Source organism: Pseudomonas sp. NPDC088322, assembly GCF_044740745.1.
GTDB classification, from domain to species: Bacteria; Pseudomonadota; Gammaproteobacteria; order Pseudomonadales; family Pseudomonadaceae; genus Aquipseudomonas; species Aquipseudomonas shirazensis.
Genome location: NZ_JBIURK010000004.1, coordinates 1 through 57,671, shown reverse-complemented (window position 1 = coordinate 57,671; position 57,671 = coordinate 1). Strand labels below are relative to the sequence as shown.

The following is a 57,671-nucleotide window of genomic DNA, read 5'->3' as shown; positions in this document are numbered from 1 at the left end:
CCGCAGACCTACCACTTCGAACGCGGTGGCCTGGGTAAGGCGAAGAAAGTCGACCTCGACTTTGACTGGGCGAGCAAGAAGGTCACCGGTAGCGACCGTGGTGATGCGGTGAGTCTGCCGTTGAATCGTGGCGTGCTGGACAAGTCTTCGTATCAGCTGGCGCTGCAGCACGACGTAGCGGCGGGCAAGAAGAGCGTGTCGTATCAGGTGGTCGATGGCGATGAGATCGATACCTATGACTTCCGGGTTTTGGGCACTGAGAAGGTGACTACCAAGACTGGGCAGGTCGATGCGATCAAGGTCGAGCGCGTGCGTGATCCTAGCCAGAGCAAGCGGATTACCGAGCTTTGGTTCGCCAAGGATTGGGATTATCTGCTGGTGCAGTTGCGTCAGGTTGAGACTGATGGCAAGGAATACGTGATCGTGCTGCAGGATGGTACGGTTGATGGGCGGTCGGTGAAGGGCAATTGATTCTGTCTTGAGCTGAATCCGCTGTGAAAGGACCCCACTTTGATGTGGGGTTTTTTATGGCTTCAATATGAGTGCTTTTGCGCTGGACGTGGGGGCTTACCGAGACTGTCCATCAGAACGATGGAGTTCATCGGTGAAAGACTCCTCAGCTGTGATGCATCGGTTGTCGGCTTTCGCTGGCCTACGGGCAGCGCGTGGTTTTTTCGCCGGCCGCTGGCCCGGGCGGATGGCCCAAAGATGGGCGTTCTCACGCAGGCGTTCCTGGATATGAGGCGGTCTGTCGGCCAAAGTGGTCAGCGGCGGGATGGGTTTTCCGGGTAGCCCTGCTTCGCGGATGATTTTTGGCCAGCGCGGTTTCCAGCACAACAGCAGGCTTAGCCAGTGGCTTAGGCCGAGGATGAGGAAGGCGGGCGAGATAAGAACAAGGCCTAACTTGATGATCCGCGAAGAATGACGAAAGTAGTGGGTGAGCCCCTCGAATTGCGGGGTGAATGCCTGCCATGGCCAAGGGAAGTGTGAGGTAATTCGTGTGCGCGGGAGGCCGTCAGGGCCTGACTCCATAAAACGGCGGATGAATTCCCACTCGTCGTGCATTTCAGATGAGTTGTTGCACATCTTGCCGACGAAAGCGAACTCTGGGTGCAAAGTACCGGTTACGCTGACCGGCCAGTGGAGGCTTAATGGAGTACCCATCCCTGCAGCATTGGATTTCATGTTGATCCCGGAATAAATAACACCCTCCCAAGGTAAAGTGACAATACCTCCGCAATAACTTGGCCTATGAAGATGGACCTGCTGAGTCGTGCGATTGAATCTGATTAGCATGTGCCGGGAGGTGAATATTTCGAGGCGGGTAAAGCGCAGGCCGTACTTCAAGTAAAGATACCCTCCTGCTAGCGTAAGAAAGCCTAACGCCATTATTAAAAGTACAGTACTCCAGTGCTGCTCTCCGGTGTTTTCCAATACGGCGTTAATGTGTTGAATGGAAAGTGTGATAAGGATGTAGAAGAAGCCTGAAAGCACCCGTACGACGATAGCCGTCAGAATGGTGAGCAGTCCTCTTTTGGCTTCCCATAGACCGCAGCGAAGCTCCAATACATGATTGCCAAAGGCGAAGACAGGACCTCTTGTCCTAGGTGTAGTGCTTACACTTAATCGGGAAGCGATATGTTCTTCCGTGATATCGCTCTCGTAAGGAGCGTTTCGCGGTTTTTTATTTGGTTGATCACTGGCGCTGTCATTTCTTCTAGTGGCTGGAGTTTCCAGCATGCCCTGCCACGACAACCATTCAAGAAAATACATTACAGCACGCCTTGAATGGCGCTGAATAATTCCGAAAGCTCTTCGCCATTATTGCCGAATCTCTTCCCGTCGGTTCGACTGAAGCAACTCTTGACGCACCACTTTTCTAATGCATCATCATCTAAAATCAAAATCAGGACGCTTGCAGCTATCACAACAACCCCACCTATCCAGATCATTCTACCAAATAGGAGAATGGCACCTTGATGAGAGGCTATGCGTGTAGATAGTCCGGTAAGATAATTAAAGAGGTCTGCAACTGATGACGCCTGCCGAGACATCGCCAGCCATCTAAAGTAGGCGCTGGCTTGAGCAAACGCCAACCCACCCTGCCCTGCTAGCATTGTGGAAGTCGCAACCACTCGGGCTATGTATGCGCTGGACAGCAGGTTTCTTCTCGAGTGGGGTAGAAACAGTTTGTTAGTTACCTGTAAAGCATCATCGATATCCCACCAAATACTCACGAGCCCGCCAGCGCTTGCCATAACCGCTCCCCAAAACCGGTAACGTCCCAAGCTGATCCTTGATCCACGCCCAATCGCGGAGCCGTTGCCAAACTCGCCAAACACCTGCTCTGTCCCCACCGCCAACAGCTCCATCCCCGCCGCCGCGCTCGTCAACGCCCCCGCAGCCACCTCGCTCCAGAACCGTCGATCCTTATCTTCTCGCCTGCCTTGCAGCAGCAACAGACTCGCTTCCAGCAACAGCAGCGCGCTGCTGACCCGCAGGCGGTAGAAGCTGTTGCTGTGCGCACCGTTCAGGCTGTCGGCATAGGCCTGATCAAGCCGACGCACGATCGGTGCGGCAACGCGCCCCGGTGAGGGGGTATGGCCGGCTTGGGCGTGTTCGGCCATGCGCAGGTTGAGTGCTTGCTCACCCAGCGAAGCAGTAAGGAGAGTTACCAGACGCCGATGCAGTGCTCGGTCGACAGTGTTGGGTGCGCCGGCGCTCAGGGCTTCACGCCCTAGATGACCAATCCAGGCCAGTGCGCCGGCAGTATTGATGTGGCCATGTTGGGCTAACTGCTCCAAATGGCCGTCGATTGCGCTGAACTGGGCCGCCAGTGCCTTGGCTTGTTGCAGTGCGGTTTCCAGTTTTTGCCAGTCGTCCGCTGGCCCGTGGAGAATGCGCATATCGCTTTGGGTCTTTGCCAGTACCTCGGCAACCGATTTCTGATTGAACACATAAGCGCGCATGGCCAAGTTGCTCACTTCAACTTCGCCGCTCTGCCACCAGCGGCTGAGCAACTGCGCGCCTTTGACGGTGCCTTCCATACCCAGCACGCAGAGGCCGGTCTGGTGTGCAAAGCACAGACCGCTGGTGAGGTCTTCCTGGTCATAGAGATCCAGCGCTGCAAGCAGTCGCGGATGCTGCAGCCACATCAGGTGGTCGCCTGCCCGGGCATCAGCCTGGCGTTGCGCTTCGCGGCTGACGGTCTCGAACCAGCCCAGCTGAACGTGCATGACGGGCAGATCGACCCTTGGCAAGTAGCGCTCTTCGAAAGCCTTGGCAAACTCGCCAGTGGCAGCACGCGCCTCGAGGTCCTTGCGCTTGAACTGTGCATCAACTTCAAGAATGCCTTCGCGTGTCTGCGCCCACCATTCGCGGGTTGGACCGGGCGGCAGGCTTTGTTCGCCGTCTGTCAGGTGCTCACGCAGGCTCTGCGTGTGGCGGCTCAGCAGAGCGCCGACCTTGTGCTCACTGAACTCGGCGTGCAGTTGAGTGAACGCTTGTGCCACCAGCACCTTGCGCTCGTTGCTGATCCCCGGCTGGTCTGGTTCAGCGCCGGGGGTAGTGGTTTCCAGCCAGCCTTTGAGGTGTTCCAGGCCCGCGTTGCGCCAGGCATTGAGATCCTGGGTAATGCCGATCGCGTCTTCCACCACGATGGCGATACCTCGCGGCGTATCGCTGTTTGGCTTTGGCTTGAGCATCTGCCGAGAGGCCACCAGCGACATGATCTTCGGCGTCGAGGACAGCTGTGCGTCAAGCATCTTGCGCAGGTCTGGATCGTTCTCTGCGGCGAAATCGGCCACCAGGTCGAGTTGACCGTAAGTCAGTACATGGGACTCAGGGACCGAGCAGGAGGGTGCGGCATACTTGGCCACGTTCACAGCCGGCAAGCTGGAAGCCTGGTGGAACAGCCGCATCAGCGTAGCTCTGCTCAGCGGGTCAGGGCTGTAGAACAGCCGCAGCCCGATCAGGTCATCGACATCGTGGATAGTCAGAGCCCATGCCAGGTTGCGCATCACGTCCTGCGCCGTCAGCGAGGCCGGCGGGGCTTGCCAGGGGTCATCGAAGCTGGAGATGGCCAGTGAGCCATCTGCCGAAATGCGGAACGGGTCAAGAAATAACAACCTGTTGCCGATTCGGCGAGCTTCCATGACGTAAAGGAATCCTTCACGCAGTGGTCGTATCGCGTAGGCAGCCTGAGTCAGGGCGCCAGCCTGATGCGCGTGATGCAGGTTGTCTGGCAATTGCGGCAGGCGCTCGCGCAAGCCGGAGTTGCCGCCGACGGCGGCGTAGCGCAGTGGCAGAATGGTGAAACTGCGGGTGCAGCTGACTGCAGGGCCTGCGGCTAACGGTACGCTGAGGGCCTCGCAGGCAGCCCGATTAATAGCGAAGAGCTTGTCCATGCTGATCATGGTGGCGTCCTTTTCAGCGTCTGCAAGCGTCGCCGATAGGGTCGATGAGTTGCCGACGGGGCGGGGGGCGGGCCGCGTTTTTTCACGGCTTTTGTTGCCTGCCAACCATACCGAGCTGACGCTTTTCAGGGACCTGGACGGTTTCTGATAAGGGTGTAGGAAAGTTCGCTACCTAAGACAAAGGGCTGCCCAGCCGGACGCCTGATCCCACCGCACAGGAACCAAAGCCAGCGCTGCCCACAGCAACAGTGAGCAGTTCAGAGATAGCCAAGGGCGCTGCGTAGCCGCTTCCGTCCGGCCCTGCGCCCGGCAAGGCTGCTCAGAAAGCGCACGATCCTAGGTCGATGAAAAATCCTTCATGCCGAGTTTATTTACTTAGCCTGCTAATAAACCCTATAACTAAGTCCTGCGACACTCTGCCGCAGCCAACTCAAAGTGGAGTTTTCAACGATGACAGTCCAAGTAACCGAACGCGACGAATCGAAAATGTCCCATGAAGGCCTGGCCGCCGGTGTGCGGATCTGGGACGTCCACCAGCAAGGCGAACTGGTGGGCATGTTCCACCAGGAACACGAAGCCCAGCAATACCGCGCCGAACTCGAAACCCTCGAGAACCAGCGCCAGCAATAACCCCTGTATCGATCAACGCGCCTGGCAGTTTCCCCACCAGGCGCCGCATGAAAAAGGGCTGCCAAGCAGCCCTTTGTAACTAAATACACCACCCGTGACGGGCGTTACCACATCAAATCATCAGGAATCTTGTAAGCCGCATACGGATCATCCTCATCGGCCTCCTCGACATGCGTGTTGAGCAACAGAATCCGCCCAGGATCACGCTCCTGAATCTTCACCGCCGCCTCCCGCGGAATCACCTCGTAACCCCCACCCAACGCCACTACAGCCAACGAGCCATTGCTCAGTTTGCTGCGCATCAGCGCGTTCACCGCAATCCGCTTGACCTTCTTGTCGTCAACGAAGTTGTAGTAATCCTCGGTGGTCAACTTGGGCAGGCGGGTCGCCTCGATCAACTGCTTGACCTGCGCCGCCCGGGCCTTCTGCTCGGCCTTCTCCTGCTGCTGGCGATTCAGTTCCTGGTCACGCTTGGCTTTTTCCGCCATGGCCTCTTTGGCCAGACGCTGCTGGGTGTCGTCCACCTCGACCTGGCCTTTTTGTTCCAGGCGCTTCTGTTTCTTTTCTGCTTTGTTGGTCTGCTGGACCTGCTTCTGGTTAACCAGACCGGCCTTGAGCAATTGGTCGCGAAGGGAAAGGCTCATGGATGTTCACTCACTTATGCAACAGCTCAGCCGCAGCTGGGCAGGTTCTTTTCTTGGCGTTTGGCTTCACCCCAAAGGGCGTCCAATTCATCAAGGTTACAGGATTCGATAGGCTTGCCGCTGTCGCGCAAGGCCTGTTCGATGAAGCGAAAACGCCGCTCGAACTTGCGATTGGCGCGACGCAGGGCGTTTTCCGGGTCTTGCTTGAGATGGCGGGCGAGGTTGACCGTGGCAAACAGCAGGTCACCGATCTCGTCTTCCAATGCATCGGCATCATTATCCGCCATGGCCTGCAGCACTTCATCCAGCTCTTCACGGACCTTGTCCAGCACCGGCAGCGGGTCGGGCCAGTCGAAGCCGACCGTGGCCGTGCGCTTTTGCAGCTTGGCGGCGCGTGACAAGGCCGGCAAGGCTGCGGGAACGTCGTCAAGCAATGACAACTGCTCGGGCACGCTGTGTTCGGCGCGCTCCTGGGCCTTGATCTCTTCCCAGCGCGACTTGACCTGGGCTTCGCTCAGGCTCGGCGTGTCCAGCGGCGCGTACAGCTCGCCGGTGGGGAACACATGCGGGTGGCGGCGGATCAGCTTGCGGGTGATGCCGTCGACCACGCCGGCAAACTCGAAACGGCCTTCTTCGCGGGCCAGCTGGCTGTAGTAAACCACCTGGAACAGCAGGTCGCCGAGTTCACCTTGCAGGTGGGCGAAATCGCCCCGCTCGATGGTGTCGGCCACCTCGTAGGCTTCTTCGATGGTGTGTTGGACGATGCTTGCGTAGTCCTGCTTCAAGTCCCATGGGCAGCCATGCTGCGGGTCACGCAGACGGGCCATGAGGTGCAGCAGGTCTTCAAGGGTGTAAGTCATGGCAGGTCCTTCGGTTGCGCTCTTTTCGCGGCGGTCCGGCGTCCCGGTAAACCCACTCCCAGGGGCCCTGATCGACCTGTGGGAGCGGGATCACCGGGACGCCGGACCGCCGCGAAAGAGTCCCCGCGGTTCTAAGGAGTACGGTTACGCCGCGTCTCGATGATGTTGGGCAACTGCGAAATCCGCCCGAGCAGACGCCCGAGGGCATCCAGACCGGGGATTTCGATGGTCAGCGACATCAAGGCGGTGTTGTCTTCCTTGTTCGAGCGGGTGTTGACCGCCAGCACGTTGATCTTCTCGTTGAGCAGCACCTGCGACACATCACGCAGCAGGCCTGGGCGGTCGTAGGCGCGGATGATGATGTCGACCGGGTAGGTCAGCACCGGCACCGGGCCCCAACTGACCTGGATGATCCGCTCCGGCTCACGCCCGCTCAGTTGCAGCACCGAGGCGCAGTCCTGGCGGTGAATGGTCACGCCGCGGCCCTGGGTGATATAGCCCACGATCGCCTCGCCGGGCAGCGGCTGGCAGCAGCCGGCCATCTGCGTCAACAGGTTGCCGACACCCTGGATCTGGATATCGGCACGCTTGCCGTTACGCACACCAGACGGCTTGCGCGGGGTCAGCTCGATCTGCTCGATCCGCTCCGGCTCAAGCAACTGCTGGGCTGCGTTGACCAGATGCGCCAGGCGCAAGTCGCCGGCACCGAGCGCAGCAAACAGGTCTTCGGCGGTTTTCACGTTGGCTTTTTCGGCCAACCGATCGAAATCGACCTGAGGCAGACCAAGCCTGCTCAGTTCGCGCTCGATCAAGGTTTTGCCGGCGGCGACGTTCTGATCGCGCGCCTGCAGCTTGAACCAATGGACAATCTTCGCCCGTGCACGCGAGGTGGTGACGTAGCCAAGGTTCGAGTTCAGCCAGTCGCGGCTTGGGCTGCCGTGCTTGCTGGTGATGATCTCGACCTGCTCACCGGTCTGCAGGCTGTAGTTGAGCGGCACGATGCGGCCGTTGATCTTGGCGCCACGGCAGTTGTGGCCGATCTCGGTGTGCACGCGGTAGGCGAAGTCAAGCGGTGTCGAGCCCTTGGGCAGGTCGATAGCGTGGCCGTCGGGGGTAAAGATATACACCCGGTCAGGCTCGATATCGACACGCAGCTGCTCGGCCAGGCCGCCGATGTCGCCCAGCTCTTCGTGCCACTCCAGCACCTGGCGCAGCCAAGAGATCTTTTCTTCGTAGTGGTTGGAACTGGCCTTGACGTCGGTGCCCTTGTAACGCCAATGCGCGCAGACGCCGAGCTCGGCTTCTTCGTGCATGCCGTGGGTGCGGATCTGCACCTCGAGCACCTTGCCCTCCGGGCCGATCACTGCGGTGTGCAGGGAGCGGTAGCCGTTTTCCTTGGGGTTGGCGATGTAGTCGTCGAATTCCTTGGGAATGTGCCGCCAGAGGGTGTGGACGATGCCCAGGGCGGTGTAGCAGTCGCGGATCTCCGGGACCAGCACGCGCACGGCGCGCACGTCGTAGATCTGGCTGAACTCCAGGCCTTTGCGCTGCATCTTGCGCCAGATCGAATAGATATGTTTCGCCCGGCCACTGATATCGGCGTTGACGCCGGTGGCCAGCAACTCGTTCTGCAGCTGGTTCATCACATCGTTGATGAAGCGCTCGCGGTCCAGCCGGCGTTCGTGCAGGAGCTTGGCGATCTGTTTGTACTGGTCGGGCTCAAGATAGCGGAAGGACAGGTCCTCCAGCTCCCACTTGATATGCCCGATACCCAGCCGGTGCGCCAGTGGCGCATAGATGTCGAACACCTCGCGGGCCACGCGCAGGCGTTTTTCTTCATCGGCGGCTTTCACCGCACGAATCGCGCAAGTGCGCTCGGCCAGTTTGATCAGGGCGACGCGCACGTCGTCGACCATGGCCACGAGCATCTTGCGCAGGTTTTCGACCTGCGCCTGCGAGCCGAGCACCAGCGACTGGCGCGGGCTCAGGCTGGCGCTGATGGCGGCCATGCGCAGCACGCCGTCGATCAGCTTCGACACTACCGGGCCAAAGCGTTGACCGACCTCGGCCAAGGTGACCTTGCCTTCACGTACCGCGCGATAGATCACCGCCGCGACCAGCGAATCCTGGTCGAGTTTGAGATCGGCGAGGATCTCGGCGATCTCCAGGCCGGCCTGGAAACTGGACGTACCGTCCGCCCACGAATGCTTGGCCGGGTTGCCCTTCTTCTCGACTTCCTGGGCGAACTCGCAGGCTTCTTTCAGGTTCACCCGGTCCAGCGCCGAATCGACGCTCACCACATGATCCAGCCACGCTTCGAGATTGATACTGCCGTCGCTGTTGACCGGCTGGTGCACTCTCACCTGTACCATCTTTGCTTTACCTTTCCATACAGCGCAGCCCACGGCCGCACTGACAATCACCGTGCGCCTACCATTCCCTGGAAGCCGCACCAAGAGGGCCAGCGTTGGCTAGCCCACTTCGAATAACGCCATGGCTTCGACATGCGCCGTCTGAGGAAACATGTCGAGAATCCCGGCCCTTGTTAACCGGTACCCTTGGGCGACCAGCACCTGCGCGTCACGCGCCAGCGTCGCCGGGTTACACGAGACATACACCAGCCGCTTGGCCTTGAGGCGGGCGATGCCTTGCACCACCTCGTAAGCACCGTCGCGCGGTGGGTCCAAGAGTACCGCAGAAAAACCCTCGGCGGCCCATTCGGCATCTGCCAGAGGTTGAGATAAATCGGCCTGAAAAAACGCCGCATTATGCACATTGTTGTCACGGGCATTGGCTGCCGCCCGCTCGACCATCGCCTGCACGCCTTCCACTGCCACCACTTCGCGGGCCTGCCTGGCCAACGGCAGGGCAAAGTTGCCCAGGCCGCAGAACAGGTCCAGCACACGCTCGTCAGGCTGCGGTGCGAGCCAGGCCAGGGCCTGCTCGATCATGGCCGTATTGACCTGGGCGTTGACCTGAACAAAATCGCCCGGGCGCCACGCTAGCTGCATCTGCCACGGCTGCAAAGTGAAACCGAGGGTCTGCCCGGCCTCGACCGGCGCAGGCTCGCCCTCCCCTTGCAACCATAGCTGGGCGCCCGCCTCTTTGCAGAAGGCCTGCAGCCGTGCCAGGTCGTCCTCTGGCAACGGCGCCACGTGGCGCAGCAGGACGGCCTCGGCGCTGCCGCTGAACAACTCAACATGGCCCAGCGCCTGCGGTTTGTTCAGGCTGCGCAACACCGTCGGCAAATGCCGCAGGATCGTTTGCAAGGGCTGTACCAGCACCGGGCATTCGTCGATGGCGATGATCGCCTGGCTGGCCTCGGCACGGAAACCGACTTCCAGCTGACGGTTCTTGACGTCCCAGCGCACGGCAATCCGCGCGCGTCGGCGGTAGCCGAATTCAGGCCCGGACAACGGCGCTGCCCATTGCTCTGGCTGGATCCCGGCCACCCGCTGCAATTGCTCGGCGAGCATGCGCTGCTTGAGCGCCAGCTGCTCGGCGTGCGGCAGGTGCTGCAGGTTGCAACCGCCACACCGATCATAGTGCCGGCACGGCGCCGGGCGCCGCTCGGGGCTGGCCTGCAGGACCCGCTCAAGGCGCGCATCGACGATCTTGCCACGGGCACCAAGCACCCGCGCTTCCACCGCTTCGCCGGCCAGGGCGCCGCTGACGAACCAGGTTCGCCCTTCATGAAAACTGATGCCGCGGCCATCACCGGCCAGGCGCTCGATGTCCAGGCGCTGCTTCTTGCCTACGGGAACTTGCGCAGCACGATCGCCGCCGGCCGGCTGGAAACGCAGGCCGCCTTTACTTTTCTTGGTCATCAGGTCGCGTCGAACAGGCCAGTGGAAAGATAGCGATCACCGCGGTCGCAGACGATCGCGACCATCACGGCGTTTTCCACCTGCTGCGACAGGCGCAACATGCCGGCCACCGCACCACCAGAGGACACACCGCAGAAAATGCCCTCTTCACGGGCAAGGCGGCGGGTGACGTGTTCAGCTTCGGCCTGGGACATGTCGATCACCTGATCAACTCGAGTGGCGTCGAATATCTTTGGCAGATATTCCTCAGGCCAGCGCCGGATGCCGGGAATCGACGAGCCGTCCATGGGCTGCAGACCAACGATCTGCACCGCCGGGTTCTGCTCCTTGAGGTACTGCGAGCAGCCCATGATGGTGCCGGTAGTGCCCATCGAACTGATGAAATGGGTGACGCTGCCCTGGGTCTGCTGCCAGATCTCCGGGCCGGTGCTGGTGTAGTGGGCCAACGGGTTGTCGCCGTTGGCGAACTGATCGAGGATCAACCCGCGGCCTTCGGCCTGAAGCTTTTCGGCCAGATCGCGGGCGCCCTCCATGCCCTCTTCCTTGCTCACCAGGATCAACTCGGCGCCATAGGCGGTCATCGCTGCCTTGCGTTCGGCAGTGGAGTTGTCGGGCATGATCAGGATCATCTTGTAGCCCTTGATCGCCGCAGCCATGGCCAGGGCGATGCCGGTGTTACCGGAGGTCGCTTCGATCAGGGTGTCGCCGGGCTTGATCTGGTTGCGCAGTTCGGCGCGGGTGATCATCGACAGTGCCGGGCGGTCCTTGACCGAGCCGGCCGGGTTGTTGCCTTCGAGCTTGAGCAACAAGGTATTGCTGGTCGCACCTGCGAGGCGCTGCAGGCGAACCAGAGGCGTATTGCCGACGCAATCGGCGATGGTTGGGTACTGCAGGGTCATGGTGTCTTTCGCAATCAAAACGACAGGGGTGCCTATCATACCGGCATTCCCTTGCCGGCCATATCACGCAATCTGTGGTCGATATAGCTGTCAGCTATATAGCAGCTGTGCCGGCGCCGATTCGCTCGCTTCAACGTGCGCTGGCAGGCGCATGCACAGGCGCAGGCCGCGTTTGCCGTTCTCGGCCCAAAGCGTCCCGCCCTGGCGTTGAATGGCGCCGCGGGCGATGCTCAGGCCGAGGCCAAAGCCGCCGTCGCCGGGGCGCGAACCGTCCAGCCGCGAAAACGGCGCGAAGATACGCTCCAGATCGTCCTCAGCCACACCGCCGCCCTGGTCTTCCAGCCAGATCCGCCAGTAACTGCCCTCACGCCGACCGCCGAGGGTGATCACGCCGTCGCCAGGCGAATGACGAATGGCATTACGCAACAGGTTTTCCACGGCCTGGGCCAAATGGTTGAGGTTGCCCTGCACCCAGCAGGTGGCCGGCAATTCACAGCGCAGACGTGCAGGCTGCCAGGCGCTTTCGTAGCAGGCGTCCTCGGCGAGCATGTCCCACAGCGCCTGCAGCTGGATCGGTTCGAGGTTCATCGGCGCCCGTTCGGCGTCCTGCCAGGCCAGTTGCAGGGTGTCTTCGACCAATTGCTGCATGCAATCGACCTCCCGCGTGACGCGCTCGCGCAGGCGCCCAAGGTCAGCCTCGCCATCGCCGGCCACCCGCAAGCGGCTCAGCGGCGTGCGCATTTCGTGGGACAGGTCGCGCAGCAGTTGTTGCTGCAAGGCCACTGTGCCTTGAAGGCGCTCGGCCATCTGGTCGAAGGCACGCGCCAGCTCACCCAGCTCGTCATGTCGGCCCATGGTGGTCGCGTCCAGCCGCGCCGAGAGCTGATCGGCGCGCCAGGCATTGGCCTGCTCGCGCAACTGGTTCAACGGCACAATCAGCATGCGGTACAGACCCACGCACAGCAGCAAGGTGAACAGGCCGGGAATCACCCCGTTGATCAGGATCCGCCACAGCCACAGGTACTGGCCCGGATTGAGCCGCGTGGGCAATTCGATGACCAGCATGGCCTGCGCGGCGGGGTCGGCGAACGGCAAGCGCAGCCACGGTTGATCGACACTGCGTCGGCTCATCGGCCAGTCGACCTGGCGCAGGCGGGTCAGGCGTTGGGTCTGCTCGGCCGTCAGCGGGGTACTGCTCAAGCTGTGCAGGTGGCTGTTGATGACGCCGACAAAGCCCTGCTCACGTGCGCGCATGCCTTGCAACCATTGATCGATGCCGGCCTGGCCGCCCTCGTGCCAGGCCTGCTCAGCCTCGACCGCGTAGGCCTGCAGCAGTTGCCGGGCGGGCTTGGAGAGAAATGCATTCTGGGTTTCCATGTAGCGACCCCAGCTGTAGCTCAGGCCGATCATCAACAGGCAAAAGCCCACCAGCAAAATCGCCAGGCGCCAGAACAACGAGTGTCGATCGAGCATGGTTCAGCCCTCGCCGGCGCTGAGCACATAACCTTTGCCCCAAACGGTGACGATCTGCCGCTCGTGGTAACCGACCGCCTTGAGCTTGCGGCGGATCTGGCTGACGTGCATGTCCAGGCTGCGATCGTGGCGGGAGTAACCCCGCTGCAACACTTGCTGATACAGCAGGGGCTTGCTCAGCACCTCGTCCGGACTGCGGTAGAGGGTGTCCAGCAGGCGATATTCGCTGGGGGTCAGGCCGGCCCAGTTGGAGCCGAGGCAAACATCGCTGATAGCGTCATCAAAGCGCAGCTCGCCTGGCTCGACAGGTTGCGGTGCCTGGCGCCGGCGCTCCAGCTCAACCCGGCGCAGGATCGCCTCGATGCGCACCTGCAACTCGGCCATGCTGAAGGGCTTGGGCAGATAGTCATCGGCGCCGCGCTGAAAGCCGGTGATACGGTCCGCTTCAGCGCCCAGGGCCGACATCAGGATCACTGGCGTGGCGCTTTTGCGCCGCAGCTGCGCAAGTGCATCGAGGCCGTTCAGCCCCGGCAGGAGGATATCCATCAGGACCACATCGAACACCTGCCGGCCTGCTGTTTCCAGACCGTCAAGGCCGTTGCGGCACCAGGTCACCTGAAACCCACCGCGCTGCAATTCTTCGTGCAGGTAAGCGCCGAGGACCGGGTCGTCTTCGATGGCGAGAATGTTCGAGTGGTGAATGGCTACGGGATTCATTGGCTTCTGGCATTGATTCTCAATTGCGCGATTATTGGCCAGTAACTCAAGGCTAGGCAACTGGATTACGACCAAACCATTAGCGCCTCCGGCTGCAAGCGCAGCCTGCCAGCCCGCCTGGGGCGCTGAAATGATCGCTTTACGCCCGCAGCCGGAGTAACGTTCGGCAACTATTCCGTCCCGCTCGGCGACGGCCATCAGGCACATCACAGGAGGCGAGTGTGCTCGATCGTTTGGGAATCAGAAGCCGGGTCATGCTGCTGGCGCTGCTGCCGGCTACCTTGATGGCACTGGTGCTGGGCATCTATTTCACCTGGCTGCAACAAAACGAGCTGCGTACCCAGTTGCTCCAGCGCGGCAAGATGATTGCCGAACAACTGGCGCCGCTGGCGGCGCCCGCCCTCGCCCGCCATGCCACTGACCAGCTGGAAAGGATTGCCGGCCAGGCGCTGGAGCAAAGCGACGTGCGCGCGGTGGTGTTCCTGACCCCACAGCGCACCCAGCTGGCCCATGCCGGGCCGAGCATGCTCAACCAGCCGCCCAGCGGCGGCAGCGGCACGCAATTGCTGCAACGCACTGGCAATGACGCCACCCGCTACCTGATGCCGGTGTTCGGCCATCACCGCGACCTGGCCGCTGACGCAGTGCCGGCCGAAGCCGAGCGCCTGCTCGGCTGGGTGGAAATCGAGCTGTCGCATGATGGCACCCTGCTGCGCGGTTACCGCAACCTGTTCACCAGCGTGCTGCTGATTCTCGCCTGCCTGAGCGTGACCGCACTGGTCGCCCTGCGCATGAGCCGCACGATCAACGACCCGATCAGGCGGATCAAGGAGGCGGTCACTCAGCTCAAGGACGGCAACCTCGAAGCGCGCCTGCCGGCCATGGGCAGCCATGAGCTGGACGAGCTGGCGGCCGGCATCAACCGCATGGCCGAGACCCTGCACAGCGCCCATGAAGAACTGCAGCACAGCATCGACCAGGCCACCGAAGACGTGCGCCAGAATCTGGAAACCATCGAAATCCAGAACATCGAGCTGGACATGGCACGCAAGGAAGCCCTCGAGGCCAGCCGGATCAAGTCCGAGTTCCTCGCCAACATGAGCCACGAGATCCGCACCCCGCTCAACGGCATACTCGGCTTTACCCATCTGCTGCAGAAGAGCGAACTGGCGCCGCGTCAGCTGGATTATCTCGGCACCATCGAACAGTCTGCCGACAACCTGCTGGGGATCATCAACGAGATCCTCGATTTCTCCAAGATCGAGGCCGGCAAGCTGGTGCTAGACAGCATCCCGTTCAACCTGCGCGACCTGATCCAGGACACCTTGACCATTCTCGCCCCGGCCGCCCACGCCAAACAGCTCGAGCTGCTCAGCCTGGTCTACCGGGATACGCCGCTGTCGCTGGTCGGTGACCCGCTGCGCTTGAAGCAGATCCTCACCAACCTGGTCAGCAACGCGATCAAGTTCACCCGCGAAGGCACTATCGTCGTGCGGGCGATGCTCGAAGACGAACAGGGTGACCATGTGCAGCTGCGCATCAGCGTGCAGGACAGCGGTATCGGCCTTACCCCGCAGGACGTGCGCACGCTGTTCCAGGCTTTCAGCCAGGCCGACAACTCCTTGTCGCGCCAGCCCGGCGGTACCGGCCTTGGGCTAGTCATCTCCAAGCGCCTGATCGAGCAGATGGGCGGCGAAATCGGCGTCGACAGCGCGCCCGGCGAGGGCTCGCAGTTCTGGATCAGTCTAAATCTGCCCAGGGCCCACGACGATGGCTCGGAACTGCCGCTACAAGCGCTGCTGGGTCGCCGTGCGGCCATCGTCGACGGCCATGAGCTGGCCCGCCAGGCGCTGGAGCACCAGCTGCAGGACTGCGGCTTGAGCGTCAGCGTGTTCGCCTCGTTCGAGCAACTGGTGCAAGGCGTGCAAGCCGCCCATCAGGCCGGGCAACCGTTCGAATTTGCTGTATTCGGCGCCAACCTGAACAACCTCTCACCCGATCTGCTCGGCCAGTACAACCAGCAGCTGGAACGCCTGCAGTGCCTGTGCGTGGTGCTCTGCCCGACCACCGAGCAGGGCTTGTATCATCCCAGCTTGCCCAACCCGCACGGCCAGTTGCTGTCCAAGCCCACCTGCACGCGCAAGCTGCGCCGGCTGCTGCTTGAGCTGATCCAGCCGCGCCGGCAACTGAGCGAAGTGCGTATGCCGGGCAGCCAGCGCATGCCGAAGATCCTCTGCGTCGACGACAACCCAGCCAACCTGCTGCTGGTACAGACCCTGCTCGAGGGCCTCGGCGCCGAAGTGCTGGCGGTCGACAACGGCTATGCGGCGGTCGAGGCGGTGCAGGATGAAGCGTTCGATCTGGTGCTGATGGACGTGCAGATGCCGGGCATGGACGGCCGCGCTTGCACCGAGCAGATCCGCCAGTGGGAAAGCGGCCAGACCTGCAACCCGCTGCCCATCGTCGCCCTTACCGCGCATGCCATGGCCAACGAAAAACGTGCCCTGCTGCACAGCGGCATGGATGACTACCTGACCAAGCCGATCAGCGAGCGCCAGCTGGCCCAGGTGGTGATGAAATGGACCGGCCTCAACCTGGCCCCACCGCAGCAGGAGCAGCCGCTGGAGCGGTTGCCGGAAAGCAGCGAGCTGAAGGTGCTCGACCCCGAAGAAGGCTTGCGCCTGGCAGCCGGCAAGGCTGATCTGGCAGCAGACATGCTGCGCATGTTGCTCGATTCGCTGGAGGCAGATCGCGTAGCCATTCAGGTGGCGCGGGTGGCGGGTGATCGCGAGGCGATGATCGAGCGGGTGCACCGCCTCAATGGCGCCTCGCGCTACTGCGGCGTGCCGCAGTTGCGTGCGGCCTGCCAGCGCAGTGAAACCCTGCTCAAGCAGGACAGCCCGCAGGCCATGCAGGCGCTGGATGAACTCGACCAGGCTATCGAACGGTTAGCCGAGCAGGCTCAGCTGAGCGTGTGACCCGCGCCAGCTACGCTGGCCTGGGTCAATACGCCCCACGCCAGGCTGGCTACACTGCCCTGCTCAGCCGCAAAGGACCTCTGCCATGCGCATTCTCTTGTTCAGCAGCCAGCACTACGACCAGGAAAGCTTCAGCCAGGTATGCCGCGACAGCGACCTGGACCTGGACCTGGACCTGGACCTGCACTATCAGTCTGCCCGGCTGACCGTCGACACCGCGCCGCTGGCCGATGGCTACGAGGTGGTCTGCGCGTTCATCAACGACGAGCTGCACAGCGACGTGCTGGAGCGCCTGGCAGCCGGCGGCACGCGCCTGATCGCGCTGCGTTCGGCCGGCTACAACCATGTCGACCTGGCCGCAGCCGCGCGCCTGGGCCTGGCTGTGGTGCGGGTCCCGGCTTACTCACCGCACGCGGTGGCCGAGCACGCCGTAGCGCTGATCATGGCCCTCAACCGGCGCCTGCACCGGGCCTACAACCGCACCCGCGAAGGCGACTTCACCCTGCATGGCCTGACCGGCTTCGACCTGCACGGCAAGACCGTCGGGGTGATCGGTACCGGCCAGATCGGCCTGGCCTTCGCCCGGATCATGGCCGGCTTCGGCTGCCAGTTGCTGGCGTATGACCCCTACCCCAACCCGGACATGCTCGCCCTTGGCGCGCGTTATCTGGATCTGCCCGAGCTGCTGGCCCAGGCGCGCATCGTCAGCCTGCACTGCCCGCTGACCGAGCAGACCCGGCATCTGATCAATGCCCAGAGCCTGGCGGCGCTGCACCCAGGCGCCATGCTGATCAATACCGGCCGCGGCGCGCTGGTCGACACTCCGGCCCTGATCGATGCGCTCAAGAGTGGCCAGCTGGGTTATCTGGGCCTGGACGTCTACGAAGAAGAAGCCCAGCTGTTTTTCGAGGACCGCTCCGACCAGCCGCTGCAGGATGACGTACTGGCGCGGCTGCTGACCTTCCCCAATGTGATCATCACCGCCCACCAGGCTTTCCTCACCCATGAGGCGCTGCAGGCGATCGCTAGCACCACCCTGGACAACATCATCTGCTGGGCGGCAGGCAAGCCGCAGAATCTGCTCGCAAGTTGATGCTAGGATACGCGGCATTTCTGGAGGACCCATGGTCGAGCACGATTTCCGCTACACCCTATTCAACCCGCAACACACCCTGATCGAATGCCGCGCGCTGGTGCCGGGGCGCTACCAGGTGACCGGTAACGGTGGTTCGATCCAGAAGGACGATGTCCTGCTGGTGACGCTCAAGGGCAGCAAAGACCTGAGCATGCGCCTGACCGTCGAAAGCGTGCGCCACCTGATCAACCCGAGCGGCCAGTGGGTTGCCGTGGCCAGCGGCCCGGCGTTCAAGGAGCTGGCGATTCTCAACTGGCAGATCAAGTGCGACAGCTGTGAAGCCGTGCTCGACTTCGAATTCGCCGTGGACGCCAAGCTCGGCAGCAAAGGCCACAAGCCAGCCGCCAGCGAGCGCGTAGCGGCATTGGGCTGGGCCAGCAAGGGCGACAAGCATGTGTGCCCACGCTGCCAGGAGAGCGCCCAGTGAAAAACCTGCTGAGCGCGCTGTTGATCGCCGGCAGCTTGCTGGGCTGCGCCTCGCAGCCGTCAGCGCTGCGCCAGGACCAAGGCTATGTGCTGGAGTGGATCGGTGAGCGCCCGCTGATGGATTACAGCAACCTGACCCTGACCTTGGGTGAAGACGGCCGCGCCTATGGCAATGCCGGCTGCAACCACTGGTTTGCGCCGTACACCCTCAAGGGTGACGAGCTCAGCTTCGGCAAGGTCGGCAAGACCCGCAAGCTCTGCGCGCCCGCGCTGATGGAACAGGAGCAGCGCTTCCTGCAGGCGCTGGAGACGGTGCAGCGCTGGGATGTGTCGGCAATCGAGCAGATCCGTTTCTGGCCGGCTGAAGGCAAGCCGCTGCGCTTCTGGCCTGAAGAAAGCTGAGTGTGCTGGCTTGGGCGGGACCGCGCTGGCGGTCCCGCCTGATCGTCAGGCGCCGCCTTTGAGTGCCTTGATCTTGGCCTGCAGCCCATCCAGGGTCTGCTCGCCGAGCAGCTGTTCACGCACCTTGCCCTTGTCGTCGATGATGTAGGTCACCGGCAAGGCTTCGCTGCGCGGCAGTTCGTAGCGCTCGGCCGGGTCCTGGGCGAGCACGGTGAAGTCGATGCCCAGGGTTTGCGAGGCTTGCTTGAGATCGTCGCCCTGCAACCCATCGTAATTGACCCCGATCACTTTGATGCCATCAGCCTGCCACTGCTTGGCGGCGGCATTCAGTTCGGGGATTTCGGTACGGCATGGGCCACACCACTCTGCCCAGTAATTGAGCACCAGCCACTGCCCCTCGATCTGCTCGGCCTTTACCGTATTGCCGTGCTGGTCCACGCCATAATCGGCACCGCAACCGCCGAGCAACAGGCTTGCAGTGATGGCCAGTGCCGCCGCCAAACGCTTTGCCATGGGTCAATCCTTCTCGAAGTATTTCAAACCTGTAATTCAGCCGCAGCGGTTAGAATAGCCGCCACACCCAGCTGGATGCGACCCGTCATGACTGATCTGACTCTCTATCATAACCCGCGCTGCTCGAAATCCCGCGGCGCCCTTGAGCTGCTCGAAGCACGCGGCCTTGCTCCACACATCGTGCGCTACCTGGAGACGCCACCGGATGCCGCTACCCTGACGGCGCTGCTGGGCAAGCTCGGCATCAGCGCGCGGCAACTGCTGCGCAGCGGTGAAGACGAATACAAAGCCCTTGAGCTGGCCAATCCGGCATTGACCGAAGCACAGCTGATCGCGGCAATGGTTGCCCATCCCAAACTGATCGAACGGCCGATTCTTGTGGCCGGTGACAAGGCTGTGATTGGCCGCCCACCGGAAAAAGTGCTGGAGATCCTGCCGTGAGCGAGCCCTATATCCTGGTGCTGTATTACAGCCGGCACGGCTCCACCAGCGAGATGGCCCGGCACATTGCCCGCGGCGTCGAGATGGCTGGCCTGGAAGCGCGCCTGCGGACCGTGCCGGCGATTTCCACCGAGTGCGAAGCAGTCGCCCCCGATATCCCTGCCAGCGGTGCGCTGTACGCCAGCCTGGATGACCTGCGCCACTGCGCCGGGATTGCCCTCGGCAGCCCGACCCGCTTCGGCAACATGGCGGCGCCGCTGAAGTACTTCCTCGACGGCACCAGCAGCCTGTGGCTGGGTGGTGAACTGGTCGGCAAGCCGGCTGGAGTGTTCACTTCCACCGCCAGCCTGCACGGCGGTCAGGAAACTACCCTGCTGTCGATGATGCTGCCGCTGCTGCACCACGGCATGCTCATCACCGGCCTGCCCTACAGTGAGTCGGCGCTGCTGGAAACCCGCGGTGGTGGTACCCCGTACGGCGCCAGTCATCATGCCGGCGCCGACGGCAAGCGCGAGCTGGACAGCCACGAAATAGCCCTGTGCCGAGCACTCGGGCAACGCCTGGCGAGCACGGCCAAGGCTTTGGGTGGCGCGCGTGGCTAAGCGTGCCAAGCCACTACCAGCGCTGGCCTGGCTGGCACCGCGGCTGCGCCTTACCCGCGCGCTGAGCCTGGCTTGCCTGGTCGGCCTGATCGCCCTGCTGCTGGTCAATAACCTGTGGTTTGCCAACCTGCATGGGGCGCGGGTCGAGGTGATCCTTGCGGTCGAATTGATCCCGCTGCTGCTGGTGCTACCAGGCATGCTGATGGGCAGCGCACGGGCCCATGCGTGGACCTGCTTCGTGGTCAATATCTACTTCATCAAAGGCGTGCTGGCGGCGTTCGACCCAGCGCGGGCGCTGTTTGGCTGGATGGAAACCCTGGTGAGCCTGGGCCTGTTCGTCAGCGCACTGCTATACGTGCGCTGGAAGTTTCAGCATGAAAGGCGCCTTGTCGGCGAATGCTGATCTGCTTTTTGTAGGAGCGGCCTTGCCGGGGCGCCGGACCGGTCGCGAAAGGCGTGCGCAGCGCGCCCGGCGATTTTGCGGTGCAGCACAAATCCTGGGGCCGCTACGCAGCCCTTTCGCGACCGGTCCGGCGCCCCGGCAAGGCCGCTCCTACAGGGACCGTGTAACGACTGGCTCAATGGTTGACGGTGTGCGCCAGCATCACCGAGAGCTGACAAAGTGGCCGGCCGCTTTCGGCATGCCACTGATTGAACACCTCCTGCACCAGCGCACGATCACGCTGGCTGGTCGGCGCCTTGTCGATCACGCCCTGGGCGATCAGCGCGGCTGACATGTCGTCGGTGGGGATAAAGGTATCCTTGCCGACCATGCGCAGAAAGCGCGGTGCCGACAGCCCGCCGAGCTGATTGCCATGCTTGGCCAGGTACTTCCACAGGCCGACGATATCGGTCACCGGCCAGTCGGCGATAAAGCTGGCAAAGCTGCCGTGCTGTTTTTCGATGTCGAGGATCATCTGCGCGTTGCGTGGCACGCTTTTGAGCTTGCCCAAGTGGCGGATGATGCGCGTGTCCTGCATCAGCCGCTCAAGGTGCTCGGCGCCCATCAGCACCACCTTTTCCGGCTCGAAGCCAAAGAACACCTGCTCGAAGGCCGGCCACTTGGCATCTACCAGGCTGTGCTTGAGGCCTGCGCGAAATACTCGCAGCGCCAGCGTCGACAGGTAGCGGTCGTCGCTGATGTCACGCAACTGCGCCGGTGTGCGCGGTTGCGGCAGGAACGCCTCGAGGGCCTTGGCCGAGCCGAAGCGATTCAGGCAGAACTCATGCAGCCACTGATAATCGCGCATGGGTCAGATGTTCACCACATCGAGGAAGCGCGGCGCCGCGGTTTCATCGATTTTCAGGCTGGTGAAATCGAACAGGTTGCGGTCGGCCAGTTGTGACGGCGCCACGTTCTGCATCGCGCGGAAGATGCTCTCGGTGCGGCCTGGGTGCTTGCGCTCCCAGTCGATGAGCATTTCCTTGACCACCTGACGTTGCAGGTTTTCCTGCGAGCCACACAGGTTGCACGGGATGATCGGGAATTCGCGCATGTCCGAGTAGGCCTGGATGTCCTTCTCGCTGCAGTAGGCCAGCGGCCGGATCACTACGTTGCGGCCATCATCGGCACGCAACTTGGGCGGCATGCCCTTGAGCGAGCCGTTGAAGAACATGTTCAGGAAGAAGGTTTCGACCATGTCGTCGCGGTGGTGACCAAGAGCCATCTTGGTCGCGCCGATTTCATCGGCAAAGGTGTACAGCGTGCCGCGGCGCAGGCGCGAGCACAGCGAGCAGGTGGTCTTGCCTTCCGGGATCAGTTCCTTGACCACCGAATAGGTGTCTTTCTCGACGATGTGGTACTCGACGCCCAGGGTCTTCAGGTAGGCCGGCAGAACATGCTCGGGGAAGCCTGGCTGCTTCTGGTCCATGTTCACCGCGACGATCTCGAACTGGATCGGCGCCACCTTCTGCAGGTGCAGCAGAACATCGAGCATGGTGTAGCTGTCCTTGCCGCCGGACAGGCAGACCATGACCTTGTCGCCATCTTCGATCATGTTGTAGTCGGTGATGGCTTCGCCGGCGAGACGACGCAGGCGTTTTTGCAGTTTGTTCTGGTTGACCGAGAGGGTGCCCATAGCGCTTGGAATCCGCGAGGTGTGACAAAAGCCGAACATTTTACGCATAAAGCCGGCGCGGGCGAAGGCTTTCGCGACAATTAACCGCGCCAGGCCGACCAAAGACTGCAACGGAATCAACAACTGCGGCGACAGCGCGATTTGCTCTAAAAAGCGCCTATTGCGCAGGGATGTGCTTCCTATACTGCGACTTAAGGCCATATTACCGCTTGCTTCGGTGCCTGGCCGCGGGCCGCATGTGCTCCATCTGGGGTGCGTCAGGCAACGACCATAGGAGTGACCGGTATGATCCATCACGTTCTTGGGCTGTTTACCCATCCCGACCAAGAGTGGCAGGAGATTCGTGGCGAGGAAGAATCGATCAGCCACATGTACTTGACCCATACCCTGATTCTGGCGGCCATCCCCGTCGTTTCAGCGTTTATCGGCACCACCCAGGTCGGCTGGGTGATCGGTGACCGACCGGCGGTCATGCTGACCGTTGAAAGCGCGTTCTGGATGAGCGTGATGTCGTACCTGGCGATGCTCATCGGGGTCGCGGTAATGGGCGCTTTCATCCACTGGATGGCGCGTACCTATGACGCCACGCCATCGATGGCACGCTGCATCGCGTTTGCCACCTACACCGCTACGCCATTGTTCGTCGCCGGGCTGGCGGCGCTTTACCCACACCTGTGGCTGGGCATGGTGATCGGCACGGCGGCCATCAGTTACACGGTGTTCCTGCTGTATGTGGGCTTGCCGACGTTCATGAACATCCCGGCGGATGAAGGCTTTCTGTTCTCAAGCTCCGTGCTGGCGGTAGGCCTGGTGGTGCTGGTGGCGATCATGGCGGCCACGGTGGTCATCTGGGGCTTGGGCGTGGGGCCTGTGTATACCAACTAGATCCAAACCAACACTGGGGCATCAAGTCACCGGCCGCCGCAAGGCGGCCTTTGACTGTGTGCTGACCGATGGCTCGGCAGCCTCTGGGGGGTTGCGGCATAATGCGCGGCTGAGGAGAACCTAGATCGCCATGCCCGAGTTGCTCGAATCCCGCGTTGAAGCCTGCTATCAGCAAGCCGAAGCGTTCTTCAAACGGAGCTTCATCCGCCCACAGGTGAGCTTCAAGCTGCGCGGCCAGAAGGCCGGCGTTGCCCATCTGCATGAAAATCTGCTGCGCTTCAATCTGCAGTTGTACCGGGAAAACCACGAGGATTTTCTGCGCCAGACTGTGGCCCATGAAGTGGCGCATCTGGTCGCGCATCAGTTGTTCGGCGACAGTATCCAGGCCCATGGCGAAGAGTGGCAGTTGATCATGCGCGGGGTCTACGAGCTGCCGCCCAATCGCTGCCACAACTATGCGGTGCAACGGCGTACGGCGACGCGCTATATCTATCAGTGCCCGTGCCCGGAGAGTGACTTTGCCTTTACGGCGGTGCGGCACAAGCTGGTGCGCCAAGGGCGGCGGTATCTGTGCAAGCGCTGTCGGCAGGTGCTGGCGTATAGCGGGCAGACGCGGGTGGAGTGAAGCCGGAAGGGTTTTGCGGAGATTGGACGAACTTGGGGCCGCTTCGCAGCCCTTTCGCGACACAAGGCCGCTCCTACAGTTGACCACGCAAGCCAGTCATGCGCAGTCGTCTGTAGGAGCGGCCTTGTGTCGCGAAAGGGCCGCAGAGCGGCCCCAGGTTATTGCCTGATGACTTAAGAGCGCGCTGGGCCTTCAGCTACACCGAGGTCGTCGGTTGGACGAGTGTCGGTCAGCGGCGAGCCGCCCGAAGCCAGTTCAGCGTGCAGCTTGTCTTCGTCCAGCTCCTTGACCCACTTGGCAACCACGATGGTCGCTACGCCGTTACCAATCAGGTTGGTCAGGGCGCGGGCTTCGGACATGAAGCGGTCGATACCAAGGATCAGCGCCAGACCGGCAACCGGCAGGTGGCCGACAGCAGACAAGGTCGCGGCGAGGACGATGAAGCCCGAACCGGTGACGCCAGCAGCGCCTTTGGAGGCAACCAGCAGCACCAGCAGCAAGGTGATCTGGTGGCTGATGTCCATCTGCGTGTCAGTCGCCTGGGCGATGAACACGGCAGCCATGGTCAGGTAGATCGAAGTACCGTCAAGGTTGAATGAGTAGCCAGTCGGGATTACCAGACCTACTACCGACTTCTTCGCGCCCAGACGCTCCATCTTGGCCAGCATGCGTGGCAGGGCCGATTCCGAGGACGAGGTGCCAAGTACGATCATCAGCTCTTCACGGATGTAGCGGATCAGCTTGAGTACGCTGAAGCCATGCGCGCGGCAGATACCACCGAGGACGATCAGGATGAACGCCAGGCAGGTGATGTAGAAGCAGGCCATCAGGTAGCCCAGCTGCACCAGCGAGCCGACGCCGTACTGGCCGATGGTGAAGGCCATGGCACCGAAGGCACCGATCGGAGCCAGCTTCATGATCATGTTGATGATGTTGAACATGACGTGAGCGAAGCGATCGATCATGTCCAGCAATGGCCGGCCGTAGCTACCCAGACGGTGCAAGGCGAAGCCGAAGATCACCGAGAACATCAGCACCTGGAGGATATCGCCGTTGGCGAAGGCACCGACCACGGTGTTCGGGATGATATTGAGCAGGAAGCCGATAGTGGTCTGCTGCGCGCCGGCGGCGGCATAGGCAGCGACACTGCTGGCGTTCAAGGTGTTGACGTCAATGTGCATGCCAGCGCCTGGCTTGACCACGTTGACGACAACCAGGCCGATGATCAGCGCGATGGTCGAAACAATTTCAAAGTACAACAGCGCGTAGCCGCCGGTCTTGCCGACCGATTTCATGCTCTGCATGCCAGCGATACCGCTGACGACTGTACAGAAGATGATCGGGGCGATGACCATTTTGATCAGTTTGACGAAGCCGTCACCCAGGGGTTTGAGCGCAACGCCGGTTTCAGGGTAGAAGTGACCGAGCAGAATACCGATGGTGATGGCAACCAACACCTGGATATACAGCGATTTGTACAGCGGCTGACGAGTCGTCATGGCTTATTTCCTCGAGTGTGCCGGTTTCCACCCTTCCCAGGGCGGGGGCACCTAAAGCGCTAACCCTCCTGCACCCGGAGGGATTTGTCGTTGTGTTCGAGCTGCCTTTGCAGGCCTCTGCCAAGTGAATAGCAAGGGCGATGCCAAAGTGCTCGAATGAGGTGCAAAGCCTGATCTAGAGGGGGTGGCATGCCCAAGGACAGGGCAACCAGGTGGGCCTGAGCTGGCGGATTTCCGCCCGTTGGCGGGAAATGAACGGGCGGGTTGGCGGGAATCCGCCCGGGCGCGGGGTCAGCCGCGCGTGAACACAATCCTGAAGGCAGCACCGCCCAGCGGCGAATCGTCCAAGCTCAGGTGGGCGTCGTAGCTGTCGATGATGTCCTTGACCACGGCCAGGCCGATGCCCTGCCCCGGGTGCTGGCGGTCCAGCCGCTCGCCGCGCTGGAGGATGCGCTCGCGCTGATCGGTCGGCACGCCCGGGCCATCGTCTTCGATGCACAGGAGCAGGCTGTCCGGGGTTTCGCTCAAGCTCACCCGCACCTGACCCAAACATAGCCGGTAGGCGTTCTCCAGCAGGTTGCCCAGTAGCTCCAGCGCGGCGCCCTGCTCCATGGGTATTTCCGCCTGCGCAGGGACGACAAGGGTGATCGCCACGTGCTTGTCGCGGTAGACCTTGGCCAAGGTATTGCACAAGCTGTCGAGCAGCGGCGCGAGCTGGACACGGTCGCGAACCAGTCCGCTCTTGCGCAGGCTGGCGCGCTGCAACTGGTAGTCGATCTGCTGGCTCATGCGCTCGATCTGGCTCTGCAGCACTCGCGCCTGCTCGCGCTCGCCACTGCCGTGGCCCATGCTTTCGCCCACGCCCTGGAGCACCGCCAGCGGCGTTTTCAGGCTGTGCGCAAGGTCGTCCAGCGAGTCACGATAGCGCTGACGCTGTTCGCGCTCACTGTGCAGCAGGCGGTTGAGCGAGCCGGTCAGGCGCAACAACTCGCGGGGATGTTCGCCGCTCAAGCCCTGGCGAGCACCGCTCTCGACCTGGTCCAGCTCCACACTCAGCCGACGCAGCGAGCGCAGCCCCCAGGTCAAGCCGGCCCAAAGCAGCACCAGCAAGGCCAGCAAGGCAGCGCCGAAGCCCAGGTAGAGTTTTTCCTGCAGGCCCTCGAGGGTGTCCTGATACTCGCGTACCGGTTGCAGGGCAACGATGCTGTAGGCGGCGCTCTTGCCGCCGAGCAGTTTTACTTCCACGTCGTAGACGAAGAACTCTTCACCGTTGTCCTGGCGAATGCGGGCAAACTCGTTGCCGCGGCCGTCATAACGCGGCTGGTAGTTGATGTCGCGGTCGGCGGTAGCCCGCGAACGCCAGACCAGCTTGCCGTCGCGGTCGAAGATGTAGCCGATCAACCCGGTGTAAGGCAGGTTGTAGCGCTCATCCGGGAGCTGATCAGGCATCTGCAGGCGGCCCTGCTCGATACGCGCGGCGGAGATCAGCGTGGTCGCATCGGACGCCAGACGCTGTTCGATCGACTCCTGCAGGGCCAGGCTGAAAGCCTTCTGCAGGGCCGGTAGCAGCGCCAGCATGAACAACAGCGCCAGCAGCGCCGCCGCCAGCATCAGGCGCACGCGCAGCGAACGGATCATCGGCAGCGCTCGGTGAACAGGTAGCCCAGGCCGCGCACGGTATCGATCGGTTTGAAGCCGTGCTCGCCCTCGAGCTTGCGGCGCAGCCGGCCGACCAGCACTTCGATGACATTCGGGTCGCGCTCTTCATCGCCTGGGTACAGCTGTTCCATCAGGCGGTCCTTCGCCACCACCTGCTGGTGATGACGCATGAGATATTCAAGGATGCGGTATTCATACGCGGTCAGCGCCAGCGGCTGATCGTCGAGGCTGGCTTGCTTGCGATTGAGGTCGAGCACCAGTGGCCCGGCGGCAATGGTCGACTGGGTGAAGCCGCTGGAACGGCGCAGCAAGGCATTCAGGCGCGCTTCAAGCTCCTCGAACTGGAACGGCTTGACCACATAATCGTCGGCGCCGGCCGCCAGGCCTTCGACCTTGTCCTGCCAGTTGCCCCGTGCGGTGAGAATCAGGATCGGGAAGCTCTTGCCCTGGCTGCGCAGCTGGCGGATCAAGTCCAGGCCGCTCATGCCCGGCAGGCCGAGGTCAATGATGGCCAGGTCAAAGGCGAACTCCTCTGCCTGGTACAGGGCTTCTTCGCCGTTGCCGACCGCCTGGACCACATGGCCGGTTTCGCTCAGGCGTGTGTGCAGATGATGGCGCAGCAGCGCCTCGTCCTCGACCACCAGCAGTTTCATGCCTTTCTCCTTATAACCGTCACGACGCTGTCTTGCCTCTCTGGCGCAGGCACGGCGCAAGGCCGCTGGCGAGCCAGCAGCCTTGTGCGTTGCAAACGCCGATACAGAGTACCAGCACGCCTTAGAACTTGTAGTTTGCCGAGAGGTAGGTCTGGGCGCTGCTGGTCAGGCTCATGCTGCCGATTTTCGGCCCGCCGTGTTCGACCAGTTCGGTGCTGGCGTTGGTGCGCAGGTAGCGGTAGCCCAGTTCGACCGAGGCGTTGTCGGTGACTTCCTGGATAACGCCGGCTTGCAGGCCTGCAGCGTAGCCGTAATTTGTATCGCGGCTGTAACCGGAGGATTCCTGGGTCAGCTTGGTCACGCCCAGGCTGGCGCCGCCAAATAGTTTGGTGGTGTCTCCCACGGGCAGGAACAGGTCGTAGCTGCCAAGCAGGTTTTCCTGGCGCAGCTTGAGCCCGCTGTGGTCACCGGAGACGTTGTCGTAGGTCATGTAGTAGCGACCTTCGTTGTTCATCTTGCCCAGACGCACACCCCAGGTGCCATCCTTGGCGATCACGCCGTCGGTGTTGAGGTTGTCGGTGCTGCGCGAGAGCAGCCCGGACTTGCGCACTTTGTCGCTGGTCTGGCCGTAGGTCAGGCTGGCGAAGGTGTCGTCGGCGTTGGCCTGAACGCTGAAGCCGGCGGCACATACGGCCATTGCTGCAAGCAGGGTATTGACTGTTTTCATGGGTTCTTACTCCAGTTGGATGCGCTGTTTCGGTCTGGAAGCTAGAGTAAGCAAGGCGCCCTGAACCGCGGCTGAACCCTGCCTGAACCGCCGCTGAACAGCCTGCGCTTCCCTCGCCTAAAGGAGTTGCGACCATGCGTTATCTGTTTGCCCTGGCTTTGTTGAGCTGCGCCAGCCTTACTCAAGCGGCGGTACAGACCCGCCAGATCGATTATCAGGATGACGACGGCAAGCGCCTGGTTGGCTATTACGCCTATGACGATGCTATCGACGGCAAACGGCCGGGCGTCGTGGTAGTGCACGAGTGGTGGGGGCTCAATGACTATGCCAAGCGCCGCGCCCGCGACCTGGCGGGGCTGGGTTACAGCGCGCTGGCGATCGACATGTATGGCGATGGCAAGCACACCGAGCATCCGGCCGATGCGATGGCGTTCATGAAGGCGGCGCTGGAGAACCCGGAAGCAGCTGCCAAGCGCTTCGATGCGGGCCTTGAGATGCTAAAGATTCAACCAAAAACCGATCCCGACAAGCTCGCTGCGATTGGCTACTGCTTTGGCGGCAAGGTCGTGCTCGACGCGGCCCGGCGTGGCGAGGAGCTGGCCGGTGTGGTGAGTTTCCACGGCGCCTTGGTCACGCAGACTCCGGCCAGCCCCGGCAGCGTCAAGGCCAAGGTGCTGGTCGAGCACGGCGCGGCAGACAGCATGGTCACCCCGGAGCAGGTCGCGGCCTTCAAGGAAGAGATGGACAAGGCCAAGGCCGACTATCAGTTTGTCAGCATCGCCGGCGCCAAGCATGGTTTCAGCAACCCCGATGCCGACCGTCTCAGTCATGGCGAGCATGGCGGGCCTGATATCGGCTATGACCAAGCGGCCGACAAAAGCTCATGGGCAGACATGCAGGCGTTTCTGGACAAGCTGTTCAAGTGACCGCTGCGCTGGCAATGGCCAGCTCTGGCACAATAGCGCCATGAACCGACTGCCGACCTGCTGCGCCCCCTTGCAACACCACTGGCCACTACCGCGCCCGATCCCTGGCGCGGTGCTGGTCAGTTGTGCGTTCGACCCGTCCAGGCTTGCTGCCGACGACTTCCAGCGCGCGGGCATCGAGCCCAGCGCCAGCCTCCAGCGCTCCGTAGCCAAGCGCCAGGCCGAGTACCTGGCCGGCCGAGTCTGCGCGCGCGCCGCTCTGCAGCAACTGGACGGTCGTGACTATGTGCCCGCGACCCATGCCGACCGCTCACCGATCTGGCCGGCAGGTATCCGCGGCTCGATCACCCACGGCAAAGGCTGGGCCGCCGCCGTGGTGGCCGATGCTGCCAGCTGCCGAGGCATCGGCCTGGATCAGGAAACACTGCTGGATGAAGCCCGCGCCGAACGCCTCGCCGGAGAGATCCTCACCCCGGCCGAGCTGCAACGGCTCGACCGCAGCCAGCTGGCACTTAGCGTGACGCTGACCTTTTCGCTCAAGGAAAGCCTGTTCAAGACGCTCTATCCACTGACCCTGCAGCGCTTTTACTTCGAGCATGCAGAGCTGCTGGGGTGGTCTGCAGACGGCCTGGCGCGGCTGCGCTTGCTGACTGACCTGTCGTCTGAATGGCGCCACGGCGCCGAGCTGAATGGCCAATTCTGCGTCAACCAAGGGCAGCTGTTGAGCCTGGTCAGCGTCTAGTCTTCAGCTTCCTGCTGGCGCGGCCAGCTCAGGCTGAAGCACGCCCCACCCAAGCCTTCACTGCGCGCAACCACCGCCCGCCCGCCGTGCCAATAGATGATTCGACGCACGATCGACAAGCCCAGGCCGTGCCCACCCGAGGCCCGGGTGCGGCTGTCGTCCAGCCGGGTGAATGGGGTAAAGATGCGCTCCCAGACGCTTTCCGGCACGCCCGGGCCGTCATCCTCGACATCGATGCGGCAGCGCTGCTGACCAAGGTGATAGCTAACGCGCACTTCGCCCTCGGCGTGGCGCATGGCGTTGGCGACCAGGTTCTGCAGCGCACGGTGCAGATAGCGCGGCTCGGCTTCGACCCAGGCGCCGTCCTCATCGGCGCCCTGGCACAGGCCACGCAGCACATTTATCTGCGGGCGCAGCGGCGCCAGCTCGGTGATGACCCGCGCCAGCAAGGCATCCAGGTCGACGGCCTGAAACTGCAAGGCCGGCGCGCCTTGCTCGAGACGCGCGTAGGTGAGCATTTCGTCGACCAGCTTGTCGAGGTCCTGGATATCGCCGTCCATCCCCGCCAGGTGCTTGGCCCGCGCCTGATCGGTGCTGGCGGTTTCGAGCATCTCCAGGCCAAAGCGCAGCCGTGCCACTGGCGTGCGCAGCTCGTGCGACACCGCCCGGACCAGCTCGCGCTGCATGTTCAGCGAGCGCTGCAGGTGCTCGGCCATACCATTGAATGCCGCCGCCAGACGCCCCACCGAATCAGCGCCGCCGGCCGGCACGCGGGTATCGAGGCTGCCCTGGGCAATCTGCGTGGCGGCCGCTTCCAGGCCGGACACGCGCCGCTCCAGCTGACGTACCAGCAGGTACACCACCAGGCCGATCAGGCACAAACCGAGAAACGCGATCAGAATCAGCAATTGCGGCGGGTAGGGATTGAGCTGGTACAGCGGGCCGATTTCCAGTACCCAGGGTGAGCCGGGCACGCCGGAGAACACCCGCACCGAATCACCGTCCTTGCCCAGCGCCATCACCGTATCGCCCTCCTCGACCCGGTGGCGCTGGTCGTCATCCAGTGCCGCCCGCTCCAACCGTTGCAGGCCGATATCGAAACCGAAGCCTTTGCTCTGGCGCAGTTGCGCCAGGCGCTGCGGTTGTTCGCTGACCGGATAACGCACCAGCTCATCAGCCAGCAGGTACACCGTGGCCCGCGCCAGCTGTTCGCTGATCTGCTTGACCTCGGCCACCAGCAGCTGGTCTTCGCGGCCGATCCGGCGCAATACCCGTGCGGCATGCGGGCCGGTCTTGTCGACCACCACCAGGTCGCGGTACAGCCGCGCGCGCTGGCCGCCGTCGAGGGTCAGCGCGGCCATTGGCCGGACATCCAGCGGCACGCCGAGCAGGCGCTCCCACATCAACAGCGAGCGCTGGCGCTCGACCGGGTTCTGCGGCGCGAGGTTGTCGGCCATCAGGCTGAACGTGCCTTGCGCCAGGCGCTCGCGGTGCTGCTCGGCGCGCACCAGGTTGACCAGGTGCAGGCTGACCACGCCGAGCACCGCCACCAGCACCAATACCGCCAGCATGCCGCCATAAATACGCAGGAAAATCGACTTCATCAGGCCGGCGCCGCCTCAGCCACGAACAGATAGCCCTTGCTGCGCAAGGTCTTGATCAGCCGCGGATGAATGGGATCGTCACCGATCTTGGGGCGAATCCTGGAGATACGCACATCAATCGAACGGTCCTGGCCGTCGTAGCCGACGCCGCGCAGGGCGGTAAATATCTGCTCGCGCGACAGCACCCGGCCGGCATGGCTGGCCAGCAGCCAGAGCAGGTCGAATTCGGCGCCGGTGAGGTCGATCGGCTGCTCATCGAGCCAGGCCTCGCGCAAGCTGTTGTTGATCTGCAGCGGGCCAAAGCGCAGCGCCTGCACTTTGCTGTCGGGGCTGTCGCTGCGCCGCAGCAAGGCATTGATACGCGCCAGCAGCAGCCGCGGCCGCACCGGCTTGCAGACATAGTCGTCGGCGCCCAGGTCAAGGCCCTGAACCTGATCGAGCTCATCGCTGCGCGCAGTCAGCATGAGAATCACGCCTTGGTACTGGCCACGTACCCGCCGACAGATGCTCAGGCCGTCTTCACCGGGCAGCATCAGGTCCAGCACCACCAGGTCCGGCTGGCTGTCGAGAATGCGCCGCACCGCGCGCGCGCCGTCTGCCTCGACCGCAACCTCGAAGCCATTGGCCTGCAGGTACTCGGCGGTCAGTTCGGCGAGACGCTGATCGTCCTCGACGATGAGGATGCGGTTGCTGGGTTGGTCCATGCCTGGCCTCTGTTGTTATGGATGGGCTGCCGCTGGTCACCTGAATGTAGCCTTGTTCGCGGATACTACGTCGCACATCTGCGCCTGCCAATCGGCTCTGTCGGCACCGCTGGTCCGAGACAGGCCAGGACGAATTAGCGTGATGCGCCGCACAGCAGTAACATTCTGCAACGGGTCATTACGGTGCGGAAAAAAAGTGAAAAGCCGTGAGGACAAGGCCTACAGCCGATACCCACGAATCACACACAATCTGTACACACGTTATCCACAGGCGGTCGCCTTGCAAACACCCTCAGACCGCATTATCTTGTATCCCCATCGCGGCGAACCACTAGATGTTGGGGTTGGGCCGAAATCGAGAACACAAGTCAGCGGCGAAATTCAAGCGTTTTTTCGACCTGAACTTATGGCAATACAAGCAGCCAAAGCGCTCCTGCGCAGGCAGACCGAGGCAAGCCTTGCACAGGGCTTGTTCGGGTACGGGTGTTGCAGGCACAGCCTGGCGACCCCGACAGCAACAGATTTTGCGTTGTAACGCAGAACCTTTGACTTCGGCCAGGGAGCGGCAAGCTATTGCCCCTTATTCCTGAGTCTGTCCCGAAGTCGGCACGCCCGAGCTGGCGGATCCACGTGCGCGTGGGCTCCCCGCTCGGGCAAGCCAACTGGCGGATGGAACGGTGGGCGTGGATGACACGCCCGAACACTATTGAAACTGTGGAGACACCCACCGATGCAAACCGACACAACTCGCGAGAACCCGCAGGCCCAAGCGCCGCAGGCCGCTGATTCGAACCAGGATCTGGCTGCCACTGCGCCTGGCCAACTGCGTGTGATCAAGCGTAACGGCACTGTCGTCGCCTACACCGACGACAAGATCACCGTGGCCATCACCAAGGCGTTCCTTGCAGTTGAGGGCGGCACTGCCGCCGCTTCGTCGCGCATCCACGACACCGTTGCGCGCCTGACCGAGCAGGTCACCGCAACCTTCAAGCGTCGCATGCCGTCGGGTGGCACCATCCACATCGAAGAAATCCAGGACCAGGTCGAACTGGCCCTGATGCGCGCCGGCGAGCAAAAAGTGGCTCGTGACTACGTGATCTACCGCGACCAGCGCGCCAAAGAGCGTGCTACCCGCGCCAACAACGATGCCGTGGTCGAGCCGCACCCGTCGATCCGCATCAGCCTGGCCGACGGCAGCAAGGCGCCGCTGGACATGGCCCGCCTCAACACCATCATCAGCGAAGCCTGCGAAGGCCTGGCTGAAGTCGACGGCGAGCTGATCCAGCGCGAAACCCTGAAGAACCTGTACGACGGCGTTGCCCTGAAGGACGTCAACACAGCCCTGGTGATGACCGCCCGTACTCTGGTCGAGCGTGAGCCGAACTACTCGTTCGTCACCGCCCGCCTGCTGATGGACACCCTGCGTGCCGAAGGCCTGAGCTTCCTCAACGTAGCCGACAGCGCCACCCACCACGAGATGGCCGAGCTGTACGCCAAGGCCCTGCCTGCCTACGTTGCCAAAGGCATCGAGTTCGAGCTGCTGAACCCGGCCCTGGCCGACTTCGACCTCGAGCGTCTGGGCCAGGCGATCAACCACGAGCGCGACCAGCAGTTCACCTACCTCGGCCTGCAGACCCTGTACGACCGCTACTTCATTCACAAGGATGGCGTGCGCTTCGAGCTGCCGCAGGTGTTCTTCATGCGCGTGGCCATGGGCCTGGCGCTGGAAGAGAAAGACAAGGAAGCCCGTGCGATCGAGTTCTACAACCTGTTGTCGTCGTTCGACTACATGGCCTCGACCCCGACTCTGTTCAACGCCGGTACCCTGCGTCCACAGCTGTCGAGCTGCTACCTGACCACCGTGCCGGATGACCTCTCGGGCATCTACCACGCGATCCACGACAACGCCATGCTGTCGAAATTTGCCGGCGGCCTGGGCAACGACTGGACGCCAGTGCGCGCGCTGGGCTCGTACATCAAGGGCACCAACGGCAAATCCCAGGGCGTCGTGCCGTTCCTCAAAGTGGTCAACGACACCGCCGTTGCGGTCAACCAGGGCGGCAAGCGCAAGGGCGCGGTCTGCGCCTACCTGGAAACCTGGCACCTGGACATCGAAGAATTCATCGAACTGCGCAAGAACACCGGTGATGATCGTCGTCGTACCCACGACATGAACACCGCCAACTGGATCCCTGACCTGTTCATGAAGCGTGTCTTCGATGACGGCCAGTGGACTCTGTTCTCGCCGAACGAAGTACCTGATCTGCACGATTTGACCGGCAAGGCCTTCGAAGAGCGTTACGAGTACTACGAAGCCATGACCGAGTACAACAAGATCAAGGTATTCAAGACCATTCAGGCCAAAGACCTGTGGCGCAAGATGCTGTCGATGCTGTTCGAGACCGGCCACCCATGGTTGACCTTCAAGGACCCATGCAACCTGCGCTCGCCGCAGCAACACGTCGGCGTGGTGCACAGCTCGAACCTGTGCACCGAGATCACCTTGAACACCAACAAGGACGAGATCGCAGTCTGCAACCTGGGCTCGATCAACCTGCCGAACCACATCGTTGACGGCAAGCTCGATACCGCCAAGCTGCAACGCACCGTCAACACTGCCGTGCGCATGCTCGATAACGTGATCGACATCAACTACTACTCGGTACCGCAGGCACGTAACTCGAACCTCAAGCACCGTCCAGTCGGCCTGGGCATCATGGGCTTCCAGGACGCACTGTACCTGCAGCACATCGCCTACGGCTCCGACGCTGCCGTCGAGTTCGCCGACAAGTCGATGGAGGCGGTCAGCTACTTCGCCATCCAGGCCTCGTGTGACCTGGCTGACGAGCGCGGCGCCTACGAGACCTTCCAGGGTTCGCTGTGGTCCAAAGGCATCCTGCCACTGGACTCGCAACAGATCCTGATCGAAGCCCGTGGCCAGAAGTACATCGACGTCGACCTCAACGAGAGCCTCGACTGGGCACCGGTACGTGCTCGGGTACAGAAAGGTATTCGTAACTCGAACATCATGGCCATCGCGCCAACCGCGACCATCGCCAACATCACTGGCGTATCGCAGTCGATCGAGCCGACCTACCAGAACCTGTACGTGAAATCGAACCTGTCCGGCGAGTTCACCGTGATCAACCCGTACCTGGTGCGCGACCTCAAGGCCCGCGGCCTGTGGGACTCGGTCATGATCAACGACCTGAAGTACTACGATGGTTCGGTGCAGCAGATCGAGCGTATCCCGCAAGAGCTGAAAGACCTCTACGCCACCGCGTTCGAAGTCGACACCAAGTGGATCGTCGATGCCGCCAGCCGTCGCCAGAAGTGGATCGACCAGGCGCAGTCGCTGAACCTGTACATCGCCGGCGCTTCGGGCAAAAAGCTCGACGTGACTTACCGCATGGCTTGGTACCGTGGCCTGAAAACCACCTACTACCTCCGTGCCCTGGCCGCGACCAGCACCGAGAAGTCGACCATCAACACCGGCAAGCTCAACGCCGTTTCCAGCGGCGGCGACAGCGCCCCGGTCCAAGCCGCAGGTCCAGCACCTGTGCCGAAGGCCTGCGCGATCGACGAGCCGGATTGCGAAGCTTGCCAATAAGGCCGGCGCAGCGCTGAGCTGACACCACCGCAGCCATTACCCCCCCGGTAATGGCTGCGGTTTTTTTTGCCTGCGCGGCAGCGCTTGAGTCAGGCTTGGCGAGGCCCTTGCGACACCCGCTCGCGCCCTGTCGTCAGGCGCTTACAGGCAATCCTTCTGTTTGACCCTGATCAAGATAAAACACCATATGCAGTGTGCGGCAAAATAAAGCAGCACAAGATGTAGGAACAAATCGTATTTAGCGCTAGACTCACATCCCGTAACAAGCAGCTGGAATCGAGTGAACACAGGCGTGCTCTGCGGGTCAAAAAATTACCATCCGTAGCGGCCGAGGGGCCCCCGATCCAGCCTCGTTTCCGGTATACTTCGCGCCCCCCGAAAGGGCGAGCTGACGACAAGATTTCCAGCGCCCTGGCCCCTCGTTCGAGGACAGGCCAGGCGCTGAGCCAGACACCTTTAAATGTGACGAGAGCACGCTCTCAGCGCCCGCCGTAACGCCTTGTGGGCATTGCGCTGTACAGGCATCACTTGAAAATCCAACCGGTTGCCGCGCGCAACCCTCTAGCAGGAGCCATGACATGCTGAGCTGGGACGAATTCGACAAAGAAGACGACGAACTTGCCGTAAAAAACAGCACCCCGGCGCAGGCCAAAGCCGCCGCCACCCTCGACAAGCTCGACAGCGCCGGTGGCGCCGCCGCCCTTGAAGCGCGTGCTGCCACGGCTGCCGACTCGGACGCGGTCAAGCGTGCCAAGGCTGCCCTGGACGACCTCGACATCGCCGAAGGCCTGGCTGAACTGGAAGGCTCCGCGGCCCGCGTTGCGGTCGACGAGAAGCGCATGATCAACTGCCGTGCCGACCTCAACCAGCTGGTACCGTTCAAGTACGACTGGGCCTGGCAGAAGTACCTCGACGGCTGCGCCAACCACTGGATGCCGCAAGAGGTCAACATGACCGCCGACATCGCCCTGTGGAAAGACCAGGACGGCCTGACCGAAGACGAACGCCGTATCGTCATGCGCAACCTCGGCTTCTTCTCCACTGCCGACTCGCTGGTTGCCAACAACCTGGCCCTGGCCGTGTACCGCCTGATCACCAACCCCGAGTGCCGCCAGTACATCCTGCGCCAGGCCTTCGAAGAGGCGATCCACACCCACGCCTACCAGTACTGCATCGAGTCGCTGGGCATGGATGAAGGCGAGATCTTCAACATGTACCACGAGATCCCGTCGGTCGCGAAGAAGGCTGCCTGGGGCTTGAAGTACACTCGCGCCATCTCCGACCCGGAATTCAACACCGGCACCCCAGAAACCGACAAAGAACTGCTGCGCAACCTGATCGCCTACTACTGCGTTCTGGAAGGCATCTTCTTCTACTGCGGCTTCACCCAGATCCTGTCGATGGGCCGTCGCAACAAGATGACCGGCGTTGCCGAGCAGTTCCAGTACATCCTGCGTGACGAGTCGATGCACCTGAACTTCGGTATCGACGTGATCAACCAGATCAAGATCGAGAACCCGCACCTGTGGGATGCGGCGATGAAGGAAGAAGCCACCCAGATGATCCTGCAAGGGACCCAGCTGGAGATCGAATACGCTCGCGACACCATGCCGCGCGGCGTGCTGGGCATGAACGCAGCGATGATGGAGGACTACCTCAAGTTCATCGCCAACCGTCGTTTGACTCAGATCGGCTTGAAGGAAGAGTACCCAGGCACCACCAACCCGTTCCCGTGGATGAGCGAGATCATGGACTTGAAGAAAGAGAAGAACTTCTTTGAGACGCGGGTGATCGAGTATCAGACTGGTGGGGCGTTGAGCTGGGATTGATCTTGGTGAAGCCCTGAAACGGGCTGTCAGCTGGATTATTGGGGCCGCTTTGCGGCCCCTCTGCTTAATCTGTCATACGATGTCTTTAGCAACCCCAAACACCCCGCACCAGAGCCCTCGGGCGCGTATCATCCCCTACCCCGCCGCTGAATCCCGCCTAACACCCCATTGACAAGCTTTTTCCCCGCCGTTAATAATCCGCAAAGTCGTACGACAACACACAACAAAAACAACAATTCAGTGAAGCCCCTATGACGATCTCAGCCCTCCTCCACGCTGTTCGCCTTCGCCGTCCTCTTCAGCCCAGCACTGCCCGCGGCAGCTAGCCTTCGCGCGCAGGCTCGAAACCGTTTGGCCTGACCGGCCTCGCCTACCCCCGCCACTGCCGCTGGCCGCTTACACGCGCCTGGCATACGGAAAGCTTTACCCTCAGGGAGCACAACAATAATGAAAATCCGCCAACACCTTCCCCTCGCACTGTTCAGCGCAACCGCCTTCGGCGCATTGCCGCAGGTGAGCTATGCCGCAGGTTTCATGGAGGACGCCAAGGCCACGCTGGGCCTGCGCAACTTCTACATCAACCGCAACTTCGTCGACCCGGCCAACCCGCAGAGCAAGGCCGAGGAATGGACCCAGAGCTTTATCCTCGATGCGCGCTCGGGCTTCACCGAGGGGCCGATTGGCTTTGGTGTGGATGTGCTGGGGATGTGGTCGGTCAAGCTCGATGGCGGTGGCGGTACCTACGGCACCGGGCTGCTGCCGCGGCATGATGATGGCCGGCCGGCAGATGACTATGGCCGCCTTGCAGTGGCGGGCAAGGCGCGGATCTCCAAGACTGAGTTGAAGATCGGCGAGTGGATGCCGGTGCTGCCGATCCTGCGCTCGGACGACGGTCGTTCGCTGCCGCAGACGTTCCGCGGCGGTCAGGTGACGTCCAACGAGATCGCCGGGCTGACCCTGTACGGCGGTCAGTTCCGGGGCAACAGCCCGCGTAACGACGCGAGCATGGACGACATGATCTACGGCGGCGCTGCCTCGGACCGCTTCAACTTCGTTGGTGGTGAGTACAAGTTCAACCAGGACCGCACCTTGTTCGGGCTGTGGAACGCGGTACTCAAGGACGTCTATCAGCAGCAATACCTGCAGGTCAGCCACAGCCAGCCGGTCGGCAGCTGGACTCTGGGCGCCAACCTCGGTTACTTCCAGGGTGAAGACGACGGCGCCAAGCGCGCGGGCGAGCTGGACAACAAGACCTACTCAGGGATGTTCTCGGCCAAGGTCGGCGGCAACACCTTCTATGTCGGCCTGCAGAAGGTCAGCGGCGATACCTGGATGCGGGTCAACGGCACCAGTGGCGGCACCCTGGCCAACGATAGCTACAACGCCAGCTTCGATAACGCCAACGAGCGTTCGTGGCAGGCGCGGCATGACTTCAACTTCACCACTGTCGGCGTCCCTGGGCTGACCCTGATGAACCGCTACATCAGTGGCCGCGAGGTGCACAGTGGAGCGGTTACCGATGGCAAGGAGTGGGTGCGTGAGTCGGAGCTGGCCTATGTGATCCAGAGCGGTACGTTCAAGGATTTGAGCATCAAGTGGCGCAACTCGACCATTCGCCGCGACTTCAGCAGCAACGAGTTCGACGAGAACCGTTTGATCTTCAACTATCCGTTGCCTCTGCTGTAACAGCGGTTTATGGGGTGTCAGCGCTGGCCTCTTCGCGGGTGAACCCGCTCCCACAGGGGTCGCTGGGAGCCTGTGGCAGTGACAAAAACAGACACGGCAAGCATTGACAACCTTGCGAATCACTACCGATAATCCAGCACAGTCATACGACAACCTACAACAACTCAAAACAAACGAGCTTGCCATGACTATCACACCGTTCAAGCGCCTGCTGCTCACCGGAGCCGCAGGCGGCCTCGGCCAAGTGCTTCGCGAGCGCCTCAAGGGTTACGCCGAAGTACTGCGCCTCTCCGACATTGCACCCATGGCACCTGCCACCAGTGCACAGGAAGAAATCGTCGAATGCGACCTGGCCGACAAGGCCGCTGTGCACCAGTTGGTCGAAGGCGTCGACGCCATCTGCCATTTCGGCGGTGTTTCGGTCGAGCGGCCTTTCGAAGAAATCCTCGGCCCTAATATCTGCGGCGTGTTCCACCTCTACGAGGCGGCGCGCAAGCATGGGGTCAAGCGGATCATCTTCGCCAGCTCCAACCACACCATCGGCTTCTACAAACAGGACCAGCAGATCGACGCTCGTGCGCTGCGGCGCCCGGACGGCTACTACGGGTTGTCCAAGTGCTACGGCGAGGACGTTGCCAGCTTCTACTTCGATCGCTACGGCATCGAGACCGTCAGCATCCGCATCGGCTCGTCGTTCCCCGAGCCGCAGAACCGGCGGATGCTCAGCACCTGGCTGAGCTATGACGACCTGACCCAACTGATCGAGCGCGGCCTGTTCACCGAGAAAGTCGGCCACACCGTGGTCTACGGCGCCTCGGCCAACCGTGACGTGTGGTGGGACAACCGCCATGCCGCGCACCTGGGCTACCAGCCGAAGGACTCCTCCGAGGTGTTCCGCGCCAAGGTCGAAGCGCAACCAGCGCCAGCCGCCGATGACCCGGCGATGGTGTATCAAGGTGGCGCGTTTGTCGCTGCCGGGCCATTCGACTGATTCACCACGCGCAAGGAGGCTGTCTACCGTGAACTACGAACTGATCGTGGATGCACGCAATGCCACCGGCGAAAGCCCGGTGTGGGATGTTGCCGAGCAGGCGCTGTACTGGGTCGATATCCCTGCCGGCCAGCTGCACCGCTGGACGGCCGCAGATGGCGCTCATCAAAGCTGGCAAGCGCCGCAGATGCTCGCCTGCATCGCCCGCTCGGCCAACGGCAGCTGGATTGCCGGCATGGAGGATGGCGTTTATGCGCTGACTGCCAATGCCCAGGGCAAGCTCGACAGCCGCCTGCTGAGCGCGGTTGAACATGGCGCCGAAGGCATGCGCTTCAATGATGGCCGCTGCGACCGCCAAGGCCGTTTCTGGGCCGGCAGCATGCTGATGAACATGCAGCAGGCGGCGCCGCTGGGTGCCCTGTATCGGTACGACGGCGAGGGCCGGCCGCTGCACCTGCAGCTGGACCAGATGATTGTGCCCAACGGCCTGGCGTTCAGCCCGGACGGTACGCGCATGTACCTGTCCGACTCCCACCCCGACGTGCAGCGCATCTGGCAGTTCGACTACGACATCGACACCGGCACCCCGCACAACCAGCGCCTGTTCGTTGATATGCGCGGCTTCCCGGGCCGGCCTGACGGCGCTGCCGTGGATGCCGACGGCTGCTACTGGATCTGCGGCAACGATGCAGGCCAGGTGCACCGCTTCACTCCCGATGGACGACTGGACCGCTCACTCAATGTGCCGGTGAAAAAGCCGGCGATGTGCGCCTTTGGCGGGCGCAACCTGGACACCTTGTTCGTGACCTCGATCCGCCCCGGCGGCGACCTGCACGATCAGCCGCTAGCCGGTGGCGTGTTCGCCCTGGACGCGGGCGTGCAGGGCCTGCCAGAAACAGCCTGGCGCGGCTGAACCGAATCCCGCTGCACCCGTGCGATACCCAAATAATAACAACACTGGAGCGTCACCATGGTCTTCAAACGCAAGCTGCTTCTGGCCGTACTCCCGTTGGCGATCAGCCTCTCCGGCACCGCCTCGGCGCTGGATATCAAGTTCGCCGAGATCCATCCGGCCGGCTACCCGACCGTAGTTGCCGAGCAGAACATGGGTAAAAAACTCGAAGCCGCCAGCAATGGCGAGATCACCTTCAAGATGTTCGCCGGTGGCGTGCTCGGCTCGGAGAAGGAAGTCATCGAACAGGCGCAGATCGGCGCGGTGCAGATGACCCGGGTCAGCCTCGGTATCGTCGGCCCGGTGGTGCCGGATGTAAACGTGTTCAACATGCCGTTCGTGTTCCGCGATCACGAGCACATGCGCAAGATCATCGATGGCGAGATCGGCCAGGAGATCCTCGACAAGATCACCAATTCCGAATTCAACCTGGTCGCCCTGGCCTGGATGGATGGCGGCACGCGCAGCATCTACACGAAAAAACCAGTGCGCAAGATCGAAGACCTCAAGGGCATGAAGATCCGTGTGCAGGGTAACCCGCTGTTCATCGACATGATGAACGCGATGGGCGGCAACGGCATTGCCATGGACACCGGCGAGATCTTCAGCGCCTTGCAGACCGGGGTGATCGACGGCGCGGAAAACAACCCGCCGACCCTGCTCGAGCACAACCACTACCAGAGCGCCAAGTACTTCACCCTGACCGGCCACCTGATCCTGCCTGAGCCGGTGGTGATGTCCAAGACCACCTGGGAAAAGCTTACGCCTGAGCAGCAGACCCTGGTGAAGAAAGTCGCCCGTGAAGCGCAGATGGAAGAGCGTGCGTTGTGGGACGCCAAGTCGGCCGCCAGTGAAGAGAAGCTCAAGGCTGCCGGGGTGGAGTTCATCGTGGTCGACAAGAAGCCGTTCTTCGACGCCACTGCGCCAGTGCGGGAAAAGTACGGCGCGCAATACGCCGATCTGATGAAGCGTATCGCCGAAGTCCAGTGACCTGCGGCTCCCTCCCCAGCTAGATGCGGCTGCACGGCTACGTGCAGCCTCGGTGGTGCTTTATGAAAACACTTGTGTTGCGTGTCAACGATACCTTGTACAGCGGTTGCATCTGGGTGGCGGGGCTGTCGATCCTGACCATGACGCTGATCATTCCTTGGGGCATTTTCGCCCGTTACGTGCTCGGCAGCGGCTCGAGCTGGCCGGAGCCGGTGGCGATCCTGCTGATGGTGGTGTTCGCCTTCATCGGCGCGGCCGCCAGCTATCGGGCCGGTGCGCACATGGCGGTGACCACGGTTACCGACCGCCTCCCACCGGCACGCCGCAAGGCTGTAGCACTGCTGGTGCAAGTGTTGATGCTGCTGGTCTGCGCGTTCATGACCTTCTATGGCATCAAGCTGTGCGTGACTACCTGGAACCAGTTTCTCGCCACCCTGCCGTCGATTCGTGTGGGCATGACCTACGCGCCGATCCCGGTCGGCGGGGCGATCACCCTGCTGTTCGTGCTGGAAAAACTCTTCTATGGCGATCAGAGCCATCGCCAGGTGATGCGCTTCGATGTCGTCGAAGAAAGCGAAGGAGCTGCATAAATGGATGCGTTCATTTTGTTGGGCAGCTTCATCGCCCTGATCCTGCTGGGCATGCCGGTGGCGTATGCGTTGGGCCTGGCCGCTCTGGTCGGGGCCTGGTGGATAGATATTCCACTGCAGGCAATGATGATTCAGGTTGCCAGCGGGGTTAACAAGTTCTCGCTGCTGGCGATTCCGTTCTTCGTGCTGGCCGGCGCAATCATGGCCGAGGGTGGCATGTCGCGGCGGCTGGTGGCGTTTGCCGGGGTGCTGGTGGGGTTTGTCCGTGGCGGCCTGTCGCTGGTCAATATCACCGCCTCGACCTTCTTTGGCGCGATCTCCGGTTCGTCGGTGGCCGACACCGCATCGGTCGGTTCGGTGCTGATCCCGGAGATGGAGCGCAAGGGCTATCCGCGTGAGTTTTCCACGGCGGTGACCATCAGTGGCTCGGTGCAGGCACTGCTGACTCCGCCCAGCCACAACTCGGTGCTGTACTCGCTGGCGGCCGGCGGCACGGTATCGATTGCCTCGCTGTTCATGGCCGGGGTCATGCCAGGGCTGTTGATGAGCGCGGTGTTGATGGGCCTGTGCCTGATCTTCGCCAAGCGCCGCAACTACCCCAAGGGTGAGGTGATCCCGCTGCGCCAGGCGCTGAAAATCGCCGGTGAAGCGCTGTGGGGCCTGATGGCGATGGTGATCATCCTCGGCGGCATTCTGTCCGGGGTGTTCACCGCGACCGAGTCGGCGGCGATTGCCGTGGTCTGGTCGTTCTTCGTGACCATGTTCATCTACCGCGATTACAAGTGGCGCGACCTGCCGAAGTTGATGCACCGCACGGTGCGGACCATCTCGATCGTGATGATCCTGATCGGCTTTGCCGCAAGCTTTGGCTACGTGATGACGCTGATGCAGATCCCGTCGAAGATCACCACGCTGTTCCTGACCCTGTCGGACAACCGTTACGTGATCCTCATGTGCATCAACTTCATGCTGCTGCTGTTGGGCACGGTGATGGACATGGCGCCGTTGATTCTGATCCTGACGCCGATCTTGCTGCCGGTGATCACTGGCATCGGCGTCGACCCGGTGCATTTCGGCATGATCATGCTGGTCAATCTGGGCATTGGTTTGATCACGCCGCCGGTGGGCGCGGTGCTGTTCGTTGGCTCGGCCATCGGCAAGGTCAGCATCGAGGCGACGGTCAAGGCACTGCTGCCGTTCTATGTGGCACTGTTCCTGGTGTTGATGGCAGTGACCTACATCCCGGCTATCTCGCTGTGGCTGCCGAGCGTGGTGCTGTAACTGTGACAGGCGGGCCTGCGGGCCCGCCCTCCCCCTGCAAATGGATTTGTGCACATGGCTGTCGCCTCCTCTTCGAATACCTCACTCTTCCCGCGCAAGCTGGCGGTCGCGCTGTTAGCGCTGCTGGCTTGTGCCTTTGCCGGCAACCACATCGCCGCGCGGATCGCCTTTGATAACGACACCGGCGTGTTGCTGGCTATTCTGTGTCGCTCGGGCATCACCCTGCTGGCGTTGGCGGCGCTGGTGCTGTGGCAGCGCCAGTCGCTAGGCCTGCCCGCAGGTTCGCGACGCTGGCAACTGCTGCTGGGCCTGCTGATTGCCACCCAGAGCCTGTGCCTGTACTCGGCGGTGGCGCGGATCCCGGTGGCGCTGGCGCTGCTGGTCGGCAACACCTTCCCGATTCTGTTGGCGCTGCTCAGCTGGGCCCTCGGCGGGCCGCGACCGACGCGGCGCACCGTGCTGCTGATGGGGCTGATTCTGCTCGGTCTGGTGCTGGCGCTGGATGTACCGTCACGCCTGGCCGACAGCGCTGAGGCCAACCCGGACTGGACCCTCGGCGTGAGCCTCGCCTTCTGCGCTGCCTGTGTGTTTGCCTGCGCGTTGTGGATCACCGATCACAAGCTGGCCGGCGTACGCGGACCGGTGCGTAGCTTGCTGACCCTGATGATCGTGTTCGCCAGCATGCTGGTAGCCGGGGTCGGCGGCTGGGTGCCGGCGGGCTTGTCGCTGCCCAGCAGCAGCGCGGGCTGGATCGCTCTGGCCAGCCTGGTGGTGCTGTATGGCGTGGCGTTTACTCTGCTGTTCGTCTGCGTGCCGCGGTTGAACATGGCGCAGAACGCGCCGGTAATGAATATCGAGCCGATTGCCACGCTGTTGCTGGCCTGGGCCTTGCTCGATCAACGCCTGAGCGGCATGCAGTTGATCGGTGGCGCGGTGGTGGTCTGCGGGATTGTGCTGCTGACCTATCGGCGCTCGGCCTGATCACCGTGCTTGCACCTGGAGCTTGCCGAATGGCTTTATTCGAACTGCATCTTGAAGACCGTTTGACACGCCTGAGCCTGGCCCCGGAGCTGGGCGCCAGCCTGGTCAACTGGCAGGTCAAGGACAGTGGCCAGGCGTTGCTGCGCCATAGCGATCAAGCGGCGCTGGACAGCGCTACGCCAAGGCGCTTGGGTTGTTATCCGCTGGTGCCGTGGTCCAATCGCATCGACAGCGGTGGCTTTGCCCGCCCTGATGGCTGGCTGGCATTGGCCGCGAACACCGAGCACTCGCCCTACGCGATCCATGGCAGTGCCTGGCAGCAACCTTGGGTGGTGACTCATCAAGGCACTGATCATGCTTGCCTGACGCTGGACAGCGAGCTGCCTTTTGCCTATCGGGCGGTAATGCATGTCAGCCTCGACGAGGGCTGCCTGAGCCTGGATCTGCAGGTTACGCATCTGGATGAATTGCCCTGCTGGCATGGGCTTGGGCTACACCCGTACTTGCCTCGCCATGCTGATACCTTGCTGCTGGCACCGGCCCGTCAGGTATGGGTAGGCGATGAGGGTTGCTTGCCATCGCGTCAGGTTGAAATCCCGCCCGAATGGCGCTTCGGGCAGTTGAGTGAGCTGCCAACGACAGTTGTCGATCACGCCTTCAGCGGCTGGCAGGGCGAGTGCACGGTTGTCCAGCCGGCAGCCGGCTATGAATTACGCTGCAGCGCCAGCGGAGCCGACCATTACCTGTTGTTCTGTCCGCAGGACCAGCCGTTCTTCTGCTTCGAGCCGGTCAGCCATCCGATCAATGCGCACCATTTGCCTGGGCGCCCAGGCTTGCGCCTGCTGCACAAAGGCGAGCACGTCAGCCTGGGTTTCAGAATGCAGTATCAAGCGCTCAATTGAGGTAGTGGTGCGCGCGAAGGTTACTCGCCAGCCGGTCGATGAACGCCCGCACCTTGGTCGAGCCGTATTTGCTTTCGCGGTGCAACACATGGATCGGCCACGGCACTTGCTCGTAATCCTCGAGCACCACCTGCAAGCGCCCCGCCGCCAGCTCCGCTGCCACTTGATACGACAGCAGCCGCGCGATGCCCAGACCTGCCGTGGCGGCGACGATTGCCGCGTCGTTGCTGGTCACCGTCAGCCGGGGCTTGATCCGCACCTGCACAGGCGCCTGCTCAGGGCCAAACGTCCAGTCCAATCGCGGTGACACGCCGCTGGCTGCGATCATCGTATGCTCGACCAGCTCGGCGGGATGCTGCGGTGTGCCGTGGCGCCGTAGATACTCAGGCGAAGCGCACAACAACCGGCGCACCTGGCCGACGCGCACAGCCTTCAGCCCCGAATCGGGTAACGGCCCGATGCGCACGGCAACGTCCATGCCCTCCTCCACCAGATTGACTACCCGATCGAGAAAGTAGGCGGACACGTCCACCTCAGGGTAAGCCTGCAAGTAGTCAACGATGCACGGCATGACAAAGGCTTTACCGAACAGCAGTGGCGCGGTCACCGACAGATTGCCTTTGGGTGCGGCGTTGATCCCGGCCGCCGCCTCGTTGGCCTCGTGGATACTGGCGAGGATATTGCGACTGTCTTCCAGGTAGCGGCTGCCGGCCTCGGTCAGGCGCACATTGCGCGTGGTGCGCTGCAGCAGCTTGACCCCGAGCGCCTCTTCCAGGGCACTGACCGCCCGCGTCACTGCCGCCGGCGACAGGCCGAGCTTGCGCGCCGCTGCGGCAAAGCTTTCCAGCTCACCCACCGCAATCAGCACCTTCATCAGATGGATCTGATCCATGCCCCGCCCCCGTATCAATCCTGCTGCGATTATTCCCGGGGCGGGCGGCTGATCACAAGGGCGCATCGTTTAAAGATCCAGCACCAGCGGCTGGCCGCCGTCCTCTGCCGGTACAGCGCAGCAGATCAGCACGCTGCCGCTCTCGGGTAGCTCGGCGGGCGGCTGCGGGTAATGCACCTGGCCGCTGACAATGCGCGTCTTGCAGGTGCCGCAGGAACCGCCACGGCAGCTGAACTCAGGCGTCAGCCCGCGGCGCTCGGCCAGTTCCAACAGGCTGCCGGAGCCAGGCGTCCAGCGCGCCTCCTTGGCCGAGCCGGCAAAATGCACCGGTACCGGCTGACTGGCTGCAGGTGGCTGCTGCAGCGCAGGCTGAGCACCGTCGCCGTGACGAGTCAGCGTCGACGGGCCAAAGGCCTCGGCATGGATGCGCGCGTCCGTCACGCTCAACCGGCGCAGGCCGTCATAGATATCCTGGGTGAAGCTGGCCGGGCCGCAAACGTAGAAGTCGTAGTCATCCAGCGCCAGGCGCGCTTTGATCTGCTCGATGCCCAGCCGACCGGCCATCTCGAAGTCCTGGCCAAGTACCGCTTGAGCTTCGGGCTGGCTGAGCGCTCGGTACAGGTGCAGGCGATCGCCGGCCTGCTGTTGCAATGCACTCAGTTCCTGGCCAAATGGCAGCTCGGCCAGGCTACGGGCGCCCTGGAACAGATAGATCGACCGCCTTGCACTGAGCGCCAGCTGCTCGCGCAGCATCGCCAGCAGCGGTGTAATGCCGACCCCTGCTGCGATCAGCACCAATGGTCGCTCGCTACTGCTGTCGAGCTTGAAGCTGCCCATCGGCTGGCGCACGTGCAGCACATCGCCGACGCCCACCTGCTCATGTAGGTAGCGCGACGCTGCGCCCTGCTGCTTGACGCTGATGCGCAGGTAGCCGTCCGAGGGCGCGCTGGACAGGCTGTAGGTGCGGATTACGGTGGATTGCGCATCAAGCGGCAAGCGCAGTGGAATGTGCTGCCCAGGCGCGAAGGTTATTGCTGAGCCGTCTGCGGGTTGCAAATAGAACGAGCGGATATCACGACTCTCCTGCTCGACCCTGCTCACCCGCCAGCCGAGCCAGTCCTGCTGGCGCTGAGCCTGTTGCAGGCGTTGCTGCGCTTCAGCCCAGGTGCCAGTGGCCAGGCTGGTTGGCGCATAGGCCTCGAAGTCCCAGCGCAGCGACACTGCCGCGAGGCGTCGTACTACCTGCTCGACCTCCAGTACCCACAGCCGCTCGGCGCCTTCGAATGCCTCGGTCAGCGGGCTGTCCAGCAGCAACTCGGTGCGCCCTGACAGCTGCAGTACGTCGCCACTGACATAATCCACGAACAGCAAGCCGGCGCGTGGATTGACCAGTAGATTGCCCAGGGTATTGAAGTGCAGGTTGCCAGCGTAGTCCGGGATGGTCAGGCGATTGCCCTCGACCTTGACGAAGCCGGCCCGCCCGCCACGGTGGGAAACATCCACCGAACGCTGACCGTCGGCATGCTCGACATAGCTGGCGACGAACAAGGTGTCGGCGGCTTCGATCAGCGCTGTGGCCCATGCGTCCAGCGAGGTCGCGTCCTCGCGGGGCTGCGCGGCCCCTTCGATACGCCGATAGTTGCGCAGCTGGATATATTGTGGGCAATTGCCGAAGGCGTGCTCGACCTGCACGTCAATTTGACCAGCTAGCGCCGTTTGAATCACGCCATTGATACGGTTGCGCCGACGCGTGTGCAGCTCGATGCCGAGCATGCCAATCGCCTGCCCGGCGGCCAGCCCAGCGGCGGCTGGATCATCCTTGGCAAGCTTGGCGGCCAGGCGCAGCTGACGCGGATCAGGCGAACTGACAAAGCCGTCCGCTCCTTCGATCAAGGTCGCCCAGGGCCGGCCCTGAGGGTCAACGCTGGCGGCAATCATGAACGGCAGTTGCTGGTAGAACTGGCGGTGCTGGTCGGGCATGTAGTCACGAATGACCTTCTGCCCGAACACTGCCATCCGCTCGGCGACGCCGGCCTTTTCTTGCAGGGCTCTCTCGCCGGCGTGCCAGGGCGAGCTCGGCTCATTGGATTGCGTATGCATGACGGCGTCCCTCGGAGGGCGTGGGCCAGATCAGTCGGCGCTGTGCAGGCCGGCGGCAGTGCGCGGCATGGCGACAAAGCCGGGCAGCGCTTCGATGCGGGCCAGCCAGGCGCGGACGTTGCCGTACGGCTCCAGCGACACATTGCCCTCGGGGGCATGGGCGATGTAGGAGTAGTTGGCGACGTCGGCGATGGTCGGGCTGGTGCCGGTCAGGAAGGGTTGGGTGGCCAACTCCTGGTCGATCACGGCGAGCAGGTTGTGCGCGCGGCCGATCACTTCCTCCGCATTGAAGGAAGCGCCGAAGACGGTAATCAACCGCGCCGCAGCGGGGCCAAAGGCCAAGGGGCCGGCGGCAACCGACAGCCAGCGCTGCACCTTCGCCGCGGCCAGAGGTTGCTCAGGCAGCCAGTTACCCTGATCGTAGGTCTTGGCCAGGTACACGAGGATGGCGTTGGAGTCGGCGATGACCGTACCGTTATCGTCGATCACCGGGACCTGGCCGAACGGGTTGATGGCGAGAAACGCGGGCTGCTTGTGCTCGCCCTTGGCCAGGTCGACGAAGATCAGTTCAGTCGGCAGGCCGAGCAACGACAGCATCAGCTCGATGCGGTGGGCATGGCCGGACTTGGGGAAGTTGTAGAGCTTGATAGGGGCTGGCATTGTCCTGACTCCGTGGTGGGTGGATGACGCAGACAATCCTGCGCCCATCCTCCAGCCAATAGAATCAGTGCCCGTGACAATCCATAATTTCGCCAGACGAAATAATCGTTCAGTTGATCACGGGCCTGCCGCACACCTTGGGCATTAGTGGCGATGTTGCTTCTGGTAGCGATACAAGCCACGCGCGGCGTCGATCACCAGTGGCACGCAGGCCTGAAGTTCATCGAAACTCATCGAGTCGAGCAGTTCGAAGTTGTCTTCCAGGCCATGCAAGGAAATGGCCTTGAGCAAGGCGTCCTGCTCTGGGGGCAGCTCGCCCCACTGCGCGACTTGCGTGCCGCGCATGTAGCCGAAGCACCACTCTTCCAGAATGATCGCTACGCCCTCTTCGCCTTCACTCTCTTCGAACAACGGCTCGAAATCATCCAGCTGTTCGGCCAACTCCGCGGCCACGTCGTTGCAATAGCGCAACATCAGCGCGGTGTAGGCTTCTTCATGGGCTGGACGCTTGAACTTCGGCACCTTGCCGCCGCTGACTGCCGGCAACCACTGCTCAGGGTTGACCTTGACCGGGGAACTGGCCAGTGCGGTGAAAAAGCCATTGAGCTCGGCCAAGTTCAGCACCGAGAAATCGTTGCCGTAGGTGATCAGCAAATCTTCGAGGCGGGCGAGTTCTTTTTCTTCAAGACGGGGCAGCATGGTTCGGTGGATTCCTGCACTACGGGATATGCAGGCACCCTAGCATAGCTAGCCGGCTTTGGTGGCAGGTTGCAGTGTGTGCCGCCACAGCCGGCGTCGCTCAGTACTGACCCAGATGCTCCTCGAGGGCTTGTTCAAGACCACAGCCGAGGAGCAGCCAGAGCAGAATCCGGCATTTGCGCGGGCACAAGCGCCCGGCCATCAGCATCCGTTTGCTGCGCAGGTCAATCTCGCCGCCGACAAAGCCATAGGTGGCAGTGGCCGTCGGCCCGCTGCCGGTGCGCGTGGCGATCACCACCGGTATCTGTTCGGCGATCCTTTGCAGTGCCTCGGCCCAGCTTGCCGATACGTGGCCGGCACCGAAGCCGGCTACCACCAACCCTGCATAGCCGAGCTTGGGCAGCGCCTCCAACAGACCGGTGTCGGCATCCAGGCTCGCTTCCAACAGCGCGACGGTATGGCCACGATTGGTGGGTAATGGCAAGACACTACGGGCAGCACCAGGCTGGCGATATACCGGCTTGCCCTCCAGCAGATAACCGTCACAACCATCACCCGGCGAGGCAAAGGCCGCCATCGCCAGGCTAGCGACCTTGCGCACTTTGGCAGCGCTGTGGATTTCATCATTGATGACCACCAGCACACCGCGCCCGCGACTGCTTGCTGCCAACCCGACCTGAGCTGCGGCGAGCAGATTGGCTGGCCCATCGGCGCCCGGCTGGCTGGCCGAGCGCATCGCGCCGGTCAGCACCAGCGGGGTTGGCGATGACCACAGCAAGTGGAGGAAATAAGCCGTCTCCTCAAGCGTATCGGTGCCCTGGGTAATGACCACGGCCTGGGCGCCCTGCTCTACCTCAGCTTGCGCCCAGGCGAGTACTTCGAACAGTTGCGCAAAGCCCAGTGACGCGCTTGGCAGCAAGCACAGGGTGGCCGTTCGCAGCTCGGCCAGCTCCGCCAATTGCGGGACTACCGCCAACAGGCCCAGACAGTCGAGCGTAGGGGTGACGCCTTGCCCTGGTGCCGCCGCCTGCATGCTTACGGTGCCCCCCAGGCTGCCAACCGAGAGTACTGCTCGCTTGCTGATGTGAGTCATCCTGCTTCTCCTGCAATCAAACTGAGCAACGGCACTATCGCCAATGTGCAGATCGCCATCGACAGCACGTTACCGATATAGCCGTGCATATAGCTCGGCAGCCGGGAACTGATCGCGACCGCCAGCGGCGGCGCGAAAAGGGCGCCGAGGCTGGCGCTGAGGAGCATGACCTGCCAGCTACCGCCCAGAGTCAGCAGCGCGGCTGGCACCACCGAAACGATAGGAATGTAAGTTGGATACCAGCCGCGTGCAATCCACTGTCGCCGCCACAGCAATACGCCCAGCAACGAAGCCAGCGCCTGGGCTGCGACCATTTCCAATACCAGCATTGAGCCATACGCCGCGGCTGCAGGCGCCAGTACATGAGCCAGCAGAACCCCAAGCAGGAGGCCAAGGCTGGCCCACTCATTGCCGAAGAACGGTGCTTCGCTGAAATCAGCCAGCACCCGGCGCAGCGTCCAGAGCACGCCATGGTCAGGTTTGGCGTTGATGGCCGGAGTATCGTTCAGAGCAGAATTGCGGCGCTCTCCCAACAGCCCCGGGAAGCGTTTGTACAGAATAAACGCCACTGCGCTGGCCAGCGCCATGCCCAGCACATTGCCAACCACTACCGGCAGCTGCAGCGGGTAACACACATAGTTGACCAGCAGCAGGCTGGCAGGCGTGACCAATACCGCGCCCAGCAGTGCGCCACTGAGCGCTACCCGCCAACCACCTCCAAACAGCAGCACCATCGCCGCCGGCAACGAGACGAAAGCGACGAAGGTGGGTTGCCAGTCGCCGCTGGCCAGCGTCCACCCCCACAGCACATGGCTTAGCAGCAACCCCAGCAGCGAGCTGAGCAACAGCCATGGCCATAAACCGGTGCCGTAGCAGATCGCGAAACCCTGCCAGCGGCGCCCGTTTCGATGTGCCCAGTGGCCAATCCCGGCGCCCAGTAACAGGCCAAGCGCTGGCAACTCGTGCTTGTAGAAAGCGACTTCACTGATGTCGCCGACAATCCAGCGCAGGTAACTGATGGGCTGCTCTAGCGTCGACGCAACCTGCGCGTAAGCGGGCCAGTCGGCGATCAGCACCAGCGCCACCAGCACGCCGGCCAGCCCGATCAGGAGCAGTTCCAAGGCACCGCTGGGCGATGCCGATCGAGTACGGTTCATCACCCCTCCTCAGCGCGGCAGCGCTGGATGCAGGCGATAACCGAGGGTCTCATCGTAGAGATCGGTGCGGCGGTCGCGAGGCAAGTCATTGAGGCTGTTCCAGATCGGCGCACTACGCGCAGCACTCAGGTCGACGTCGGCATAGACGATGCACTCAGCCTCGGCCTCGGCAACCTGGCCGATGGGCCAGCCGTTGGTACCGGCAATCAACGAACAACCGAGAAAGCGTCCGCCACGCTCTTTGCCGATGCGGTTGGCCGCGGCGATATAGACATTGTTGACGTGGGCTGCGGTCATGGTCAGGTAAGACGCCATGCAGCGCCCGGCATCATCGAACAGCGGCGGCGGCGTCCACACCCAGTTGTTCAGGCTGCAGATGATATCCGCTCCCTGCTGCGCCATCAGCCTGGGTACTTCGGGGAACCAGATATCCCAGCAGATCAACAGGCCGATACGCCCGATGGGGGTCTCAAACACCGGAAAGCCGAGGTCCCCCGGTGTGAACCAGAGCTTCTCCTGATTCCACAGGTGCGCCTTGCGATAGTGCCCGAGCAGGCCATCGGGGCCGAACAGCACGGCACTGTCATATAGCTTGAGGCCATCACGCTCGGCGAAGCCAGAAGCCAGATAGACCTGATGCTTGCGGGCGAAGTTGCTCCACGCCTCAAGGCTGCGACCGCCGTGCAGAGGCTCGGCATGGGCATAGGCCTCGGCGCGGGTATGGAAGGTGTAGCCGGTATTGGCCAGCTCGGGCAGCACAATCAGCGTGGCACCTTCGCGCACGGCCCGGCGAGCCAAGGCCAGGCCTTTGCTCAGGTTGCCGTCACAGTGTTCGAGACCCACTTGCGGGTCGTACTGGATGACAGCAATGCGTACCGGGCTAACGGCATTGGGGGTATGGGGCATGGTGGCTTCCTTGTTGTGGTTATGGGAAGGAGGCCAGTAAAGCGGGGATGGCAAAGTTTCCGACAGCCAGGCGGCTCCGGCAAAATCGTAGGAAAAATCTACGGCGTAGGCAGGAAGCAGACAGGGTCCCTGCCCCGCTCCGGCTCAGCTTTGCAGTTGGTAATGCGGATAATCAGCCAGGGTGAAGCCGCCGTTGAATACTGCACCGCTGCGCTCGCAGATATTGATCACCGCGTCGATGGCAGTGCGCAGGCATGGTTCGGTCCAGCCGGCATCGACTGAAAACGATTCCCCGACGAGATACAGCCCGGAACCAGCTCCGAGATCGCGATTGTATTTCATCAAGCTGACGGCGTCGTAATAGGTCCCGGCTCGGTATAGTTTGGCGCAGCCCAGCGCATTACTATCTGTTACCCAGTGTTGAATCTGGATGTTGCTGGCATCGACGTAGGGCGATATCGGCTGCTGGATATTGGTGCAGCGCATTAGGATCCTGTCGAGCTCGGCCAGGCACTTGTGCCCAAGCTCAACATCTGTGAAAGCCGCCAGTTTGGTCGCATCGTCCTCCCAGGTGTAGCTCAGCAGAATGCAGTCTTGGGCATAGTGAGCGTTGTAGCGATATGCGTAGACATCGTGGACGAAACTGTCGGTGACCAGGATCTGCGGGATCTTGCAGCCCTCGTCGAAGAAGCGCTTGCTCAGTGGCGCGTAGACCTTGCAACTGGTCTCCCAGTGAGCAGTCTTCCAGGCCTTGATGATGCGCTGGGGTAACTCTGCAGAGCTGAACCCCTGGAGTTTGATATTGGTCTCGATCAACCATGACGGAAGGGTAACGATCACGGCGTCATAGTCACCGCTTCGTAATTGCTCGTTGTGGGGGCTACTGTGGTGCCAGCGGTAATCGACCCTGATACGGCCATCGGCCAACTTGCGTAGCCCACAGACGGCGCTGTCGGTAAGCAGACCATCTTCACGCGCAGCGAGATGGGCATACAAGGATTTATCGGACTGCTCGATGGGCATGAACAACAGACACTCATCCAGCGCCGCCAACCCGAGATAGCGCGGCCCCTGAAACATCAGCTCGCTGCTGTCAGGCAGCGCGGGCCGGCCCAACCAAGGCGCAGCAAGAGGTACACCCCGTTCATCTACCCGACCGTGAACCAATTGCAGGTGACTACTAAAGCCAAAGATGGCTGTACGTAGCGGGTACAGGCAGCAGACGTCATAAAACGCGCCCCAGCTGCCGTCGCCGATGCCGATGGAATAGAAGATGGCCGACTCATCGGCATCCATGCCCAGCCCGCCGAAGTCCCCTGGATTATCTTCACGCCATAGCTCTAGAGCTGGCAGGCGAACCAGATCCCTGAAGGACAGTTGATAGTAGCGAGCGACAATTGCAGCCCAGAATTTTTCCCAGGCGACGGTCCCGTAGACCCCGGCAACGCGCTCGGCGAGTTGCTCGGCAAAACGCTTCCACTTGCCCTGAACAGTTTGCAGGCGAGCTGTAGGGGGCGGCGATTCGCCGGTTGGGTTTCGCCAGACCAACAGCGTTGGCTCAGCGCTGTCGTCAAATTGCCCTTCTTCCAGGTAAATACCTGTACTCGTTACCCAGGGAGTGCCCGGATTTGGAAAGTCCGAGAGATGCAGATCGAACAGGCTGGTGTAGTACGCAATTAGCGAACGGCCGTCTCTGGGCGACTCACCGGTGCGGTTGAAAAATGGCATGCGCATGGCACCCATTTCGAATGGGGTCGAGGGTTGCGGGTGTGGCTGAGTCGCACTAGGTATGGTCAGGTGTCTGCCACCGACGCGCTGGGCCTGTTCGATCAGGGTGATATTGCTGAAGCCGCAGCGCAGCAGCTCTCTGGCCGCGGTAAGCCCGGTGACGCCTGCACCGACAATACAAATGCGCTGATCCTTCTGAGTTGCCTGAGCGACACCGCCTTGCTGTTCAACCAATCGGCGATAGTCAAAACACAGGTCTGGTGGATTGGGAAAGCGTGCAGCCCAAGGTTGAGCCGGAAGCGCTGGCTCTACGGCGAGATCTGCGGGATGGTTGTGGGTAGATCCAATGGTCATTGCCTCAGTCCTTCGAAGTAATCGAAGGGCAAGCTTGAGGCTACAGCAGCTTTACTTGGCGGGATGTAATTACCACGCGGTCAGCATTTTAATAGGGCCTGGCGTGCGATATCAGCTGCAAGGCCATTTCAGCACAAAGCCGCTCCTGCACGGAAATACAGCTGTTGAGGCTGCACTTATCCAGCAGAAGCGGCTTTGTACATATAGGCCCTGATTGACCTAAGCGTTACACCGCCAGCGCGCGCTCACGCAGCTCGCTGTTGAGGATGCGGTCGTTCTCGCTGTAGTCGACCGGGCAGTCGATCACGTGCACGCCTGGGGTCTTGATGCAGTGCTCGAGCAGCGGCAGGAAGCCTTCGGCGCTTTCTACGCGGTGGCCATTGGCACCATAGGCTTCGGCGTATTTGACGAAGTCGGGGTTGCCGTAGTCCAGGCCGTAGTCGGTGAAGCCCATGTTGGCCTGCTTCCAGCGGATCATGCCGTAGCCGTCGTCACGCAGGATCACCACGGTGATGTGCATGCCCAGGCGTACCGCGGTTTCCAGTTCCTGGCTGTTCATCATGAAGCCGCCGTCGCCGCACACGGAAATCACCGGGCGGTCCGGGTAGACCAGGTGCGAGGCCATCGCCGATGGCAGGCCGGCACCCATGGTTGCCAGGGCGTTGTCGAGCAAGACGGTGTTGGGCTTATGCGCCTTGTAGTTGCGGGCAAACCAGATCTTGTAGATGCCGTTGTCGAGGGCAACGATGCCTTCGGACGGCAGCGCGCGGCGGATGTCGGCGACCAGGCGCTGCGGGTATACCGGGAAGCGGTCGTCGTCGGCGCCTTCGGCGATCTGGGCTTCGTTGGCCTCGCGAATGGTCAGCAGACGGGTGAAGTCCCAGTGGCTGGTATCGGTCAAGGCTTCGCCGATCTGCCAGACGGCGTTGGCGATGTCACCGATCACTTCGATCTGCGGGAAGTACACCGCATCGACTTCGGCAGAGCGGAAGTTGATGTGGATGACCTCGGTGCCGCCACGGACCATGAAGAACGGTGGCTTCTCAATGACGTCGTGGCCGATGTTGATGATCAGGTCGGCGGCTTCGACGGCGCGATGGACAAAGTCTCCCGACGACAGCGCGGCGTTGCCGAGGAAGCGTGGGTGGCGCTCGTCGACCACGCCTTTGCCCATCTGCGTGGTGATGAAAGGAATGCCGGTCTTGTCGATCAGTTGCTTGAGGACCTTGGCGGTCATCTTGCGGTTGGCACCGGCGCCGATCACCAGGATCGGGCTGCGCGCGTTCTGCAGCTTCTCGACAGCGGCTTCAACGGCCTTGTGCTCGGCCAGCGGACGGCGGCTCAGGCTTGGCGGGATCGGCATGCTGTCGGTTTGCTCGGCAGCGATGTCTTCAGGCAGCTCGAGGTGCACAGCGCCGGGCTTTTCTTCTTCCGCCAGACGGAAGGCTTCGCGCATGCGTGCTGGGATGTTGTCGGCCGAGGCGAACTGATGGGTGTACTTGGTGATGGGTGCCATCATGCCGCACACATCGATGATCTGGAAGCGACCCTGCTTGGACTTCTTGATCGGCTTTTGGCCGGTGATCATCATCATCGGCATACCGCCCAGGTAGGCGTAGGCACTGGCGGTCACCAGGTTGGTCGCGCCAGGGCCGAGGGTCGACAGGCTGACGCCGGTCTTGCCGGTCAGACGGCCATAGGTGGCGGCCATGAAGCCTGCGGATTGCTCGTGGCGAGTCAGTACCAGCTTGATCTTCGACTTGCGCAGGGATTCGAGCAGGTCGAGGTTTTCCTCACCAGGGATGCCGAATACATACTCGACACCTTCATTTTCCAGGCATTGCACAACGACATCGGCGGCCTTAGCCATCTTGCTTGTTACCTCAAGTAATTGGACGCCGGGGACGTCCAGGACGGTCAGCACAGGGGTGCTGAAAGAGTCTTTGCACAGGCGCAAGGTGCCCGTGGGTTAAGTCTTGACGTTGAGGGTGCAGGAGAAAGTCACGTCATCAAAGTGCAATATTGTCGCACCTTCGAGGTGGGGTATGTCGAGGCGTTTGGCAGGGAGGTAGATTTGGGTGCCAGATGCAGCCGCAGTTTTCCGAATCGCAGAAAAGACAAAACCCCTACCTGCTCGCGCAGATAGGGGTTTTGCGAAATGAATCTTGACGATGACCTACTCTCACATGGGGAGACCCCACACTAC

General features: G+C 62.2%; 50 protein-coding genes (1 of these 50 running past the window's edge). 23 read left to right on the top strand and 27 right to left on the bottom strand.

Going from position 1 to position 57,671, the window contains the following annotated elements:
* Positions 1-471, top strand: the 3' portion of a protein-coding gene (locus ACIOAU_RS11035) for a DUF3108 domain-containing protein (RefSeq protein ID WP_101321744.1). 240 nt of this gene lie to the left of the window's left edge; only the last 471 of its 711 coding nucleotides appear in the window; its start codon lies off the left edge, out of view; the stop codon is at positions 469-471.
* 96 nt (positions 472-567) lie between these two features.
* On the opposite strand, the gene ACIOAU_RS11030 is transcribed toward ACIOAU_RS11035, so the two are convergent.
* On the bottom strand, positions 568-1,773 hold the full coding sequence (locus tag ACIOAU_RS11030) for a DUF6708 domain-containing protein (protein WP_401181907.1): 1,206 nt from the start codon (positions 1,771-1,773) through the stop codon (positions 568-570).
* Positions 1,773-4,415, bottom strand: coding sequence for a T6SS effector BTH_I2691 family protein (locus ACIOAU_RS11025; protein WP_401181904.1), 2,643 nt, complete (start codon positions 4,413-4,415; stop codon positions 1,773-1,775). Before ACIOAU_RS11025 ends, ACIOAU_RS11030 begins: the two co-directional genes overlap by 1 nt.
* 450 nt (positions 4,416-4,865) lie before the next feature.
* On the opposite strand from ACIOAU_RS11025, the gene ACIOAU_RS11020 reads away from it, so the two are divergent.
* The gene (locus ACIOAU_RS11020) at positions 4,866-5,045 is read left to right on the top strand and encodes a hypothetical protein (RefSeq protein WP_101321746.1); all 180 of its coding nucleotides are present in this window, start codon (positions 4,866-4,868) and stop codon (positions 5,043-5,045) included.
* A 104-nt stretch (positions 5,046-5,149) separates the two neighbouring features.
* Here ACIOAU_RS11020 and ACIOAU_RS11015 read toward each other — a convergent pair whose 3' ends face one another.
* From ACIOAU_RS11015 to ACIOAU_RS10985, 7 genes are all read right to left on the bottom strand, one after another.
* Entirely contained in the window at positions 5,150-5,689 is a 540-nt protein-coding gene (locus ACIOAU_RS11015; protein ID WP_101321747.1) for a DUF2058 domain-containing protein, read from the bottom strand.
* A 26-nt stretch (positions 5,690-5,715) separates the two neighbouring features.
* Complete coding sequence (gene mazG / locus ACIOAU_RS11010) at positions 5,716-6,549, bottom strand: nucleoside triphosphate pyrophosphohydrolase (RefSeq protein WP_101321748.1); 834 nt, start codon at positions 6,547-6,549, stop codon at positions 5,716-5,718.
* Between the two features lie 131 nt (positions 6,550-6,680).
* Entirely contained in the window at positions 6,681-8,921 is a 2,241-nt protein-coding gene (gene relA, locus ACIOAU_RS11005; protein WP_101321749.1) for a GTP diphosphokinase, read from the bottom strand.
* A 99-nt stretch (positions 8,922-9,020) separates the two neighbouring features.
* Positions 9,021-10,379: a 23S rRNA (uracil(1939)-C(5))-methyltransferase RlmD gene (gene rlmD, locus ACIOAU_RS11000; protein ID WP_401182523.1), complete on the bottom strand. Its 1,359-nt coding sequence runs from the start codon at positions 10,377-10,379 to the stop codon at positions 9,021-9,023.
* Positions 10,376-11,275, bottom strand: a complete 900-nt coding sequence (gene cysM, locus ACIOAU_RS10995; protein ID WP_150573746.1) for a cysteine synthase CysM — start codon at positions 11,273-11,275, stop codon at positions 10,376-10,378. The genes rlmD and cysM overlap by 4 nt, the downstream gene beginning before the upstream one ends.
* A 90-nt stretch (positions 11,276-11,365) precedes the next feature.
* Positions 11,366-12,748 carry a sensor histidine kinase gene (locus ACIOAU_RS10990; RefSeq protein WP_101321751.1) on the bottom strand — a complete coding sequence of 461 codons (1,383 nt, stop codon included), beginning with the start codon at positions 12,746-12,748 and terminating at the stop codon, positions 11,366-11,368.
* 3 nt (positions 12,749-12,751) lie between these two features.
* Positions 12,752-13,465 (bottom strand): response regulator transcription factor, encoded by a 714-nt coding sequence (locus ACIOAU_RS10985; protein WP_101321752.1) that lies wholly within the window; start codon positions 13,463-13,465, stop codon positions 12,752-12,754.
* A gap of 221 nt (positions 13,466-13,686) precedes the next feature.
* On the opposite strand from ACIOAU_RS10985, the gene ACIOAU_RS10980 reads away from it, so the two are divergent.
* The 4 genes from ACIOAU_RS10980 (at position 13,687) to ACIOAU_RS10965 (ending at position 18,406) form a co-directional block, all read left to right on the top strand.
* Positions 13,687-16,443 carry a response regulator gene (locus ACIOAU_RS10980; RefSeq protein ID WP_401181898.1) on the top strand — a complete coding sequence of 919 codons (2,757 nt, stop codon included), beginning with the start codon at positions 13,687-13,689 and terminating at the stop codon, positions 16,441-16,443.
* A gap of 85 nt (positions 16,444-16,528) precedes the next feature.
* Complete coding sequence (locus ACIOAU_RS10975) at positions 16,529-17,536, top strand: 2-hydroxyacid dehydrogenase (RefSeq protein ID WP_401181895.1); 1,008 nt, start codon at positions 16,529-16,531, stop codon at positions 17,534-17,536.
* 31 nt (positions 17,537-17,567) lie between these two features.
* Positions 17,568-18,005 carry a hypothetical protein gene (locus ACIOAU_RS10970; protein WP_101321755.1) on the top strand — a complete coding sequence of 146 codons (438 nt, stop codon included), beginning with the start codon at positions 17,568-17,570 and terminating at the stop codon, positions 18,003-18,005.
* Positions 18,002-18,406 carry an META domain-containing protein gene (locus tag ACIOAU_RS10965; RefSeq protein WP_101321756.1) on the top strand — a complete coding sequence of 135 codons (405 nt, stop codon included), beginning with the start codon at positions 18,002-18,004 and terminating at the stop codon, positions 18,404-18,406. The genes ACIOAU_RS10970 and ACIOAU_RS10965 overlap by 4 nt, the downstream gene beginning before the upstream one ends.
* A 45-nt stretch (positions 18,407-18,451) precedes the next feature.
* Here the strand turns inward: ACIOAU_RS10965 and ACIOAU_RS10960 are convergent, their stop codons facing one another.
* On the bottom strand, positions 18,452-18,919 hold the full coding sequence (locus ACIOAU_RS10960; protein WP_101321757.1) for a TlpA disulfide reductase family protein: 468 nt from the start codon (positions 18,917-18,919) through the stop codon (positions 18,452-18,454).
* Positions 18,920-19,006: 87 nt separating this feature from the next.
* Here ACIOAU_RS10960 and arsC point away from each other — a divergent pair, with 87 nt between their 5' ends.
* The 3 genes from arsC to ACIOAU_RS10945 are packed head-to-tail and all read left to right on the top strand — an operon-like array spanning position 19,007 to position 20,365.
* Positions 19,007-19,360, top strand: coding sequence for an arsenate reductase (glutaredoxin) (gene arsC / locus ACIOAU_RS10955; protein WP_101321758.1), 354 nt, complete (start codon positions 19,007-19,009; stop codon positions 19,358-19,360).
* A complete protein-coding gene (gene wrbA / locus ACIOAU_RS10950) occupies positions 19,357-19,962 on the top strand; it encodes an NAD(P)H:quinone oxidoreductase (RefSeq protein ID WP_101321759.1) in 606 nt (201 codons plus the stop codon). Before arsC ends, wrbA begins: the two co-directional genes overlap by 4 nt.
* The gene (locus ACIOAU_RS10945) at positions 19,955-20,365 is read left to right on the top strand and encodes a DUF2069 domain-containing protein (protein ID WP_150570944.1); all 411 of its coding nucleotides are present in this window, start codon (positions 19,955-19,957) and stop codon (positions 20,363-20,365) included. The genes wrbA and ACIOAU_RS10945 overlap by 8 nt, the downstream gene beginning before the upstream one ends.
* A 175-nt stretch (positions 20,366-20,540) precedes the next feature.
* Here the strand turns inward: ACIOAU_RS10945 and ACIOAU_RS10940 are convergent, their stop codons facing one another.
* Both ACIOAU_RS10940 and ttcA read right to left on the bottom strand, forming a co-directional pair.
* Positions 20,541-21,212, bottom strand: a complete 672-nt coding sequence (locus tag ACIOAU_RS10940; protein ID WP_101321760.1) for a DNA-3-methyladenine glycosylase I — start codon at positions 21,210-21,212, stop codon at positions 20,541-20,543.
* A 3-nt stretch (positions 21,213-21,215) separates the two neighbouring features.
* Positions 21,216-22,040: a tRNA 2-thiocytidine(32) synthetase TtcA gene (gene ttcA / locus ACIOAU_RS10935; protein WP_101321761.1), complete on the bottom strand. Its 825-nt coding sequence runs from the start codon at positions 22,038-22,040 to the stop codon at positions 21,216-21,218.
* A 285-nt stretch (positions 22,041-22,325) separates the two neighbouring features.
* On the opposite strand from ttcA, the gene ACIOAU_RS10930 reads away from it, so the two are divergent.
* On the top strand, positions 22,326-22,925 hold the full coding sequence (locus tag ACIOAU_RS10930; RefSeq protein ID WP_101321762.1) for a Yip1 family protein: 600 nt from the start codon (positions 22,326-22,328) through the stop codon (positions 22,923-22,925).
* Positions 22,926-23,055: 130 nt separating this feature from the next.
* Positions 23,056-23,550 carry a SprT family zinc-dependent metalloprotease gene (locus tag ACIOAU_RS10925; RefSeq protein WP_150570945.1) on the top strand — a complete coding sequence of 165 codons (495 nt, stop codon included), beginning with the start codon at positions 23,056-23,058 and terminating at the stop codon, positions 23,548-23,550.
* 173 nt (positions 23,551-23,723) lie between these two features.
* Here ACIOAU_RS10925 and ACIOAU_RS10920 read toward each other — a convergent pair whose 3' ends face one another.
* The 4 genes from ACIOAU_RS10920 to ACIOAU_RS10905 all read right to left on the bottom strand — a co-directional run bounded on the left by ACIOAU_RS10920 (position 23,724) and on the right by ACIOAU_RS10905 (position 28,088).
* On the bottom strand, positions 23,724-25,049 hold the full coding sequence (locus ACIOAU_RS10920; protein WP_101321764.1) for a dicarboxylate/amino acid:cation symporter: 1,326 nt from the start codon (positions 25,047-25,049) through the stop codon (positions 23,724-23,726).
* A gap of 291 nt (positions 25,050-25,340) precedes the next feature.
* A complete protein-coding gene (locus ACIOAU_RS10915; protein WP_220632434.1) occupies positions 25,341-26,687 on the bottom strand; it encodes an ATP-binding protein in 1,347 nt (448 codons plus the stop codon).
* Positions 26,684-27,361 (bottom strand): response regulator, encoded by a 678-nt coding sequence (locus ACIOAU_RS10910; RefSeq protein ID WP_101321766.1) that lies wholly within the window; start codon positions 27,359-27,361, stop codon positions 26,684-26,686. Before ACIOAU_RS10910 ends, ACIOAU_RS10915 begins: the two co-directional genes overlap by 4 nt.
* Before the next feature lie 121 nt (positions 27,362-27,482).
* The gene (locus tag ACIOAU_RS10905) at positions 27,483-28,088 is read right to left on the bottom strand and encodes an outer membrane protein (protein WP_101321767.1); all 606 of its coding nucleotides are present in this window, start codon (positions 28,086-28,088) and stop codon (positions 27,483-27,485) included.
* A 134-nt stretch (positions 28,089-28,222) separates the two neighbouring features.
* Between ACIOAU_RS10905 and ACIOAU_RS10900 the strand changes: the two genes are divergently transcribed.
* Both ACIOAU_RS10900 and ACIOAU_RS10895 read left to right on the top strand, forming a co-directional pair.
* Complete coding sequence (locus ACIOAU_RS10900; RefSeq protein ID WP_401181884.1) at positions 28,223-29,014, top strand: dienelactone hydrolase family protein; 792 nt, start codon at positions 28,223-28,225, stop codon at positions 29,012-29,014.
* Positions 29,015-29,054: 40 nt separating this feature from the next.
* Positions 29,055-29,756 carry a 4'-phosphopantetheinyl transferase gene (locus tag ACIOAU_RS10895; protein ID WP_188036547.1) on the top strand — a complete coding sequence of 234 codons (702 nt, stop codon included), beginning with the start codon at positions 29,055-29,057 and terminating at the stop codon, positions 29,754-29,756.
* Here ACIOAU_RS10895 and ACIOAU_RS10890 read toward each other — a convergent pair.
* Complete coding sequence (locus tag ACIOAU_RS10890; protein WP_181089960.1) at positions 29,753-31,363, bottom strand: ATP-binding protein; 1,611 nt, start codon at positions 31,361-31,363, stop codon at positions 29,753-29,755. The genes ACIOAU_RS10895 and ACIOAU_RS10890 overlap by 4 nt on opposite strands.
* The gene (locus ACIOAU_RS10885) at positions 31,360-32,064 is read right to left on the bottom strand and encodes a response regulator transcription factor (protein WP_101321771.1); all 705 of its coding nucleotides are present in this window, start codon (positions 32,062-32,064) and stop codon (positions 31,360-31,362) included. Before ACIOAU_RS10885 ends, ACIOAU_RS10890 begins: the two co-directional genes overlap by 4 nt.
* A gap of 730 nt (positions 32,065-32,794) precedes the next feature.
* Here ACIOAU_RS10885 and ACIOAU_RS10880 point away from each other — a divergent pair.
* The 10 genes from ACIOAU_RS10880 to ACIOAU_RS10835 all read left to right on the top strand — a co-directional run bounded on the left by ACIOAU_RS10880 (position 32,795) and on the right by ACIOAU_RS10835 (position 45,876).
* Entirely contained in the window at positions 32,795-35,674 is a 2,880-nt protein-coding gene (locus ACIOAU_RS10880; RefSeq protein ID WP_101321772.1) for a ribonucleoside-diphosphate reductase subunit alpha, read from the top strand.
* A 578-nt stretch (positions 35,675-36,252) separates the two neighbouring features.
* Positions 36,253-37,503 carry a ribonucleotide-diphosphate reductase subunit beta gene (locus ACIOAU_RS10875; RefSeq protein WP_181108957.1) on the top strand — a complete coding sequence of 417 codons (1,251 nt, stop codon included), beginning with the start codon at positions 36,253-36,255 and terminating at the stop codon, positions 37,501-37,503.
* A 447-nt stretch (positions 37,504-37,950) separates the two neighbouring features.
* Positions 37,951-39,189 carry an OprD family porin gene (locus ACIOAU_RS10870; protein ID WP_401181879.1) on the top strand — a complete coding sequence of 413 codons (1,239 nt, stop codon included), beginning with the start codon at positions 37,951-37,953 and terminating at the stop codon, positions 39,187-39,189.
* A gap of 184 nt (positions 39,190-39,373) precedes the next feature.
* Complete coding sequence (locus tag ACIOAU_RS10865; RefSeq protein WP_181108948.1) at positions 39,374-40,180, top strand: NAD(P)-dependent oxidoreductase; 807 nt, start codon at positions 39,374-39,376, stop codon at positions 40,178-40,180.
* Positions 40,181-40,208: 28 nt separating this feature from the next.
* Positions 40,209-41,093: an SMP-30/gluconolactonase/LRE family protein gene (locus ACIOAU_RS10860; RefSeq protein WP_101321776.1), complete on the top strand. Its 885-nt coding sequence runs from the start codon at positions 40,209-40,211 to the stop codon at positions 41,091-41,093.
* Positions 41,094-41,150: 57 nt separating this feature from the next.
* A complete protein-coding gene (locus tag ACIOAU_RS10855) occupies positions 41,151-42,122 on the top strand; it encodes a TRAP transporter substrate-binding protein (RefSeq protein ID WP_150570951.1) in 972 nt (323 codons plus the stop codon).
* A 62-nt stretch (positions 42,123-42,184) separates the two neighbouring features.
* Complete coding sequence (locus tag ACIOAU_RS10850) at positions 42,185-42,712, top strand: TRAP transporter small permease (protein WP_181089951.1); 528 nt, start codon at positions 42,185-42,187, stop codon at positions 42,710-42,712.
* Complete coding sequence (locus tag ACIOAU_RS10845; protein ID WP_101321779.1) at positions 42,713-43,993, top strand: TRAP transporter large permease; 1,281 nt, start codon at positions 42,713-42,715, stop codon at positions 43,991-43,993.
* A 54-nt stretch (positions 43,994-44,047) separates the two neighbouring features.
* Positions 44,048-44,974 (top strand): EamA family transporter, encoded by a 927-nt coding sequence (locus ACIOAU_RS10840; RefSeq protein WP_101321780.1) that lies wholly within the window; start codon positions 44,048-44,050, stop codon positions 44,972-44,974.
* A gap of 29 nt (positions 44,975-45,003) precedes the next feature.
* A complete protein-coding gene (locus ACIOAU_RS10835; RefSeq protein WP_401181872.1) occupies positions 45,004-45,876 on the top strand; it encodes an aldose 1-epimerase in 873 nt (290 codons plus the stop codon).
* Here ACIOAU_RS10835 and ACIOAU_RS10830 read toward each other — a convergent pair.
* The 9 genes from ACIOAU_RS10830 to ACIOAU_RS10790 form a co-directional block, all read right to left on the bottom strand.
* A complete protein-coding gene (locus ACIOAU_RS10830; protein ID WP_401181870.1) occupies positions 45,869-46,768 on the bottom strand; it encodes a LysR family transcriptional regulator in 900 nt (299 codons plus the stop codon). The two genes, ACIOAU_RS10835 and ACIOAU_RS10830, sit on opposite strands and share 8 nt — an antisense overlap.
* Positions 46,769-46,837: 69 nt before the next feature.
* Positions 46,838-48,868: a pyridoxamine 5'-phosphate oxidase family protein gene (locus ACIOAU_RS10825; protein ID WP_401181867.1), complete on the bottom strand. Its 2,031-nt coding sequence runs from the start codon at positions 48,866-48,868 to the stop codon at positions 46,838-46,840.
* 30 nt (positions 48,869-48,898) lie between these two features.
* Positions 48,899-49,528: a glutathione S-transferase family protein gene (locus tag ACIOAU_RS10820; RefSeq protein ID WP_150570956.1), complete on the bottom strand. Its 630-nt coding sequence runs from the start codon at positions 49,526-49,528 to the stop codon at positions 48,899-48,901.
* Positions 49,529-49,672: 144 nt separating this feature from the next.
* Positions 49,673-50,227 (bottom strand): UPF0149 family protein, encoded by a 555-nt coding sequence (locus ACIOAU_RS10815; RefSeq protein WP_150570957.1) that lies wholly within the window; start codon positions 50,225-50,227, stop codon positions 49,673-49,675.
* A gap of 100 nt (positions 50,228-50,327) precedes the next feature.
* Positions 50,328-51,320: an asparaginase gene (locus tag ACIOAU_RS10810; RefSeq protein WP_150570958.1), complete on the bottom strand. Its 993-nt coding sequence runs from the start codon at positions 51,318-51,320 to the stop codon at positions 50,328-50,330.
* Positions 51,317-52,477 carry a hypothetical protein gene (locus tag ACIOAU_RS10805; RefSeq protein WP_401181862.1) on the bottom strand — a complete coding sequence of 387 codons (1,161 nt, stop codon included), beginning with the start codon at positions 52,475-52,477 and terminating at the stop codon, positions 51,317-51,319. The genes ACIOAU_RS10810 and ACIOAU_RS10805 overlap by 4 nt, the downstream gene beginning before the upstream one ends.
* A gap of 9 nt (positions 52,478-52,486) precedes the next feature.
* Positions 52,487-53,383: a nitrilase family protein gene (locus tag ACIOAU_RS10800; protein WP_150570960.1), complete on the bottom strand. Its 897-nt coding sequence runs from the start codon at positions 53,381-53,383 to the stop codon at positions 52,487-52,489.
* Between the two features lie 144 nt (positions 53,384-53,527).
* On the bottom strand, positions 53,528-55,465 hold the full coding sequence (locus ACIOAU_RS10795) for an FAD-dependent oxidoreductase (RefSeq protein ID WP_150570961.1): 1,938 nt from the start codon (positions 55,463-55,465) through the stop codon (positions 53,528-53,530).
* A gap of 226 nt (positions 55,466-55,691) precedes the next feature.
* Entirely contained in the window at positions 55,692-57,335 is a 1,644-nt protein-coding gene (locus ACIOAU_RS10790; RefSeq protein ID WP_101321786.1) for an acetolactate synthase large subunit, read from the bottom strand.
* Positions 57,336-57,671: the final 336 nt, after the last annotated feature.

Coding starts and splice junctions, on each gene's coding strand:
- ACIOAU_RS11030 (WP_401181907.1), bottom strand. CDS start 1,773: ATGTATTTTCTTGAATGGTTGTCGTGGCAGGGCATGCTGGAAACTCCA.
- ACIOAU_RS11025 (WP_401181904.1), bottom strand. CDS start 4,415: ATGATCAGCATGGACAAGCTCTTCGCTATTAATCGGGCTGCCTGCGAG.
- ACIOAU_RS11020 (WP_101321746.1), top strand. CDS start 4,866: ATGACAGTCCAAGTAACCGAACGCGACGAATCGAAAATGTCCCATGAA.
- ACIOAU_RS11015 (WP_101321747.1), bottom strand. CDS start 5,689: ATGAGCCTTTCCCTTCGCGACCAATTGCTCAAGGCCGGTCTGGTTAAC.
- mazG (WP_101321748.1), bottom strand. CDS start 6,549: ATGACTTACACCCTTGAAGACCTGCTGCACCTCATGGCCCGTCTGCGT.
- relA (WP_101321749.1), bottom strand. CDS start 8,921: ATGGTACAGGTGAGAGTGCACCAGCCGGTCAACAGCGACGGCAGTATC.
- cysM (WP_150573746.1), bottom strand. CDS start 11,275: ATGACCCTGCAGTACCCAACCATCGCCGATTGCGTCGGCAATACGCCT.
- ACIOAU_RS10990 (WP_101321751.1), bottom strand. CDS start 12,748: ATGCTCGATCGACACTCGTTGTTCTGGCGCCTGGCGATTTTGCTGGTG.
- ACIOAU_RS10985 (WP_101321752.1), bottom strand. CDS start 13,465: ATGAATCCCGTAGCCATTCACCACTCGAACATTCTCGCCATCGAAGAC.
- ACIOAU_RS10975 (WP_401181895.1), top strand. CDS start 16,529: ATGCGCATTCTCTTGTTCAGCAGCCAGCACTACGACCAGGAAAGCTTC.
- ACIOAU_RS10970 (WP_101321755.1), top strand. CDS start 17,568: ATGGTCGAGCACGATTTCCGCTACACCCTATTCAACCCGCAACACACC.
- ACIOAU_RS10960 (WP_101321757.1), bottom strand. CDS start 18,919: ATGGCAAAGCGTTTGGCGGCGGCACTGGCCATCACTGCAAGCCTGTTG.
- arsC (WP_101321758.1), top strand. CDS start 19,007: ATGACTGATCTGACTCTCTATCATAACCCGCGCTGCTCGAAATCCCGC.
- ACIOAU_RS10940 (WP_101321760.1), bottom strand. CDS start 21,212: ATGCGCGATTATCAGTGGCTGCATGAGTTCTGCCTGAATCGCTTCGGC.
- ttcA (WP_101321761.1), bottom strand. CDS start 22,040: ATGGGCACCCTCTCGGTCAACCAGAACAAACTGCAAAAACGCCTGCGT.
- ACIOAU_RS10930 (WP_101321762.1), top strand. CDS start 22,326: ATGATCCATCACGTTCTTGGGCTGTTTACCCATCCCGACCAAGAGTGG.
- ACIOAU_RS10925 (WP_150570945.1), top strand. CDS start 23,056: ATGCCCGAGTTGCTCGAATCCCGCGTTGAAGCCTGCTATCAGCAAGCC.
- ACIOAU_RS10920 (WP_101321764.1), bottom strand. CDS start 25,049: ATGACGACTCGTCAGCCGCTGTACAAATCGCTGTATATCCAGGTGTTG.
- ACIOAU_RS10915 (WP_220632434.1), bottom strand. CDS start 26,687: ATGATCCGTTCGCTGCGCGTGCGCCTGATGCTGGCGGCGGCGCTGCTG.
- ACIOAU_RS10910 (WP_101321766.1), bottom strand. CDS start 27,361: ATGAAACTGCTGGTGGTCGAGGACGAGGCGCTGCTGCGCCATCATCTG.
- ACIOAU_RS10905 (WP_101321767.1), bottom strand. CDS start 28,088: ATGAAAACAGTCAATACCCTGCTTGCAGCAATGGCCGTATGTGCCGCC.
- ACIOAU_RS10900 (WP_401181884.1), top strand. CDS start 28,223: ATGCGTTATCTGTTTGCCCTGGCTTTGTTGAGCTGCGCCAGCCTTACT.
- ACIOAU_RS10895 (WP_188036547.1), top strand. CDS start 29,055: ATGAACCGACTGCCGACCTGCTGCGCCCCCTTGCAACACCACTGGCCA.
- ACIOAU_RS10885 (WP_101321771.1), bottom strand. CDS start 32,064: ATGGACCAACCCAGCAACCGCATCCTCATCGTCGAGGACGATCAGCGT.
- ACIOAU_RS10880 (WP_101321772.1), top strand. CDS start 32,795: ATGCAAACCGACACAACTCGCGAGAACCCGCAGGCCCAAGCGCCGCAG.
- ACIOAU_RS10875 (WP_181108957.1), top strand. CDS start 36,253: ATGCTGAGCTGGGACGAATTCGACAAAGAAGACGACGAACTTGCCGTA.
- ACIOAU_RS10870 (WP_401181879.1), top strand. CDS start 37,951: ATGAAAATCCGCCAACACCTTCCCCTCGCACTGTTCAGCGCAACCGCC.
- ACIOAU_RS10865 (WP_181108948.1), top strand. CDS start 39,374: ATGACTATCACACCGTTCAAGCGCCTGCTGCTCACCGGAGCCGCAGGC.
- ACIOAU_RS10855 (WP_150570951.1), top strand. CDS start 41,151: ATGGTCTTCAAACGCAAGCTGCTTCTGGCCGTACTCCCGTTGGCGATC.
- ACIOAU_RS10850 (WP_181089951.1), top strand. CDS start 42,185: ATGAAAACACTTGTGTTGCGTGTCAACGATACCTTGTACAGCGGTTGC.
- ACIOAU_RS10845 (WP_101321779.1), top strand. CDS start 42,713: ATGGATGCGTTCATTTTGTTGGGCAGCTTCATCGCCCTGATCCTGCTG.
- ACIOAU_RS10840 (WP_101321780.1), top strand. CDS start 44,048: ATGGCTGTCGCCTCCTCTTCGAATACCTCACTCTTCCCGCGCAAGCTG.
- ACIOAU_RS10835 (WP_401181872.1), top strand. CDS start 45,004: ATGGCTTTATTCGAACTGCATCTTGAAGACCGTTTGACACGCCTGAGC.
- ACIOAU_RS10830 (WP_401181870.1), bottom strand. CDS start 46,768: ATGGATCAGATCCATCTGATGAAGGTGCTGATTGCGGTGGGTGAGCTG.
- ACIOAU_RS10825 (WP_401181867.1), bottom strand. CDS start 48,868: ATGCATACGCAATCCAATGAGCCGAGCTCGCCCTGGCACGCCGGCGAG.
- ACIOAU_RS10820 (WP_150570956.1), bottom strand. CDS start 49,528: ATGCCAGCCCCTATCAAGCTCTACAACTTCCCCAAGTCCGGCCATGCC.
- ACIOAU_RS10815 (WP_150570957.1), bottom strand. CDS start 50,227: ATGCTGCCCCGTCTTGAAGAAAAAGAACTCGCCCGCCTCGAAGATTTG.
- ACIOAU_RS10810 (WP_150570958.1), bottom strand. CDS start 51,320: ATGACTCACATCAGCAAGCGAGCAGTACTCTCGGTTGGCAGCCTGGGG.
- ACIOAU_RS10805 (WP_401181862.1), bottom strand. CDS start 52,477: ATGAACCGTACTCGATCGGCATCGCCCAGCGGTGCCTTGGAACTGCTC.
- ACIOAU_RS10800 (WP_150570960.1), bottom strand. CDS start 53,383: ATGCCCCATACCCCCAATGCCGTTAGCCCGGTACGCATTGCTGTCATC.
- ACIOAU_RS10795 (WP_150570961.1), bottom strand. CDS start 55,465: ATGACCATTGGATCTACCCACAACCATCCCGCAGATCTCGCCGTAGAG.
- ACIOAU_RS10790 (WP_101321786.1), bottom strand. CDS start 57,335: ATGGCTAAGGCCGCCGATGTCGTTGTGCAATGCCTGGAAAATGAAGGT.